The sequence below is a fragment of the Parafilimonas sp. genome, from assembly GCF_047606085.1.
Classification (GTDB): Bacteria; Bacteroidota; Bacteroidia; order Chitinophagales; family Chitinophagaceae; genus Parafilimonas.
In genome coordinates this window covers 1-57671 of record NZ_JASGEX010000002.1, presented here as the reverse complement: position 1 = coordinate 57671, position 57671 = coordinate 1, and the positions used below count along the sequence as shown (strand labels likewise).

53 protein-coding genes, 1 tRNA gene and 1 pseudogene (1 of these 55 running past the window's edge) are annotated in these 57671 nt (G+C 42.4%); 40 read left to right on the top strand and 15 right to left on the bottom strand.

All coding sequences use genetic code 11. The features are described from left to right. A protein-coding gene (locus QM629_RS00435; RefSeq protein WP_415156050.1) for a SusC/RagA family TonB-linked outer membrane protein crosses the window boundary here: on the top strand, positions 1-2861 show its 3' portion. The gene continues 376 nt to the left of window position 1, outside the view; 2861 of the gene's 3237 nt are visible here — the last part of the coding sequence; its start codon lies off the left edge, out of view; it ends in the stop codon at positions 2859-2861. 54 nt (positions 2862-2915) lie between these two features. Further along, positions 2916-4310: a RagB/SusD family nutrient uptake outer membrane protein gene (locus QM629_RS00430; protein ID WP_415156048.1), complete on the top strand. Its 1395-nt coding sequence runs from the start codon at positions 2916-2918 to the stop codon at positions 4308-4310. A 111-nt stretch (positions 4311-4421) separates the two neighbouring features. Here the strand turns inward: QM629_RS00430 and QM629_RS00425 are convergent, their stop codons facing one another. Together QM629_RS00425 and QM629_RS00420 are read right to left on the bottom strand one after the other, a co-directional pair. Beyond that, entirely contained in the window at positions 4422-4841 is a 420-nt protein-coding gene (locus tag QM629_RS00425; protein WP_415156046.1) for a hypothetical protein, read from the bottom strand. Between the two features lie 393 nt (positions 4842-5234). Then, positions 5235-6236 (bottom strand): helix-turn-helix transcriptional regulator, encoded by a 1002-nt coding sequence (locus tag QM629_RS00420; RefSeq protein WP_415156044.1) that lies wholly within the window; start codon positions 6234-6236, stop codon positions 5235-5237. Positions 6237-6378: 142 nt separating this feature from the next. On the opposite strand from QM629_RS00420, the gene QM629_RS00415 reads away from it, so the two are divergent. The 4 genes from QM629_RS00415 (at position 6379) to QM629_RS00400 (ending at position 10721) form a co-directional block, all read left to right on the top strand. Then, positions 6379-6981 carry a GNAT family N-acetyltransferase gene (locus QM629_RS00415; protein WP_415156042.1) on the top strand — a complete coding sequence of 201 codons (603 nt, stop codon included), beginning with the start codon at positions 6379-6381 and terminating at the stop codon, positions 6979-6981. A 35-nt stretch (positions 6982-7016) separates the two neighbouring features. Then, positions 7017-8117 carry a heparan-alpha-glucosaminide N-acetyltransferase domain-containing protein gene (locus QM629_RS00410; protein ID WP_415156040.1) on the top strand — a complete coding sequence of 367 codons (1101 nt, stop codon included), beginning with the start codon at positions 7017-7019 and terminating at the stop codon, positions 8115-8117. A 62-nt stretch (positions 8118-8179) separates the two neighbouring features. Next, positions 8180-9454 (top strand): lysine N(6)-hydroxylase/L-ornithine N(5)-oxygenase family protein, encoded by a 1275-nt coding sequence (locus QM629_RS00405; RefSeq protein WP_415156038.1) that lies wholly within the window; start codon positions 8180-8182, stop codon positions 9452-9454. A 70-nt stretch (positions 9455-9524) separates the two neighbouring features. Beyond that, positions 9525-10721 (top strand): hypothetical protein, encoded by a 1197-nt coding sequence (locus QM629_RS00400; RefSeq protein ID WP_415156036.1) that lies wholly within the window; start codon positions 9525-9527, stop codon positions 10719-10721. Between the two features lie 269 nt (positions 10722-10990). On the opposite strand, the gene QM629_RS00395 is transcribed toward QM629_RS00400, so the two are convergent. Beyond that, the gene (locus tag QM629_RS00395; protein WP_415156034.1) at positions 10991-11515 is read right to left on the bottom strand and encodes a hypothetical protein; all 525 of its coding nucleotides are present in this window, start codon (positions 11513-11515) and stop codon (positions 10991-10993) included. A 428-nt stretch (positions 11516-11943) separates the two neighbouring features. Between QM629_RS00395 and QM629_RS00390 the strand changes: the two genes are divergently transcribed. The 19 genes and pseudogenes from QM629_RS00390 to QM629_RS00300 form a co-directional block, all read left to right on the top strand. After that, the gene (locus tag QM629_RS00390; protein WP_415156032.1) at positions 11944-12426 is read left to right on the top strand and encodes a hypothetical protein; all 483 of its coding nucleotides are present in this window, start codon (positions 11944-11946) and stop codon (positions 12424-12426) included. Positions 12427-12570: 144 nt separating this feature from the next. After that, complete coding sequence (locus QM629_RS00385) at positions 12571-12903, top strand: DUF4134 domain-containing protein (RefSeq protein WP_415156077.1); 333 nt, start codon at positions 12571-12573, stop codon at positions 12901-12903. A gap of 54 nt (positions 12904-12957) precedes the next feature. Continuing rightward, a complete protein-coding gene (locus QM629_RS00380; protein WP_415156030.1) occupies positions 12958-13386 on the top strand; it encodes a DUF1896 family protein in 429 nt (142 codons plus the stop codon). 36 nt (positions 13387-13422) lie between these two features. Then, a complete protein-coding gene (locus tag QM629_RS00375; RefSeq protein WP_415156028.1) occupies positions 13423-18957 on the top strand; it encodes an Eco57I restriction-modification methylase domain-containing protein in 5535 nt (1844 codons plus the stop codon). A 19-nt stretch (positions 18958-18976) separates the two neighbouring features. Further along, entirely contained in the window at positions 18977-19315 is a 339-nt protein-coding gene (locus QM629_RS00370) for a DUF4133 domain-containing protein (RefSeq protein WP_415156026.1), read from the top strand. 30 nt (positions 19316-19345) lie between these two features. Next, positions 19346-21814, top strand: coding sequence for a TraG family conjugative transposon ATPase (locus QM629_RS00365; protein ID WP_415156024.1), 2469 nt, complete (start codon positions 19346-19348; stop codon positions 21812-21814). Between the two features lie 20 nt (positions 21815-21834). Next, positions 21835-22509, top strand: a complete 675-nt coding sequence (locus QM629_RS00360; RefSeq protein ID WP_415156022.1) for a conjugal transfer protein TraI — start codon at positions 21835-21837, stop codon at positions 22507-22509. Positions 22510-22547: 38 nt separating this feature from the next. Then, positions 22548-23195, top strand: a complete 648-nt coding sequence (locus QM629_RS00355; RefSeq protein WP_415156020.1) for a hypothetical protein — start codon at positions 22548-22550, stop codon at positions 23193-23195. Between the two features lie 2 nt (positions 23196-23197). Then, positions 23198-23830 (top strand): TerB family tellurite resistance protein, encoded by a 633-nt coding sequence (locus tag QM629_RS00350; protein WP_415156018.1) that lies wholly within the window; start codon positions 23198-23200, stop codon positions 23828-23830. A 10-nt stretch (positions 23831-23840) separates the two neighbouring features. Continuing rightward, on the top strand, positions 23841-25049 hold the full coding sequence (gene traJ, locus QM629_RS00345; protein WP_415156016.1) for a conjugative transposon protein TraJ: 1209 nt from the start codon (positions 23841-23843) through the stop codon (positions 25047-25049). Positions 25050-25071: 22 nt separating this feature from the next. Next, complete coding sequence (gene traK, locus QM629_RS00340; protein WP_415156014.1) at positions 25072-25695, top strand: conjugative transposon protein TraK; 624 nt, start codon at positions 25072-25074, stop codon at positions 25693-25695. Positions 25696-25705: 10 nt separating this feature from the next. After that, complete coding sequence (locus tag QM629_RS00335) at positions 25706-26161, top strand: hypothetical protein (RefSeq protein WP_415156012.1); 456 nt, start codon at positions 25706-25708, stop codon at positions 26159-26161. Then, on the top strand, positions 26146-27447 hold the full coding sequence (traM, locus tag QM629_RS00330; RefSeq protein WP_415156010.1) for a conjugative transposon protein TraM: 1302 nt from the start codon (positions 26146-26148) through the stop codon (positions 27445-27447). Before QM629_RS00335 ends, traM begins: the two co-directional genes overlap by 16 nt. A 30-nt stretch (positions 27448-27477) precedes the next feature. Next, on the top strand, positions 27478-28320 hold the full coding sequence (traN, locus tag QM629_RS00325) for a conjugative transposon protein TraN (protein ID WP_415156008.1): 843 nt from the start codon (positions 27478-27480) through the stop codon (positions 28318-28320). Positions 28321-28419: 99 nt separating this feature from the next. Further along, positions 28420-28668, top strand: a complete 249-nt coding sequence (locus tag QM629_RS00320) for a hypothetical protein (RefSeq protein ID WP_415156006.1) — start codon at positions 28420-28422, stop codon at positions 28666-28668. 101 nt (positions 28669-28769) lie between these two features. Then, positions 28770-29576, top strand: a complete 807-nt coding sequence (locus QM629_RS00315) for a hypothetical protein (protein ID WP_415156004.1) — start codon at positions 28770-28772, stop codon at positions 29574-29576. Positions 29577-29783: 207 nt separating this feature from the next. Continuing rightward, a complete protein-coding gene (locus QM629_RS00310; protein WP_415156002.1) occupies positions 29784-30068 on the top strand; it encodes a hypothetical protein in 285 nt (94 codons plus the stop codon). A gap of 81 nt (positions 30069-30149) precedes the next feature. Then, positions 30150-30308 (top strand): hypothetical protein, encoded by a 159-nt coding sequence (locus tag QM629_RS00305; protein ID WP_415156000.1) that lies wholly within the window; start codon positions 30150-30152, stop codon positions 30306-30308. A gap of 63 nt (positions 30309-30371) precedes the next feature. Then, positions 30372-31316: pseudogene (locus tag QM629_RS00300) on the top strand (recombinase family protein); the annotation flags it as partial. A gap of 586 nt (positions 31317-31902) precedes the next feature. Here the strand turns inward: QM629_RS00300 and QM629_RS00295 are convergent. After that, positions 31903-31975: transfer RNA gene (locus tag QM629_RS00295), tRNA-Lys, on the bottom strand. Between the two features lie 216 nt (positions 31976-32191). On the opposite strand from QM629_RS00295, the gene QM629_RS00290 reads away from it, so the two are divergent. Then, positions 32192-33001 (top strand): SDR family oxidoreductase, encoded by an 810-nt coding sequence (locus QM629_RS00290; RefSeq protein ID WP_415155998.1) that lies wholly within the window; start codon positions 32192-32194, stop codon positions 32999-33001. Between the two features lie 82 nt (positions 33002-33083). After that, positions 33084-33911 (top strand): SAM hydrolase/SAM-dependent halogenase family protein, encoded by an 828-nt coding sequence (locus tag QM629_RS00285; RefSeq protein WP_415155996.1) that lies wholly within the window; start codon positions 33084-33086, stop codon positions 33909-33911. Positions 33912-33916: 5 nt separating this feature from the next. Here QM629_RS00285 and QM629_RS00280 read toward each other — a convergent pair whose 3' ends face one another. Further along, entirely contained in the window at positions 33917-35257 is a 1341-nt protein-coding gene (locus QM629_RS00280; RefSeq protein WP_415155994.1) for a sensor histidine kinase, read from the bottom strand. Between the two features lie 130 nt (positions 35258-35387). Between QM629_RS00280 and QM629_RS00275 the strand changes: the two genes are divergently transcribed. Both QM629_RS00275 and QM629_RS00270 read left to right on the top strand, forming a co-directional pair. Further along, a complete protein-coding gene (locus tag QM629_RS00275) occupies positions 35388-35939 on the top strand; it encodes a YqgE/AlgH family protein (RefSeq protein ID WP_415155992.1) in 552 nt (183 codons plus the stop codon). A gap of 90 nt (positions 35940-36029) precedes the next feature. Then, complete coding sequence (locus QM629_RS00270) at positions 36030-36752, top strand: DUF4197 domain-containing protein (protein WP_415155990.1); 723 nt, start codon at positions 36030-36032, stop codon at positions 36750-36752. A gap of 39 nt (positions 36753-36791) precedes the next feature. Here QM629_RS00270 and QM629_RS00265 read toward each other — a convergent pair whose 3' ends face one another. The 3 genes from QM629_RS00265 to QM629_RS00255 form a co-directional block, all read right to left on the bottom strand. After that, complete coding sequence (locus QM629_RS00265) at positions 36792-37559, bottom strand: LytR/AlgR family response regulator transcription factor (RefSeq protein WP_415155988.1); 768 nt, start codon at positions 37557-37559, stop codon at positions 36792-36794. Positions 37560-37648: 89 nt separating this feature from the next. Then, a complete protein-coding gene (gene proB / locus QM629_RS00260; protein WP_415155986.1) occupies positions 37649-38686 on the bottom strand; it encodes a glutamate 5-kinase in 1038 nt (345 codons plus the stop codon). Between the two features lie 188 nt (positions 38687-38874). Next, complete coding sequence (locus QM629_RS00255; protein ID WP_415155984.1) at positions 38875-39360, bottom strand: YkgJ family cysteine cluster protein; 486 nt, start codon at positions 39358-39360, stop codon at positions 38875-38877. A 217-nt stretch (positions 39361-39577) separates the two neighbouring features. On the opposite strand from QM629_RS00255, the gene QM629_RS00250 reads away from it, so the two are divergent. Further along, positions 39578-42064, top strand: a complete 2487-nt coding sequence (locus QM629_RS00250) for an alpha-L-arabinofuranosidase C-terminal domain-containing protein (RefSeq protein WP_415155982.1) — start codon at positions 39578-39580, stop codon at positions 42062-42064. A gap of 8 nt (positions 42065-42072) precedes the next feature. Here QM629_RS00250 and QM629_RS00245 read toward each other — a convergent pair whose 3' ends face one another. Both QM629_RS00245 and QM629_RS00240 read right to left on the bottom strand, forming a co-directional pair. After that, the gene (locus QM629_RS00245) at positions 42073-42471 is read right to left on the bottom strand and encodes a response regulator (RefSeq protein WP_415155980.1); all 399 of its coding nucleotides are present in this window, start codon (positions 42469-42471) and stop codon (positions 42073-42075) included. A gap of 290 nt (positions 42472-42761) precedes the next feature. Continuing rightward, positions 42762-43235 carry a 23S rRNA (pseudouridine(1915)-N(3))-methyltransferase RlmH gene (locus QM629_RS00240; RefSeq protein ID WP_415155978.1) on the bottom strand — a complete coding sequence of 158 codons (474 nt, stop codon included), beginning with the start codon at positions 43233-43235 and terminating at the stop codon, positions 42762-42764. Between the two features lie 191 nt (positions 43236-43426). On the opposite strand from QM629_RS00240, the gene QM629_RS00235 reads away from it, so the two are divergent. Next, positions 43427-44398, top strand: a complete 972-nt coding sequence (locus QM629_RS00235) for an acetyl-CoA carboxylase carboxyltransferase subunit alpha (RefSeq protein ID WP_415155976.1) — start codon at positions 43427-43429, stop codon at positions 44396-44398. A gap of 217 nt (positions 44399-44615) precedes the next feature. Beyond that, the gene (dapA, locus tag QM629_RS00230) at positions 44616-45500 is read left to right on the top strand and encodes a 4-hydroxy-tetrahydrodipicolinate synthase (RefSeq protein WP_415155974.1); all 885 of its coding nucleotides are present in this window, start codon (positions 44616-44618) and stop codon (positions 45498-45500) included. A 111-nt stretch (positions 45501-45611) separates the two neighbouring features. Here the strand turns inward: dapA and QM629_RS00225 are convergent, their stop codons facing one another. From QM629_RS00225 to QM629_RS00215, 3 genes are all read right to left on the bottom strand, one after another. After that, a complete protein-coding gene (locus QM629_RS00225; RefSeq protein WP_415155972.1) occupies positions 45612-46124 on the bottom strand; it encodes an acyl-CoA thioesterase in 513 nt (170 codons plus the stop codon). 411 nt (positions 46125-46535) lie between these two features. After that, positions 46536-48935 carry a hypothetical protein gene (locus tag QM629_RS00220; protein ID WP_415155970.1) on the bottom strand — a complete coding sequence of 800 codons (2400 nt, stop codon included), beginning with the start codon at positions 48933-48935 and terminating at the stop codon, positions 46536-46538. A gap of 171 nt (positions 48936-49106) precedes the next feature. Continuing rightward, the gene (locus tag QM629_RS00215) at positions 49107-50132 is read right to left on the bottom strand and encodes a GntR family transcriptional regulator (protein WP_415155968.1); all 1026 of its coding nucleotides are present in this window, start codon (positions 50130-50132) and stop codon (positions 49107-49109) included. 75 nt (positions 50133-50207) lie between these two features. On the opposite strand from QM629_RS00215, the gene ubiE reads away from it, so the two are divergent. The 8 genes from ubiE to QM629_RS00175 all read left to right on the top strand — a co-directional run bounded on the left by ubiE (position 50208) and on the right by QM629_RS00175 (position 54966). After that, entirely contained in the window at positions 50208-50951 is a 744-nt protein-coding gene (ubiE, locus tag QM629_RS00210; protein WP_415155966.1) for a bifunctional demethylmenaquinone methyltransferase/2-methoxy-6-polyprenyl-1,4-benzoquinol methylase UbiE, read from the top strand. A 52-nt stretch (positions 50952-51003) separates the two neighbouring features. Next, on the top strand, positions 51004-51264 hold the full coding sequence (locus QM629_RS00205) for a hypothetical protein (RefSeq protein ID WP_415155964.1): 261 nt from the start codon (positions 51004-51006) through the stop codon (positions 51262-51264). 51 nt (positions 51265-51315) lie between these two features. Further along, positions 51316-52656 (top strand): histidine kinase dimerization/phosphoacceptor domain -containing protein, encoded by a 1341-nt coding sequence (locus QM629_RS00200; RefSeq protein ID WP_415155962.1) that lies wholly within the window; start codon positions 51316-51318, stop codon positions 52654-52656. After that, positions 52572-53027 (top strand): sensor histidine kinase, encoded by a 456-nt coding sequence (locus QM629_RS00195; protein WP_415156075.1) that lies wholly within the window; start codon positions 52572-52574, stop codon positions 53025-53027. The genes QM629_RS00200 and QM629_RS00195 overlap by 85 nt, the downstream gene beginning before the upstream one ends. 10 nt (positions 53028-53037) lie before the next feature. After that, the gene (locus QM629_RS00190) at positions 53038-53184 is read left to right on the top strand and encodes a hypothetical protein (RefSeq protein ID WP_415155960.1); all 147 of its coding nucleotides are present in this window, start codon (positions 53038-53040) and stop codon (positions 53182-53184) included. Between the two features lie 56 nt (positions 53185-53240). After that, positions 53241-53468, top strand: coding sequence for a response regulator transcription factor (locus tag QM629_RS00185; RefSeq protein ID WP_415155958.1), 228 nt, complete (start codon positions 53241-53243; stop codon positions 53466-53468). 317 nt (positions 53469-53785) lie between these two features. Then, positions 53786-54652: a hypothetical protein gene (locus QM629_RS00180; protein ID WP_415155956.1), complete on the top strand. Its 867-nt coding sequence runs from the start codon at positions 53786-53788 to the stop codon at positions 54650-54652. Next, on the top strand, positions 54649-54966 hold the full coding sequence (locus QM629_RS00175; RefSeq protein WP_415155954.1) for a hypothetical protein: 318 nt from the start codon (positions 54649-54651) through the stop codon (positions 54964-54966). Before QM629_RS00180 ends, QM629_RS00175 begins: the two co-directional genes overlap by 4 nt. Here QM629_RS00175 and QM629_RS00170 read toward each other — a convergent pair. Beyond that, positions 54959-57007 (bottom strand): ATP-binding protein, encoded by a 2049-nt coding sequence (locus tag QM629_RS00170; RefSeq protein ID WP_415155952.1) that lies wholly within the window; start codon positions 57005-57007, stop codon positions 54959-54961. The genes QM629_RS00175 and QM629_RS00170 overlap by 8 nt on opposite strands. A 305-nt stretch (positions 57008-57312) precedes the next feature. Then, a complete protein-coding gene (locus QM629_RS00165; RefSeq protein WP_415155950.1) occupies positions 57313-57618 on the bottom strand; it encodes a hypothetical protein in 306 nt (101 codons plus the stop codon). Positions 57619-57671: the final 53 nt, after the last annotated feature.

The window sequence follows — 57671 nt, the reverse complement described above, 5'->3', positions numbered from 1 at the left end:
TAGTGAATACCAGGATGCTGAACGAACAAACCGGTACCAACATTTTACAACGCCTAAATGGTGTAACTAATGGTTTGTTGTTTAATGTGAACAAACGAACAAGTTCAGGCAGCGAGGCCAATGATATGTCTATAAGGGGTTTAAGTACCATTAACGGCCCCGTAAGCCCGTTGATTATATTGGATGAATTTCCGTATGAGGGCGATATTAACAACATTAATCCAAATGATGTTGAAAGCATTACAATTCTTAAAGACGCTTCAGCTGCAAGTATATGGGGAGCAAGGGCAGGTAACGGCGTTATTGTTATAACAACAAAAAAGGGCAGGTTTAACCAGAAAACACAAATCTCTTTCAACAGCAGCGTAACGATTACCGCTGCGCCCAAGCCGGGCGACCTGCCCCGTAGCAAGATGGCAGTAAGCGATTATATTGATATAGAGCAATACCTTTTTGACAAGGGCTATTTTGACGCCACTATTAACAACACATCCAGCCATCCTGTCCTTACACCTGTGGTTTCCCTGCTGCAAAAAGTAAAAACAGGCCAGATAACACAAACGGAAGGTGAACAGCAGTTGCAGCAGTTAAAGCAGCAGGATGCTGCAGCGCAATATCGCGACGTATTTGAGCAGCCCGGTATTACACAACAGTATTCATTAAGTTTCAGCGGCGGCAGCAACAATACAGCCTGGCTGCTTGCCGGCAATTATAACAATGTGCAGAGCACTGATAAATCCACGTCATACAAAGTTAACCTGCGTTTTGAAAACAGCTTAAAACTATCCAGAAGCCTTACAGTAAACACGGGGGTATTTTATACAAGCAACCGTTCTACTACCGGGGCCCCTGATTATATTACGCTTACCACTCAAGGCAGCAGGTATGTGCCTTATATGGTGTTTAAAAATGACGATGGTAGCGCTGCCGGTATTGCAAAATACAGACAGGAGTTTATTGATACTGTTGGCGGTGGCCGGCTGCTGGATTGGTATTATTATCCCGCAGATGATTACAGGCAAGATTATACAACGGTGGATTTACAGGATATAACCGGCCGTATCAACCTGAACTGGTCACCCTGCCAGGGATTCACAGCATCTGCTTATTACCAGTATCAAAAACAATGGAGCATAACGGAACGTAAAGCCGAAGTGGAGAGCTACTATGCCCGCGATCTTATAAACAGGTTTACTGTATTGGGAACAGATAATTCAACGGATGTATATAATATACCCAAGGGCGATGTGCTGGCTCATTCCGGCGCTAATATCGTATCAACCAACCTGAGAGGGCAATTGAATTATAATAAAGGCTGGGGCAGGCATTTGTTATCGGCAATAGCCGGTGCCGAAATGCGCCAGGTAACTAACAGTGATGCCGGAAGCTTTACCGTGTATGGCTATCAGGAAGACCCCTTATCTGTTGGTACTGTAAATTATGCCACGGCTTATCAAACCCTAGTGGACGGGAGCTATCAGTATATACCGGGGGCGCCCGGTACGGGGACAAAAATTGTAAACCGCTTTGTAAGCTTTTTTTCCAATGCACTATACAAATTTAATAACAGGTACAGCATAAGCCTTAGCGGGCGTAAGGATGCTTCGAATGTGTTCGGCGCCAATACCAACGATAAATGGAATCCATTGTGGTCGGCAGGTGCAGGCTGGGAAATGTCTGATGAACCTTTTTATAATTTTCAGGTAATACCCTTTTTGAAACTGCGGGCGAGTTTCGGGTACAGCGGCAACGTTGACACAAGAAAAACGGCATTGCCCATAAGCAGCGCACTTACCAATTCGGTTACAAATTTTCCGGTACAGCGAATCAGCAATCTCAACAATCCTGACCTGAAGTGGGAGAAATCGAGACAGATAAATATAGGTGTTGATTTTAAAACGGCAGGTAATATTATCAACGGTTCTTTGGAATACTATCTTAAAAAAGGTACAGACCTTTATGGCGAAACCCTGTATGATTATACCACCTGGGGTTATAGCGGAACCATAACTACCAATACGGCGAATATGCTTGGCAGGGGTATTGACATAAATATTACTTCAACGAATCTAAACAAGAGTAAGCTGAAATGGCAAACAACTTACATTTTTAACTATAATACCAGCAAAACCACAAAATACTTTGCAGAAGAAGCCCAGGGTGTTTATTCCTTACTGGATGGAAGTCAGATAGTGCCGGTAGTGGGCATGCCGTTATATGGCATTACCGCCTATAAATGGGGCGGCCTGAACAGTGAAGGAGATCCGCAAGGTTATTTAAATGGTAAACTAAGCACAGATTACCAGGCTATTAATAATAGTATTGATTCTGCAGGCTTAGGCAGCGGCAGCATTGTTTTTGCGGGCACATCGTCGCCGAAATTCTTTGGTTCACTTATTAATGAACTAAGGTGGAAGAGGCTGGCACTATCTTTTAATATTGTTTACCGGTTTGGCTATTATTTTAAGAAAACCTCATTTAGCTCCGGCGACCTTATAAATGGTGGTATAGGCCATGCAGACTATAACAAACGCTGGCAGCAACCGGGCGATGAGCAGCATACAAATGTGCCTGCATTTGTTTATACGGATTATACCCAATTTTCTAACAGGGATGCTTTTTACCGAAACGCAGAAATTCAGGTGGCCAAAGCAGACCACATACGGTTTCTTTATATCAACCTGTCTTATAGCCTAAGCAGTAAAAAGGCAGAAAACTTTTTCAGAAATACGGAGGTGTATTTAAACGCTGCAAACCTGGGTATTATATGGCGGGCCAATAAATACCATCTTGATCCGGACTATCCAGATTCTTACAGTCCGCAACTGCAGTTCACTATCGGGCTGAGGAGCAATTTTTAATTGCAGGCATTTATGGTTTGGAAAAAAATTATAACAACAACCATTTATAAAATAATGAAACACATAAAAGATTTTATCGGTAATCGTACTATCGGTATTGGCATCCTGGTAACCATGCTGACATGCGGATTAATTTCCTGCAAAAAATACCTTGATAAAAAATATAGTAATACAATTACTACACCTACTTCATTAACTGACCTACAAGCGTTATTAGATGATGCTTCAGGAACGATGAACGTTAAGCGGACACCATCTTTCGGCGAAGCATCAGCAGACGACTATTTCTGTTTGCCGGAACAGTACGCTAATCTGAGCTCCTGGCAGCAACAGGCATATATTTGGATGCCGTATGATTATACTTACCCCAACGACTGGTCAATATGTTATGTTCCGGTATATAATGCAAATTATTGCCTGGACGCTATCGGAGATATAGGGCGGAACAGTGAAAATGCAGAAGCCTGGGATAATGTTAAGGGAAGTGCCCTTTTTTTCAGGTCTTATTATTTTTTAATGCTGGACTGGACTTTCTCAAAGGCCTATGATGAGAGCAGTGCTGATACCGATAAGGGAATTGTATTGCGGCTTACTTCCAATTACAATGAACCTTCTGTAAGAAGCAGCGTACGCGAAAGTTATAATCAGGTTATTACAGACACAAAAGTGGCTGCCGATTTATTGCCTGACTTGCCGCTTCATTCGTACAGGCCTTCAAAATGTGCAGCTTATGGGTTGCTATCGAGAGCTTATTTGTCAATGCGCATATATGACAGTGCTTATAAATATGCAAACATGGCTTTGCTTTTAAAAAATGACTTGATGGATTTAAACGGAGATGAAGATATAGGGACATTAACAGACTATTATCCTTTTAAAAAATTTAATAAGGAAACGGTTTTCTATACCGAAATGAATGCAAGCGGCACTTTCAGCCTAATCGTTACACCAAGGGGCAGGGTGGATTCGTCATTGATTAACACATATGACAGTAGCGATTTACGTAAAATTGCCTGTTTTGCGCAATCGGGGAATTATTATTTGTATAAAGGCAGCTATGCCCAAAGCAGCCTTTGTTTTACAGGGCTTACCACGGCCGAAATGCTGTTAATGAGGGCAGAATGCGCAATACGTACCGGTGATGCTGAAACTGCATTATCCGACCTCAACAGGTTGCTGGAAAACCGCTATAAAACCGGTACATACTCACCACTTTCAATGGCATCGGGAGACAGTATATTAGACCGGATTTTACTGGAAAGGAGAAAGGAACTCTTATTTCGAGGCCTCCGCTGGATGGATATAAAACGATTGAACAAAGAGGGTAGGGATATCACACTTAAGCGCATAATAGATGGAAAGGTATATACCCTGGCACCTGATGCATCTTATTATGCATTGCCATTGCCAAAAGATATAATTGATATAACAGGTATAGCCCAGAATTAGACCACTGATACCTGTGAAGTAAAGAGGCTGTTTATGGTTTTGACAGCCTCTTTTGTTTAAAGCAAAAAACATCATGTATTCTGTATAAATACATTGCGTCTTTAAATGGCATCAAGGTCTTGTAACGTTTTCAACTTCATCTTTAATTGATGAACTGGTTACATTGTCCATAACGTCATCTACATAATAATAGCTGCCACTTCCATTAGCCTGTATGCCAACTCTTGAAGATGGGTTGGAACCGTCATAATAATTCGACTCCTGCCCTGTTGGTACGCTAATGCTAAATGAACAGGCTACATCATCGGGGCCCGATGCACAGATGCCTGAAGCAGAAACAATCTGCCAATTAGAGTTTGATGTTACTGATCCAGATGAAAAATCTGATGTGGGTTGATATTTAAAGTATAATGTTGACAAGGCTTTACTGGTTGCGTCTTCTTTAAAAGCAACGAAAATAACAGCACCAAAAATTATTGCCATTGCAGGCAATGCCCATTTGATAGCCCAAAGGCTTTTTGTAATTGACATGGTATTTAATTTACATTAGAAATTTAATTAACAGATCGAAGCCAAAGTTGGCTTATATCAGCTTGGTTAGGTATGTTGGTACTTGACAACATACCCCTCCGTTTTATAAAGCCCACCAAGCCTGTACGATCCATATTAGCAACGGATTCATAGCTGATAAGTGGGCTATCGGATTTGAATAATCTAATTTTATGCGTTATTTTCTTTTTTGTAATAAAATTTTTCACTTTCATTCGATTTTAAGCAGTTTCTTTTATTTAACTTTTTGCTTATAATCATCAATATAAGCTAATGCAAAGTTGAGGGCATAAAAAGCCAAATTGTTTGACCAAAAAGGTGGAATAAGGATTTTTTTCGGTGTTTTTGCATATAATGGCAGGTGTTTTCGCTATTTTATTTCGGGCGTTCCATTGTAGGCGTTATCTTAAAAAGGCGTTTGTAAGCCCGTATAAGCCCTTCACGGGTTTGAAAACCCGTTTTCATAGCAATATCCAAAACAGAACCGCCTGTTTCTCTCAGCAGCTTTTGGGCCTTGTAAAGCCTTAGCTCCAGGTTCATTTTATAGGGATTAACGCCGAATAATCTTTTAAAACCGGTTTTAAACTGGTACAGGCTGATCCCAACTTTTTCTGCCAGTTGTATCTCTGTTGAAAACAGTTCCTCGCTGTCGAAAGTATTGGCTTCCTTTTCTATTATCGCCCTGGCATACAGCAAGGCTTCGGTATGCCTGTTATGGTGCCGTTCTGCAGGGATGTTGTTGCCTTGTGAGCGCAGTAAAAACATGGCGAGCAACTCCAGGGCCAGCGCTTCCGTTAACGCCCTTGAGGCGTCAGGCAGGGCGAGATGCCCCAGGATTTTGTTTACCACATATCCCATTTCCGGGTCAAGAAAACTGCGCTGGCCGAATAACTGGATTGCATGCTGCAGCTTCTGCTCCTTTTTATCGAGGAACCTGTCCAGCATAGGAAAATCTTTTGACCATTTTTCCAAAACAGGTTCTTTGGGATGAATATCAAACGTAAGGTACTCGCCGCCCACAGGGAACAGGGCGCGGTTTTCCATAAAAGGGGCATACGTGATATTAAACTCCCGGTTATCCAGTATGGTATCGTTTCTCCTGCCAAGCGATTGCACCATACGGTTCTTTAAGGTGATGTGGGCCTCCAGTATAGGGCCCGGCACTTCGGCATAAAACACCGTTTCATAGTTCATTATATACCGGCTGATCCAAAGCTTCAGGTCCGACAGCGTAACTTCCCGAAAAAGCATGCTGCCGTAATCGCCCACATTCGTATAGGTTTCAATAAACCCGGGCTGAGGTTTTGCCATGCTGCTTACCGGGACGATATCAACCGATTCATTGGAACTGGATAATATTTTAAAAACCTCAGCCATAATAAACGAAAGAGCTTATTGCAACTTTTTGGTCAATTAAACCAACTTTTTGGTCAACAGGCCAGAGGCATTTCAGTCTTAGCTTGCGATTGCAGAGCAGGAGTGGGAAAAACCACCTGCAAAATTATTAAATAAACAAATCATGAAAGATTTATTACCGGCCGACAACCTCAAACGGCAGATTGTCCTTTTTCAAAAAAAATGCGGGCAGTACACTATAAAGGTTAAGCCCTTATGCCTTACAAGGGATATACGCCCGCTGCACCGGTGGATGAATATGGAATATGCCAAAGCTTTCTGGCAGATGGCCTGGCCTTATTCAAAACTGTATAAGCATTATGAATGGTTTATTGACAGCGGCCTTGGTTACCCGCTCATGTTCTTTATAGATAATAAGGTGCGGCCGGTGGCATTAATAGATGCTTACCTGGCAAAAAAGGACGAAGTGGCGAAGCATTATGATGCAGGCGCAGAAGATTTTGGCGTGCACCTTTTAATGGGGCCTGATAAAAAACGCATTCCGGCGCTTAGCGCCAATGTAATGATCGCGGGCCTTTCCTTTCTCTTTAGCCTTGGCGTTGAAAGGATAATTGGGGAGCCTGATGTAAATAATAAAAATGCCAATGCACTGGTACAACGGGTGGGCTTTAAGTGGATAAAGCAAATAGAATTATCGTACAAAACAGCCAATTTATATTTCTGTGAAAAAGGGGAGTTTGTAAAAGCACATCCACCCGATAGCTGACATAGTTGTATATACAATATCTAAAAACTATCACCATGCAAAAAGACCGTATTGCTGTATTTGATGCAGCGAGGGGATTTACCATGCTTATTATGCCTGCCGTGCATTCTGTAATGTTATATAGCAACACGCAGGTTCAGCAAGGTATTATGGGCAAAGTGCTGGCTTTTCTTGCAGAAGGCCCCGGCGCCCAATTATTCCTATTACTGATGGGTGTTTCCATCAACCTGTCCAGGCCAGGAACATCGCAACAGGTATTAAGCAGGGCATTATCGCTTTTCGGGCTGGCTTACCTGCTTAATTTTTTAAAGCTGGTGATGCCCATTTCGCTTGGCATTATGCCCGTAACATTCCTCTATGATGCAGGTTTTTCTGCTGATGATACCGGGATGCTGCATGCACTTTTTATGGGGGATATTTTACAGACGGCTGCTATTGGTTACCTCGTTTGCGGAATGCTTGCACGCATGCCTAAATTTCAGGCACAGGCAATAATATTAACTATCACAATCATCGCTTGTTCGCCTTTGCTTTGGCAGCATGGCCCTGCATCTTCTTTGTGGATGTTGACAAGCCTGTTTACCGGCAAAGCGCCATATAGTTTTTTTCCTGTGTTCCCATGGATAAGCTACCCGCTTGCCGGGCTGGTTACCGGAAGCTATTTTAAAAGCTGCAGGAATGCACACCGGTTTTTTCTATACACGCTCAGCATTGGTTTTATGATGCTTGTCGCCGGTAAAATAATAACGCGCTTTGAGCCTGCAGCCTGGAATGTAAGTTTTTACCGCACCGGCATCGGCGGTACGCTGTGCCATCTGGGTATTGTATTGATGTGGTTATTTCTATGCGATTTGCTTGTAACGATTTCCAGGCATAATTTCTTTATCCGGTTTCTTGCCTGGCTAAGCCGGCACATAACGCTGGTTTATTTTGTGCAGTGGATTACAGTTTTATGGCTGCTGCCTGTTTACCAATACCATGCGCTTGATATATGGCAATCGGTATTTGCGCTTATAACAAATTCAGCGCTGTCTTTTGGTATTACATTCTTGTTAATACGCATTTGGGATACACTCCTGAAGCAACCTGTGTGCGGTAAATCGGCTGCTCGCAAAAGCGCCGCCGGTTCAAAATGACCTCTGTATAAAACAATGTATGTAACAGGCTTCCTCTTCAACGATCACTTAAAGCTGAATGTATGATATACGATATAGCCGGCATCGGCATCGGGCCGTTTAACCTCGGCCTGGCAGCTTTGCTTGAGCCAGTTAAAGCACTGAAATCAGTTTTCCTGGAACAAAAGCAGTCTTTTGACTGGCATCCGGGCATGATGATACCGGGCGCAACATTGCAGGTGCCTTTTTATGCTGACCTGGTAACGCTGGCAGACCCGGCCAGCAGGTTTAATTTTTTCTGTTTTCTGAAAGCAAAAAACAAACTCATTCGTTTCGGGATATACGACAATAACTATATTTCCAGGAAGCTGTATAATGACTATTGCAACTGGGTCGCAGCACAGCTTAACAATCTTTATTTTAATACCAGTGCACAGGATATTCAATTTAATAAAGCGCAGGGCTGTTATGAAATAACTGCAAACAGCCATGGCTGCAGCACCACAGTGCTGGCAAAACACATTGTTATCGGCATAGGCTCATCACCTTATCTGCCAGCCTGCACTGAAGGTTTAACAGGTAATCAAATTTTTCATTCTTCTGATTACCTGTACGGTAAAGCAACTATTTCCGGTAAAGATTCGGTTGCGCTCATCGGTTCAGGCCAGAGCGCTGCTGAAATATTTTATGACCTGCTGGAAGGATTCCCGCAATCTTTTCCAAAAAAGCTAAACTGGTTTACACGGTCAGCCCGTTTCTTCCCGATGGATTTTTCCAGGCTGTCGCTTGAAATGACCTCACCGGATTACATCCGTTATTTTTATCACTTACCAGCCCATATAAAAAAGGGCGTATTGAAAAGCCAGGATATGCTGTATAAAGGAATTAACCGTTCCCTGGTTGACCGGATTTATCAAAAATTGTATGAATTGCAGGAAGCATGGGATGATGTACCTGTACAATTAAGAACGAATATGGAATTGCGTTCAGTTGTTAAGCAAAGTGAAGGGTATGGTTTGCGGTTTTTACAAACAGAACAAGGGCGATATTATGAAGATACAGCGAACATTGTAATACTTGCCACCGGTTATGCTGCTGCACAACCCTGCTTTTTGAACGGCGTTAAACACCGTATTAAATGGAGTGCCGAAGGCGCATTTGATATAGCTTTTAATTATTCAATTGATACCAATGGCGCTGAAATATTCGTGCAGAACGCCGAGTTATATACGCATGGTTTTAATGCGCCTGACCTGGGCATGGGGCCTTACCGCAATGCGGTTATCATTAATACCATTCTTGGTTATGAATATTATAAAATGGAAGAAAATGTTACGTTTCAAAAGTTTGGGGTATAGATAGCCGGTATCTCTGTGTTGAATATTTCAATATAATATTTTTTATGAACGCCATACAAAAGAAAAGACTATGTGTGAAGGTTATGCGTTGGAATGGCTGGATAGTTTCATTACAGTCACATTAAACCCTGCAGCAACGAAGCTTGCAGGAGCTTCAGCCCAGGATGCCCAAACCCTGCAAAAGCTTGCTATGCAGGAGAAAGACAAAGCCTCTGCAGCCATCAAGTCGGCTGTATTCAATATTAACGACAGCAGAAAAACAAGGTGTTTGATTAAGAAATATTATGCCTCGCTTATATGCCTGTCAGACCAGGCTTTAAAAACCAGAAGATCTCATTCCGGGCATAGCGTTCTAAAAAAGCTGGCAGGCAGTGTTTTCACCTGTATAGATGAACTGCTATTATTGATTGAACAACGGTTCAGGCCTTATTTAAGTTCCCGCGAAAGGATGCCCGTCATACAATTTTTACAGGCAAAGCACAAACTTCTTTCAAGGCTTGGAGATATAGAAAAGCGGTTAACCAACCACCACGCAATGCATGTTGTTTTTAGCTCAATCAAGCCGGAACTCCAGTCTTTTCTAAGCCCTGGCGACGGGCTTGCCTCGCTTTCGTTCCGTGAAGTAATGTATGTGGAATGTTTATGCCGGGAAATGGAAAACATTGAAACATCAGGTGCAACTGAAGGCATTTATACCAGGCTTGACGAGGTCCTGATCAGTATAAATTTTAATACAGATGCTTATGCGGCCAGCCTTATTGGCAGAGTGGCAAATCATATTTCCGGCATTCAGCAAACAGATGAAAAAATAAAAAGCCTGCTATACCAGTTTAAAATGTTTAAACAATTTACAAGGATGCATGGCAACAGGTTCAATTTAAAAAATGCAAGCTTGTATAAACGAATTGGCAACTGGTTTAAACAGGAAATTTCCTATTATGAAGAGCAACTGTTTTATTCTGGTATTGCCTTAAAAAAAGATGCCCGGAAAAATCCTGAGCGCGAATTGGCAAAACAAAAGATTCTGTGCATGCTGTCTGTAGATCAACTGGCGCTGGTATTAAGGGCAGCCGATGAACTGAAGATAATTGCCGCTCCTTCTTTAAACAGTGTATTCAAAAGTATTGTGCCGTATTTGTCAACGCCAAACCGGGAAAGCATATCGTATAACAGCATGAGAGGCAAATCATATACGGCAGAACCGGGGGATATACAAATCATCATACAAGCCCTGCATGAAATGATTAAAAGAATAAAGAAGTATTAGGAAATGGGGCGCATTTCAAATGTTCGCTCCATTCATAAATTTCCGGTCGGTGAGGCACCAACCGGTAGCGGGCCCTACAGGCGGGTGTCACCACCCCACCCGCCTGCGAAAATTTGAAATCACCCTGGGAAATGATACAGTTCATGCAGGTTAAGAAACTAAAAAATATAGCTGCTTTTAAATGTTAGTGAAATGAAGCGTTAGCGAGCGCAGTGAATGTGCAAGTCATCCTGCGGTATTGCAGCATACAGAGAGATTGCCCTGTAAGCTTAATGCATATTTCTATCCAGTTTCCAGCCTGTATCAAAATAAGAAAGCGTCGCCTGCTCTGTCTGTGGCTTTGTGAGATCACGCTGTATTAGTTTGGAAAAAGGAGTGATGTTTTTATACACAACTGTGTATTCGACTGTAGCTGTTTTCTTATTTTCCAGTAATTTAATGCCGGTTATTTCTCCCAAATCCTCATCTGCAAGTTTCACTACCTCCACATTATTATACGTCTCATCTATATGAAGCAGATAGGGCTTTGCTTTGTCTGTAAAATGAACAATAGGCTTGCCAATATCTTTTAGCTTTTGAGTACGGTCTATCGTAACTATCCCGGCATTTTCCAATCCTGCGTTCAATAATTTTCTGGCGCTCTCCGGATCAGTCATGTTCACGCCGTAGTCGTAAACTTTAGGGTAACCTTTCTCCTTTCGAATAATAGCGGCAGCTTCCTCCTTATCTAATTTTATCTGATGGCAGGCGGAAAGAAAAATCAGGGCCAGCACTGCTATGCTTATTGTTTTCATAACAATCGTTTTAGTTATCCAACAATAAAGTCATTCGACATTTTCACCGACTAATTTAAAAAAAATTACTGGTTTTATAAGCTTTTTTCTGCCTGATTTTCATTCGTACAAGTTTGTTTTTTCAGTTGCCTCATGGAACCTCGCCATGTACATTCCCCTGTGTGAGAAAAATTATCATGCTCGGTTTCATTCGTGCATATTTGTTTTTTCAGATGTCTCATGGAACCTCGCCATGCACATTCCCCATGTGTGAGAAAAAATTATCATGCTCGGTTTCATTGGGGTACAAGGGTACAAATCCATATTTCATTAAAAGTTGTACTTGAAACGCACTTTCCGCTGTCGTTTTTTTGCTATCGAAGCTCAACAAAAACAGGCAAGCTGTCATGTCGGGCTCAATAAGTGCAGAAACGAAAAAAGAGGAGCGCATGTTAAAGAACATTTCCTGGTCAGACTACTTTATCACCGTCGCCATTATACTCGTCATCTATTACTTCTTTGTAGGTGTAAGATATTTTTCAGGTGATTTGAAAGACCTGCTTTCCGGTAAACGAAAACTGCAGTTCAAAACTGCCCGGTCTTATGCCGGTAAGGAAGACGAGGCGGCTGTTGAAGAAGAAAATAACGAAGAAACGGACGGATTTGAACAAACCACAGACGATGAGTTTGAAGAAGTGGAACATCTGATAGAACGCCTGAAAACCGTAATTGCTGATGATTCCGGCAAAAGGCTGATTAAAAAAGATGAGTTTAAGCAATACATCAGTGCGATATTGAAAGAATATCCCTCCATAAAATATTCTCCCCTGCGCTCATCCATCAATGAATGGATTATTTCCGAATGTGAAAAGAATAATGCTGTTACACTCAGAGAGGAGGAGATGGATGATCTATGGCAGGATACAGTGTAGCAGCCTGACAGCGGAGTGTGCATTCCCCTCTGTGCCGAAGTGTGATGAGTGATATATGTGGCAGGATTGGTTGGCCATGAGAGGTGATGCCGCTCCGCTTATTTTTTACGGGTTGAGTTAAGATATAAATGTGTGGTTATGGAAATGTGCGGCAGGAGAAGAAAGAAGAATAACTGTAAAAAGTTGATCGCGATTGGCGCCGTGCTGGCGCTGATAATTATTTACAATGGTGCTTATGCCCAGGATGGGATTGAAGGCATCAATGAGGCCAACGAAAAAGTGCGCAGCTATTTTTCTGCGGGAACAAATTTAATGTACGCGGTGGGTGCATTGCTCGGTCTAATCGGCGCCGTAAAGGTTTACCAGAAGTGGAATGCAGGCGACCAGGACACCTCGAAAGTGGCGGCTGCGTGGTTTGGGAGCTGCATTTTTCTGGTCATCGTGGCCACCGTCATCAAAAGCTTCTTTGGTGTGTAAGCCCCCTTGCCCTCTAAAGGGGAATAAGCAAACGGAACGGATAAATTTTATGTGATGACAACAGCATTGAGAGAAAAGCTGTGGGCGTATATCGTGGAGAATAATCCGGAGTTGGTCTTCAGCTTGCAGGAGGAACATTCTGCAAGCCGGTATATCACCGAAAAAGTAAACGCTGTTCTGCCATTGGCTGAACAGCTATTTGCCGAAGGAATGCCTTATTATGCCATTGAAGAACAATGCCTGAAGGTTATGACGGAGGATTTGAAACCCTCCCGTTATCAATATATCCGCTCAGTGATAGAAGAAGAATTTCCTGAACACTACAAGCGGCTGAAAGAAAACGGGGCCCTTACTTACGAGGTGGTTAACCTTATCGAAGCCTGCAAAGGCATTTTTAATGATTTTGATTTTACCGTAGAAAATGAAGATAACCGGCATTTGAGATATGCTATTATCGGGCAGGTGCATGATTATCTGGTATGAGCCAAAAGGAAAAGTGAAGAAAGAAAGCGTGGAGTTATGGCATACAATGTTGCTCAAAAGCTGCAGGATAACCTGCAGGCAATCCATATAGCGTTAGCTTATCAGATCGGCAATCCGCTTACAGCGGATGATGTGGACAGCCTGAAAAAATATGCCGGCTTTGGCGGCATTAAAGCGGTGCTGTATCCTTATGGCTCTACTGAAGAATGGCAGGCTAATGGTGCAACTGCAGAAGACCTGAAGCTGCATGGCCATATCATTCAATTACATGAGTTGCTGAAAGAACAGTTTTCTGAAAACATATACAAAGAAATCATTGCATCCTTACGCAACAGTGTGCTCACAGCATTTTATACGCCGGAAGTTGTGCCTCAGGCCTTGTATCGTGTCTTTACAGAAAAAGGCATTCAACCGAAAAGATTGTATGAGCCATCATCCGGTTCAGGCGTGTTTATCCGTGAAGCGGTTCAGGCGTTTCCGCAGTTAGAGAAAATAACGGCGGTGGAAAAAGACCGGCTTACCGGGATGGTATTATCAGCCATTAACAGCGCACTGCCTGTCAACACCGAAACGCATATCACCGGATTTGAAGAAGCTCCGGTGAAAGACAATGGCAGTTACGATCTGGTAGTGAGCAATATTCCTTTTGGGAATTTCTCGGTATATGACGAAGCCTTTCCAGATAAAGAATTATCAGGCAAAATACACAATTACTTTTTTGCCAAAGGGCTGGACAAGCTGGCCGAAGGCGGTCTGATGGCTTATATTACCACAGATGGTTTTCTGAATAATCCGTCCAATAAAACGGCGAGAGAATATTTGTTCAACAGGGCCAATTTTATCAGCCTGGCCGTGATGCCGGATAATTTGATGAAAGATACCGGCAATACAGAAGCTCCCAGTCATTTGTTGATTGTTCAAAAGAATACCACAAAAACGCATTTGTCTAATGAAGAAGAAGCATTACTGGCAACCGTTCAAATGGAAAATGAATATGGCAGGTATTCTATTAATCAATTCATCCATCAGAACAGAAATATTGTAACCGGCAATGAGATAAGGCCAGGCAAAAATCAATATGGGCAAGCGCATGAGGCCGTGTGGCAGCGGGGAGATATGAACGCTATCGCAAACAAGCTTCATCAAACCCTTAGCCATGGTTTTCAGGAACATTTCAGTGAAATGCTTTACCAGCGGTCGTTTCAGGCTCAGCAAGCAGAAGCTGCGCGTAAAAAGCTGACCTATTTGCCCATGCCGGAAAATAGGGCCAGTAATATAACCGTGCAGTTAGGGCTTTTTGATGGTGCACCGGCAGAACATATTAACCGGGCAATGGCTTACATCAACCTGAACGATGAAACCGTTGTGCAAAAAACAACCGCCCGTATCATCGGCACGATACGCACTACGGATAAGCCCAGCCATGAAAACGTGGTGCTGCTTACTGCGAAGCAGCATAAAAGCAACCGGTTCTTATACAAGCTCTATTCAAATGTCAAAGAAGTAGATCACTTGTCTGCAAACTGGATGGATGCCCGCTTATTGGGCCATGAGCTGACGGGTATTTCCAATTATCTCAAACAGTTTGATCACAGTTTCCGCTATGAAGGAGATCAGACGCTGGAAGGTTTTTTCCGGTTTGAGCAGAAAAACCCGCTCCCCTTTATCGGTCTGAAACCGTACTACCAGGAAGGTACATTAGTAGTGCACATGGGTGATGTCGGCACAATCGGCAACCCTGATCCGGAATACAAACAAGCCGTATTTCAGCCACTCGGTCTTCAGGGCAATATCCATTTCTACGAAAAATATACGGCGCTTCGTGATACTTATCTCGAACTATCGGCTAAAGAGGGAGGAGGAGAAACAATCAGCGATGATGACCGGGATAAGCTCAATAGCACATACGAAAAGTTTATTGCTGAATACGGTCTGCTGAATAGCGCTGATAACCGCAGGCATATCCTGGAAGATACCGCTTTTGGCGTTATTACATTGTCCTCGCTGGAACGCAGGGATGGTGAACGATTTGTAAAAGCGGATATACTTACCCATTCCATCCATCAGGTAAAGGAACGTTTTATAACCGATGATCCTGTTGAAGCCCTTGCCCATAGCCTCAACGATACAGGCAAAGTAGATATTGGCTTTATCAGCGCCGCAATGGGTTCGGAGGAAAATGAAGTAATTCCTCTACTCGGCAATCATGTGTACTTAAATCCTGCCAGTGATGAATGGGAAACAGCAGACCAGTATTTGAGCGGTAACGTGGTAGAGAAATTACGGCAGGCAGAACGCATACATAATCAATTCCCGGACAATCCGCAATACAAACGAAGCGCTGAAGCGATAGCAAAGGTGCAGCCGGAGCGTATTCCATTTGAATTACTCGATTTTAACCTGGGTGAACGCTGGATACCTACTTCTTATTATGAGCAATTTGCGACCCATTTATTTGAACAGGAAACGCAAGTCAGCTATTTCCCTTCGCTTGATGCCTTCAAAGTAACTACCGGCAGGAACATAAAAGTGTCGAGGGAATTTGCGGTAACACCCAAAAGCGGCAAGACCACTTACGGCTATACTTTGCTGGAGCATGCCTTAGAAAATACAACGCCTTTTTTTACTTATGAAATATCCGTTGCCGATGGTAAGAAAATACGCATGCCCGATAATGAAGCCATTCAACTGGCCCATCAAAAGATTGAGCAAATGCGCAATGGCTTTGTCAACTGGCTCAAAGAATTGCCCGGTGCAGAAAAGAAGAATATTGAAAGCCTGTATAATGATACATTCAACTGTTATGTGCTTCGGGAGTTCGATGGCAGCCATCTTAACTTTCCCGGGCTGGACAAAAAGGCGCTGGGCATTGAGGATTTATACAGCTCCCAGAAAAATGCGGCCTGGCGTATTATCCAGAACCGGGGCGGTTTGATTGACCATGAAGTTGGGTTGGGAAAAACACTCACCATGATTATTTCAGCCCAGGAAATGAAACGGTTGGGCATGATTCACAAACCGGCCATCCTGGCCCTCAAAGCCAATGTGCGGCAGGTTGCCGAAACATACCGTAAAGCCTATCCGAAGGCCCGCATTCTGTTTCCATCGGAAGAAGATTTTACACCTGCCAAAAGGCTCAGGTTATTTCATGAGATAAAAAACAATAACTGGGACTGCATCATACTTACACATGATCAATTTAGTAAAATACCGCAGTCGCCGGAGATTCAGCAAAAAATTTTGCAGGCCGAGCTGGATAATGTCGAACTTGATTTAGAGACCCTCAAAGATTTTGGTGGCGAGATTTCTAAGCGCATGCTCAAAGGATTGGAGATACGGAAGAACAATCTGCAGGGGAACCTGAAAGCTGTTCTCAAATATATAGACGAAAAGAAAGACAGCGGCATCAGCTTCCGGGAATTGGGCATTGACCATCTGTTTGTAGATGAATCCCACAAATTCAAAAACCTGACGTTCACTACCCGTCATAACCGGGTGGCAGGATTAGGCAATATGGAAGGCAGCCAGAAGGCGCTCAATATGCTGTTCGCTGTCCGCGAGCTGCAAAACCGCTTCAACAGTGACTTGTGTGTAACCTTCCTTTCCGGAACGCCCATATCCAACAGCCTTACGGAAATGTACCTGTTGTTCAAATACCTGCGCCCGAAAGAAATGGAGCGTCAGCACATTGAGAACTTTGATGGCTGGGCAGCCGTATTTGCCCGCAAAACAACGGACTTTGAATTTTCCGTAACGAATGAGATCATCGCCAAAGAACGGTTCCGCCATTTTATTAAAGTCCCTGAACTGGCCCTGTTCTACAACGAGATTACCGATTACAAAACAGCCAAACACATCAGGCTCGACAAGCCTGAGCTGCATGAAACGCTGGTGAATATAAAGCCCACACCTGAACAAACTGAGTTCATTAAAAACCTCATGCAGTTTGCCAAAACAGGAAATGGTGAATTGATCGGACGTGGCAGGCTTACACCGGAAGAAGACAAGGGCAGAATGTTAATTGCCACCAACTATGCTAAGAAAATGGCGGCAGATATGCGGCTCATTAACGATTGGAAGTACAGCGACCATCCTGATAACAAGGTAAACGTCAGCGCCCGGAAAATAGCCGATATATACAAGCATAGCATGGAGCATAAGGGGACACAAATTGTTTTCTCCGACATCGGCACACCAAAGCCTGGTGAGTTTAATATCTACGATGCACTTAAAGAAAAGCTGGTCAGAGATTTTGGTATTCCAGAACGGGAAATCACTTTTATCCACGACTGGACAGATACTAAAAAGCCTGAACTGTTCCGTAAAATGAACAGAGGCGAAATACGCATTTTGTTAGGCAGTACGGAAAAAGCAGGAACAGGTTTGAATGTGCAGCAGCGTGTGATTGCCATGCACCATATTGATATTCCCTGGAAGCCCTCGGAGCTGGAGCAACGTAATGGGCGTGGCGCACGCCAGGGCAATCTCATTGCGAAAGAACATTACGGCAACAAAGTTCAGAACTATGTATATGCGGTAGAGCAGTCACTTGATAATTACAAATTCAATCTCCTGAAAAATAAACAGACGTTCATTTCGCAAATGAAAAACTGTGAGCTGAATGTGCGCACGATTGACGAAGGGGCTATGGATGAGCAAAGCGGAATGAACTTCTCCGAATACATCGCCATTCTTTCAGGTGATACATCATTGCTGGAAAAATCCAGGCTGGAAAAAAAGATAGCCGTGATGGAAAGCCTGAAAGTTTCGCACTTCCGGGAAATCAGCCGGAATAAATACCAGTTGGAAAGCCTTCAGAATGAGCGCGCCTCTGCTCTTAAAATACTTGGCAAGCTAACGGCTGATGAAAAGGAATACAAGGCCAGGCTCCAGGTGGGCAAAGATGGAACCAGGCTAAACCCTATTGTGATTGAAGGTATCAGCTCCACCGATAGTGAAGTTATCGGCAGATATATTACCCGGTTATACCATGACTGGAAACCTGCTGATGCCGGCGAACAGGAACAGCAAATCGGTACATTGTATGGTTTTAATCTTTACATCCGCCGCCAGCAGGACGCTTATGAGGAAAACGGGCTGTTTGAATACAAATATTCCAATAGCTTCTATGCTCAAAGGGAAGCGGATGGCATTAAATATACCTACAACAATGGTCTGCCCAATACCGACAATCCTAAGCTCGCCGCCAGATATTTTCTTCACGCTATTGACCGGGTGGGAAACCTGAAAGAAAAGTATGAAGCGAATGTTTCAGAGATAGATAAAAAAATTCCCGAACTGGAAGCGCTTACCATCAAACCATTTCTGCAGGAAACAGCATTACAGCAAATGAAAAACGAACTGGCTAACCTTGAACGGATAATAGCTATTAAAATTCAGGAGAACCAGTTGAAGCAGCAACAGGTGGGCGAAAGCGAACCGGAAGATATTTTAGAAACGCCGGTTATTCCAATCGCGGAGAAACAATTAAACGGCCATTCTGTTGCAAAGGACATGGTGCTGGCGGAACAGCCCATAGCAGAACGTCCCCGGACAAGAATGAGATTATAGAAGAACAAAAAAATAGGTCATGGCAAACAGCGTATATCAAATCAATAAGGGAATAAATAAAAGTATCGAGTTCAAGGGCCTGAAGGCGCAATATATCTGGTATTTGGGTGGCGGTGTTGTTGCGCTGCTCATTGTTTTTGCCGCGATGTATATCATCGGTCTGCCTACCTACCTGTGTATAGGCATTATCCTGGCTGCCGGAACATTCCTCGTAATGAGGATCTACGGCATGAGCCATAAATATGGAGAACATGGATTGATGAAAGCTCTTGCCAGAAAGCAAGTTCCGAGAACCATAAAATCAAGAAGCAGGAAAATCTTTTACCCCCGGCCCCTAAAGGGGAGTAATATTAAGTAAACCGTACTTAAAAAAAGTAGTAAAGTGAAAATGGAAAAAGTGTTGGACGATATTTTACCAATCATGGATGTGGAGCATGACTGCATCCTGAGCAGGCAAGGCGATATAACGATTGTTTATAAAGCAGAGCTGCCGGAGATATTTACATTATCTGACCAGGAGTATGAAGCCTTTCATCAGGCATGGATAAAGGCGATAAAGCTGTTACCGAAGTACAGCGTCTTTTACAAGCAGGACTGGTTTTTAGACAGCCGCTATAAGCCGGACTTCACTAAAGAAGATGCCAGTTTTCTCAGCCTGGCCAGCGAACGGTTTTTTAATGAGCGCCCCTTTCTGGATCATAGCTGTTACATCATGCTTACCAAAAAACCGGAAGGCAGGAAAACAGCTACCTCTATGTTTTCAGGTTTGTTGCGCAAATCCATGGTACCCGAGGAAACGCTAAATCCGCAGTTGCTGCAGGATTTTTTAGATGCTTCCGGCCAGTTCAAACGCATTATGGAAGACAGTGGTTTTGTGCAACTGGCCAGGTTAAAAGAAAATGATCTGCGAAGCCATAGCCGTAAGATGGGGCTTATTGAAAAATACTGCTACCTCTCGGAAAAAGATGATAGCTTCCTGATGGCAGACATAAGTTTTGATGAAGGATTGCGTGTCGGAGACAAGTACTGCCAGCTTTATACATTGGGCGATGCGGCTGATCTTCCGGCACTCTGTGGCAGCCGTATAAACTATGACAAATACAGCACCGACAGGACAAAATTCAGCGTTGGTTTTGCTTCCACCTTAGGGCAGCTTCTATCCTGCAAGCATATTTATAATCAATACGTTTTTATCGAGGACTCCCAAAAGACCATACAAAAGCTGGAATCAAAGAGGCTGCGCCTCCAATCGCTTTCTGCATATAGCCGGGAGAACATGATTGCCAGGGATGCCACCAATGATTTCCTGAATGAAGCGATCAGCCAGCAACGCCTTCCGGTAAAAGCACATTTCAACATATTGGTATGGACAGATAATAAGGAAAGCCTGAAAAATCTGAAGAACATGGTATCCTCCGGTTTGGCGCAGATGGATGCCGTTGCCAAACAGGAAACCGTGGGCGCGCCACAGATTTTTTGGGCAGGTATTCCGGGCAATGCAGCAGACTTTCCGATGAATGACAGCTTCGACACATTCGCGGAGCAGGCCTGTTGTTTTCTTAACCTGGAAACCAGTTACCGTTCTTCATTAAGCCCATGCGGAATTAGATTAGGCGACCGGTTTACCGGGAAACCGGTGCATGTGGATATCAGCGATGAGCCTATGAAAATGGGCATCTGCACCAACAGGAACAAATTCATACTTGGGCCGTCAGGCAGCGGAAAATCTTTTTTCACTAATCATGCAGTGCGCTCTTATTATGAACAGGGTACACATATTGTGCTGGTAGATGTAGGGCATAGCTATAAAGGGCTATGCGATATGGTAAAGGGCTATTACTTCACGTATAGCGAAGACAATCCCATACGCTTCAATCCCTTTTACATTGGTGAAGGCGATAGCCTCGACACCGAAAAGAAAGAGAGCATTAAAACGCTGCTGCTGGCGCTCTGGAAAAAAGACGATGAAGCATTTAAGCGCAGTGAATATGTAGCCCTGTCCAATGCTATCGGAGGTTATTACAGTTACCTGGAAAAGAACAGCGAAGTATTTCCCTGCTTCAATAGTTTTTATGCTTTCCTGCGGGATAAATACACACAAGTGCTGGAAGGCGACCGCGTAAAAGAAAAGGATTTTGACATAGATAACTTTCTCTACGTGCTTCGCCCTTATTACAGCGGCGGGGAATTTGATTATCTTCTGAACGCTACCGAAAACCTGAATTCGTTACAGGAACGGTTTATCGTATTTGAACTGGATAACATCAAGGATCACCCCATATTATTCCCCGTAGTAACCATCATCATTATGGAGGTTTTTATCAACAAGATGCGGAAGCTGAGAGGTGTCCGGAAAATGATACTCATTGAGGAAGCATGGAAAGCTTTGATGAAAGAGGGTTTTGCAGAATACATAAAATATTTGTTTAAGACCGTTCGCAAATTTTACGGTGAAGCGATAGTGGTAACGCAGGAAATAGAAGATATCATCTCCTCTCCGATTGTTAAGCAGGCCATCATTAATAACAGCGATTGCAAAATACTGCTCGACCAGAGCAAATATCAAAACAAGTTCGACCAGATACAAGCGTTGCTTGGCCTTACGGAAAAAGAAAAGGCATTGGTCTTATCTGTCAACAAAGCCAATGACCCAACGAAGAAATATAAAGAAGTCTTTATCAGCCTCGGCGGTATGCTCAGCAAAGTCTATCGCACCGAAGTAAGCCTGGAAGAATACCTCGCATATACGACCGAACAATCGGAGAAAGTAAAGCTGATGGAATACGTGGAAAAATTTGGCGGCGACATACGCAAAGGCATTGCGGCAATGGCGATGGATATAAGAAATAGTAAGTAAAAAATAAAACTTTAAAGAATATGAAAAAAATATGGGTGATAACATTCTTCTCTACTGCCTTACTGGTGATGGCGCCGACCAAACAAAGTCATGCAGTGGTTTGGGTAGTTGTAAAAGCCGTGATTAAAAAAGTGATCAGGGCGATTGACCTGCAGGTACAGCGCCTGCAGAATAAAACGATCTGGCTGCAAAATGCGCAGAAGACATTAGAAAACACTTTGTCTAAGCTAAAGCTGGATGAAATATCGGATTGGACGGAGAAGCAAAAAGACCAGTACAAAAAATACTATGATGAACTGGCGCAGGTTAAAGCGATCATCTCTTATTACCAGCGCATCCGGGATATTACCAAAAAGCAATTAAGCCTTGTAGATGAATATAACCGGGCATGGTCGCTTATCAGGCAGGATAATCATTTCTCCGGGGATGAAGTCAATTACATGGCGAACGTCTATTCGGGCATCCTGGATGAAAGCCTGAAGAACATTGACCAGATCAACCTCATCATAAAATCTTTTACCACAAAAATGAGCGATGCTAAAAGGTTAGAGCTAATCAATAACGCTGCCGACCAGGTAGATAATAATTATTCCGACCTCGTTCAATTCAATCAGCAGAATATGCTGCTAAGCCTGCAACGGGCAAAAACAAATAATGATGCAGAGACTGTAAAAAAATTATATGGGCTGCCATAATTGATAGTTGACAATGGAAGATTGAAAATGAAAATGAGATGAAAAGGTTTTTAATAATTATATGGATGATGGTTTTGGCTTCTGCTGCTCATGCGCAAACGTTCGCCGAATGGTTTCAGCAAAAGAAGACACAAAAGAAATATCTCATCCGGCAGATAGCTGCGCTGCAGGTATATATCGGGTATCTTCAAAAGGGCTATAAGATTGCCAAAGATGGACTGAACACTATTGGGGATTTTACGCAGGGCGAATTTAACCTGCATACTGATTATTTCAATTCTTTAAAAAGCGTCAATCCGAACGTTAAGCGCTATGCGAAGGTGGCAGGCATCATCACCTTGCAGGTAAAGATTGTGCAAAACTATAACCGGGCTATTAAGCAGCTCAAAAGCAGCGCTGCCTTTTCGGGTGATGAGCTCAGCTATATCGGCAAGGTGTTCAGCAATTTGCTGGATGACTGTGCCGGGACATTGGATGAGCTTATAGCAGTCACCGCCGATGGCAAGCTGGAAATGAAAGATGATGAACGCTTGAAACGGATTGATAAGCTGTATTCGGATATGCAGGATGAGTTTACGTTTTCGCGAAGCTTTGGTGATGACGCTAAAACACTTGCTGCATCAAGGTTGCAGGAGGAATCAGATATGCAAACCTTACGTGCATTAACCGGGATTAAAAATGAATAAAGATGAAAAAATTAATCACAATCATATTGCTTTTCCTTCTGCTGCCAGCTATTCGTGCATCTGCGCAGGCGGACGAGCTTGCCCAGTTAGCGCTTAATATAGAAAAGCTGTCGCAGTTCAGGCAAATATTGAGCGACATGAAAAAGGGCTATGAAATTCTTAGTGGCGGTTATAATACCATTAAAAACATCTCCGAAGGCAATTTCAATTTGCATAAAGCTTTTTTGGACGGCTTGATGGAAGTAAGCCCGACAGTGCGCAATTACAGGCGGGTGGCCGGCATCGCCAATGACCAGGTCACTTTGATAAAGGAATACCGCAATGCATACAAGCGATTTAAACAGGACAAAAATTTCAGCGCAGATGAACTGACTTATTTAAGCCATGTATATGATAACCTGTTTAAAGAGAGCCTGCGCAACTTAGACGACCTGCTTACTATAGTCACTGCAGGCAAGGCAAGGATGAGCGATGACGAACGATTGGAAGCTATAGACAGGATTTATGATGATATGCAGGATAAGCTGATGTTTCTCCGGGATTTTAATAACAACACGGCCATACTGGCTGTGCAAAAGGCTAAGGAGAAAAACGATGCAGAAACTATTAGTAAGATATATGGGTTGAACAACTAAACCGGTAAATATGGCAAAGTGCAGAAAGGCCGCCTGGATGGCGGCAGTGGGATTGGGATTGCCTTTTATAAGTCACGCACAGGGATTAGCTGACGAGATGAAAGGGATGCATGGCGTGCTGGATCAGCTTTATGATGAAATGATGCCGCTTTGCGGTCAGTTGATTGGCGTGGCCCAGGGATTAGCAGGCTTCGCAGCTATGTGGTATATCGCAGCAAGGGTGTGGAGGCATCTTGCCAATGCAGAGCCAATTGATTTTTACCCCTTGTTTCGCCCGTTCGCTATTGGATTTTGTGTTTTGATATTTCCATCTGTTTTAGCGATAATCAACGGCGTGATGAAGCCAACCGTTACAGCTACGGCTGCTATGGTGGAAAATTCCGATAAGGCTATTGCCGTCTTGCTGCAACAGAAAGAAGATGCCATCAAGCACTCCGATGTATGGCAAATGTATGTGGGGGCAAACGGCAGCGGCGACCGGGATAAGTGGTATAAATACACTCATAATAATGCAGACCCATCGGGTGAAGGCTGGATGGAATCTATCGGCAATGATATCAGGTTCTCTATGGCGAAGCTGTCGTATAATTTCCGCAACAGCGTGAAGGAATGGATGAGTGAAGTGCTTCGGGTACTGTTTGAAGCGGCAGCATTATGTATTGATACGCTGCGAACATTTCAACTGGTTGTGCTGGCGATTCTTGGCCCCTTGGTATTCGGCCTGTCCGTCTTCGATGGATTTCAACATACGCTTACTGCCTGGCTTGCCCGCTATATCAACATTTATTTATGGCTGCCCGTAGCCAATATTTTCGGAAGCATCATTGGCAAAATACAGGAGAAGATGTTACAACTCGACCTGTCTCAAATACAAACGCAGGGCGATACTTTTTTCAGCAGCACAGACGCCGCTTACCTGGTGTTCATGATCATTGGAATAGTGGGATATTTTACCGTTCCTTCCGTAGCCAATTATATTGTTCATGCCGGCGGCGGTGGCGGTGGCGCATTGGGTCAAAAGTTTACCAGTGTGATGAGCAGCGCTGCTACAACAACAGCAGGCAGGTTAGACAAAGGTTTAGACAATATGGCCAGCCTCCCGAAATATTACAAAGAAGGATACAGTGGTGCAGCCAGTGGCGAAGGTGTTGCCGGTGCAGCCGGGAGGGCGCTTGGGAACACGTCAGGATATATGGCTGACAAGCTCAAAGGGAAGTAATAATTAAACAGAAAGCAAGGGCATGTTTAAGAAAATGAAAAATATTGACACGGCTTTCCGGCATATAAGAGGGTTTACCATGCTGCTCATAGTGGGTTGCGTATTTATCTGCTGTTTCGCTTTATACAAAAGCTTCAGCCTGGTGTCCGGCATGAAAAACAAAATTTACATTCTGGCAAATGGAAAAGCGCTGGAGGCTTTTGCTGCTGAACGAAAGGACAATATCCCTGTGGAAGCAAGAGATCATGTAAAGACCTTTCATGAATTGTTCTTTACGCTCGACCCGGATGATAAAGCTATTACTGCCAATATTACCAAGGCATTATACCTGGCGGATGCCAGCGCCAAGCGCGTGTATGATGACCTGAAGGAAAACGGTTATTACGCCGGATTGATTTCCGGTAATGTCAATCAAACCATTACTGTTGATAGCGTGGCAGTGGATATTAATGAATATCCCTTCAGGTTTCGCTGTTATGCCACACAAAGCATTATACGCCCCACCAGCATTACTACCCGAAGTCTGGTAACGGAAGGCGCACTCCGAAACGTATCGCGAAGCGATAATAACTCTCACGGGTTCCTGATCGAGCGGTGGAGCATTATTGACAACAGGGATTTAAAAACAATAAGCAGAAAACAATAAATGCAACATCATGAAATTATTTCCGAAAAGAAAAGAAAATGGCGCGCAGCATAAGTCAAATACTATTGCGAAAGGCTGGGCAGGCTGGGTGACGAAGCGCACAGAAAAATTCTCACGCGGCACATGGATAATATTGCTTATTCTCTTTGTGTTACTCACCAGCGCGTATTGTGGTTATGTCATGATTGGTGCATTTACAAAAAACAGGAGCATTTTATTAACTGTTACACCTATCAAAAAACCCGCACATGCCAATGAAACAGGGGAAGCAGGAACAGGGGTTCCGGAAGCGGAATACCAACACATCAAAAAGTTTGGGTTGTTTATGGATAGCCTTGCCCATACTCCTTCCGGAAAGATGCTTTATGACAGTATAACAAGCCATCGCCCTGGCTTAATGGACAGCGTTCGGCTGGTTGAAAATTATTATGAACAATTAAAACAAAAACAATGGAAAAACAAGTAGCAGCTTCAAAGATGGCCAGGCAGCGCAGGTTTATGTTGGTGTTGCCGTTACTGATTCTGCCTTTTGTCACTATGGCCTTCTGGGCGCTTGGGGGCGGGCAGGTGGAAAAAGTACAAACGCAGGCCACGGTAAATAAAGGTTTCAACATTAACCTGCCGGATGCCAAGCTGAAAGATGATAAGAAAATGGACAAGCTGAATTACTATAACCTTGCCCAACAGGATTCATTAAAATTTTTGGAACTGGAAAAAAATGATCCTAACTATAAGGATATGGCTTTGGCTAATATGGACGGCTATCTTTCTAAACAATATGACAGTTTACCGAATGCGCTTAATGAAAGAAGTTTAAATACTTCTCTATACGGAAGCGGCCGGCATAATGATCCGAGCACCGATAAAATATACAGCAGGCTGGCAGAATTGAATGAACAGATAAATAAGCCGGTCACATCATCTGCCGAATACTATGATGCCAATCAAAACTTTCCGGACCGGTATAAAAATGATACAACCGTCAATAGTGCGGACATGGACAGGATGGAACAGATGATGAACAGGATGAATCAGCCTGCAGAGGATGATCCGGAATTAAATCAACTGGATGGCATGCTGGATAAAATTCTGGAGGTGCAACATCCGGAACGGGTGGAGGAAAAATTAAAACGAACTTCCGAAGCTAACCGGGGCGAAGTGTTTGCCGTAACATCAGAGCCCACTGATAACAGCATTACCCGATTGGGCACCGCTCAAATAACAAACAGTACAACCAATGGTTTTTATTCAATCAATGATGCGAAAGCTGTAATTGATTCGCAAAACGCCATACAGGCTGTTATCCACGAAACGCAGACTGTTGTTGATGGCTCCATTGTGAAATTGCGATTGCTGAACGATGTATTTATAAATGGCGTGCTCATTCCGAAAGACAACTTTGTGTTCGGCATTGCCTCATTGAATGGCGAAAGATTAAGTATCAGGATTAATAGCATCCGTTACAAAAATTCTTTATTTCCTGTCGCCCTGTCCGTATATGATATGGACGGACTGGATGGCATTTACATTCCCGGCGCCATTACCAGGGATGTTGCCAAACAATCAGCAGAGCGTTCCATCCAGGCACTGGGTTTAACATCTCTTGATCCCTCCTGGCAGGCACAGGCTGCCGGCGCAGGGATAGAAGCTGCAAAAACTTTATTCAGTCAGAAAGTGAAGCTGATTAAAGTAACGGTAAAGGCCGGCTATCAGGTTTTATTGCGAGACGAAAAGCAAAAACAAGCGAATTAAATATTTCAATTACTTAAAAAATTCCAGAAAATGAAAAAGATTAGTGCGGTATGGATAGTGGGATTTTTCCTGTTTATTACAATTTTTAAAGTTCAGGCGCAAGCAAACACAACCTGGCAGGTAAATGCAGTTAAGCCATATCACGTGGCCGTTGCTTTCTCCAAAACAACCAATGTCATTTTTCCTTATTCTATCATGAGTGTTGACATTGGAAGCAGGGATGTGCTGGCGCAAAAGGCTAAAGGGGCAGAAAACATTTTACAGCTAAAGGCTGCTAAAGACAGCTTTCCGCAAACCAATATCAGCATAGTAACGGCTGATGGAAAATTTACTTCCCTGCTGGTTGATTATGCAGAACAACCGTCGGTGCTAAACTTGTTACTGACAGATAAAGAAAAGCAAGGCAATCTGCCTGCTTCTTCCGAAGGCATTAATCAGCAGCAGTTGGAGCATTATGCCGCAATGGCTTTAATATCTAAAGAAAAGGCCAGAGGGATGAAGGATAATTCGTCCGGCATTCTTTTTAAACTGAACGGGCTGTTTATACATGATGACATTATGCTGTTGCGATTCAATATCATCAATAATACGGATGTCAACTATGATATAGGCCAGTTGCGGCTGTATATCCATGACGAGAAAAAAGCCAGGCGCACAGCAACACAGGAAATAGAAATATCTCCTTTGCTTGTATATAACAACATTAGCAAAGTCTCCGGCCGTACAGACCATACGACTGTACTGGGTGTTCCCAGGTTTACCATCCCTGACAAAAAATATCTTTCTGTGCAGCTTATGGAAAGGAATGGTGGCCGGAACATAGAGCTGCATGTAAAGAATAAGAAAATTGTAAAGGCCATCAGGATTGATTAGAAATTAAAGCCGTTGTGCAATGGATAAAGTGAGTAAGAAAGCGACATCATTCATGCAGTTCCACTCCGATAATATGATTTGTGGAATAAAAATCTGAACATGAAAATTCGAAAAGACGATTATCAGGATATACTTAGTTACCTCATAAGGAAACGTGAGGAAGGCTATGAATTTGTAGCCTGTCTGAATGATCCCTTTCCTGTCAATAAAGAAGGGCTATTCACTTTTTTTGCGCAATATGATGCGCAGCAGTTCTGCGATAAAATGTCAAATGATATATATATGATTATCTGGCAATACGGCCTGCATACAGAACAATGGCCGAAGCGCTCAGGGATAACTCGCTAATAATAGAAAAGAACGATATTGTGGATGTGTCATCAATGACATGCATGAGGAGCCAGCGATTAGAAAACGACCAATTAAATAACATCAAAAATTCAAAAATCATGAAGCAGAAAAATTTGGAATATCTGAAAGATCAGGTAAAGTACACAGGGTTTGGCGAAGGGCTGGAAAACGACCTGATACAGAAAATGCAAGATGGAAATACAGAGTTTAAACTGATCTATGAAACGAAGTACGGCAATGATACCGTAAACGCTACATTGAACTTCAGTCAATCGAAGCAAAGCGATATGTATTTCTTTAATTCCTACCATGTCAGCGTTCAAAAGGCAGACGAGGCAGAAGCGATGGAGCAAACCTTCTATATTAACAAGGGCAACAATATTACCCTTAAAGAAGCCTACAACCTGATGAATGGAAGGTCTGTGAATAAAGACCTAACCAATAAGGAGGGTGAAATTTATAATACCTGGTTACAGATGGACTTCAAGACAAGTGATGATAAAGGCAACTTCAGGCTGAAGCATTATCATGAAAATTACGGTTACGACCTGGAGGCCGCATTGTCAAAGCATCCTATTAAAGAGCTGACCAATCCTGATTTTAAGAACAGCCTGATGGACTCTTTGAAAAAAGGGAACCTGCAATCCGTAACGTTTCAGATAGATGGTGCTGAGCAAAAGCGGTATATCGAAGCTAACCCTCAATTCAAGGCCATCAATATTTATGACAGCAATATGCAGAGAATGGATAACCGCCAGTCCAAAAAAGAACAGCAGTCTGAAGGTGAAGCCCAGTCTGCTAAACAGGACAGTAAAAAAGGAAAAAAGCAAACACCTGCTGAAGAAGATAGCGCAGAGAAGCCCAAAGCCTTCAGGCGAAGGAAACATCAGCAAAGCGTTAGCTAAAAAACAGGCATTCTGAATTGTACGTCGCCATGGGCCGGATAAATAATTGTTATGATGGATAACAGAGTTTAGAGGCACAAACAATTTAGATGAGCAGATTGCTTTATGGATATTACGAAAGGAATGCCGCGCTATCGAAAAGCAGCTTTATCCTAATCTGCTGAAAAGGATGCTGCGCCGGTTGTTGATTGTTAATAGTTTTTGAAGATGGATCAGTTAAATATTTTAAACGGTTTCTTTTTAGCTATTCAGGATGATGGCCGCATCAGCATTACACATATCGGCATTTACGCTGCTTTGCTGCAATGCAGGATCGCTTCCGGCTTTGCAAACCCTATCCAGGTATTCAGCCATGAGGTTATGAAGATCGCCAAAATATCAGCATCAATAACCTATTATAAATGCGTGAAGGAATTAAGTGCGTATGGATATATTCACTACATGCCTTCCTTTAAGCGCAACCAGGCAAGCAGGATATATTTTCTCCATTAAATGCAATTGATAGAGATGCAATTTTTTAAAACAGCAAAGCCCTTATTGGGCTTTTGTTATCTAAAATACAGGAGGTGTGGGATGGAATCAAATGCAAAGAAAGGATTGGCTCCTGAAAAGGTCATTAAAATATTGGAAAAACACGGCACAAGTGTAACATTGGAGGAAGCAAAAATCATCTTGGAATTCATGCGAAAACTTGCCAGAATAACGGTTAATCAGTATCTTAGAGAAAAGTGATTCAATGTGGTTTCTACCAATAGAAAGTGATTGGTTTTTCTTATCTGAATAAAGTATTGCAATATGAAAATAGCAGATTTATATATAAGAGTTAGTACTGATGAGCAAGCTGATAAAGGTTATTCCCAACGTGACCAGGAAGAACGCTTATTGCGTTATTGTGAATTAAAAGACATAACCGTTAGAAACATTTATATTGAAGATTTTTCAGCAAAAACATTCAAACGGCCTGAATGGGCAAAACTATTAACCAATCTGAGAAGACAGCGTAATAACAAAACAACTGCACTATTATTGTTTACCAAGTGGGACAGGTTCAGCAGGAATGTATCGCAGGCTTACCAGACAATAGATATTTTGAAAACATTGAGGACAGAACCGCAGGCAATAGAGCAGCCTTTGGATATGTCTATTCCTGAATCCAAGATCATGTTATCGCATTACCTCACTATTCCGGAAGTAGAGAACGAAAGAAGAGCACTGAATGTATTCTACGGAATGCGAAGGGCAAAGAAGGAAGGGCGCTGGATGGGCACGGCACCTTTAGGCTATAAGAATAAGATAACAGAAAACAAGAAAAAATATATAGCCATACATGAAATTGAGGGGACATTATTAGAGTGGGCTTTTAAGCAGGTCGTGGAAAATAATTTTAATACGGAACAGATATGGAAGATGGTTAAAGTGAAAGCGAAAGGGTTACCAAGATTTAGTAAGAATAACTTTTGGGTGGCCTTGAGAAACCCTGTGTGCTGTGGCAAGATATTTATTCCTCCATTTAAGGACGAGGAAGGATATTTCGTAAGAGGCCAGCATGAGCCAATAATTTCTGAATCAGTTTTTGAAGAGGTCCAGTATATCCTTGATGGTAGAAAAAGAGCGATAAAGCCAAAGATTGTTTCTATAGACAACCTGCCGCTGCGTGGTTTCCTGAAATGTCCGAAATGTGGCAGGATGCTTACCGGAAGTGCCTCTAAAGGCAAGATGGGCAAATACTATTACTATTATCATTGTTCAGCGGAATGTGGAGTACGTTTTAATGCAGAAAATACCAATGACATATTTGTAAAACAATTAAGCGGGTTCATTCCTAAACCGGGTATGATTGAAGTATATATCGCTTCAATAATGCATGATTTTAAAAGTCAGACAAAACAACAAGACACAGAAAGAAAGCAGTTGATATCTCAGCTTGATGCGCTGAACACTCGGATGCAGAACGCAAGGATACAAAAGGTTGAGGGGGTATTAGATGATGATGATTTTATTATGTTGAAGAAAGATATGAATACCAAAATTGAGAAGTTAGAAGATGAATTGGGAAAACTATCCAATAAACATAAAGAGATAAATGGATTGTTGGAAACTGGCCTGAATAAGCTGTCAGGATTAGATATGCGATATATTGACGGTACAGTTGAAGAGAGAAGGGAAATCGTGAGTTCGATGTTCCCTGAAAATATCGTATTTGACGGAATGCAACATCGAACTCAAAGATTAAATTTAGCTGCAATGCTTATTTACCAGAGAAGCAGCGATTTAGCAGGACAAAAAAATGGGACAAGCCTTTCTTTTTTAGACTTGTCCCAAGAAGTGAACCCGCTGGGGCTCGAACCCAGGGCCCCAACATTAAAAGTGTTGTGCTCTACCAACTGAGCTACGAGTTCGCCGGTGGTGCCTGTAAGGACAGACATTTCCCGTTTTGGGAGTGCAAAAATAGGAGTATCAGATTACTGTACAAAATTTTTCTTCAGAAAAATTTTGTCTTTTTTATATATCCTCCTATTTCCAATAATGCGTAAAGCATAAACACGGGTGGATTACCGATATTGGTTTTTGTCCTTTTATTAAGTAGGTTTGCCACAAATAAGTGTATGGTGCAAATGAATGAATATTACAAAGACAAGGTAGCAATAGTTACCGGCGGTACGGATGGTATTGGCAGAGCGCTGGTAAATGCACTGTTAACGTTGGGAGCGAAAGTTGCTACCTGCGGACGCAACCATGATAAGTTATATGAATTACAGGCACAACACCCATCCCGGCCCCTACATACCCTGGTAGCAGATGTTACAAACGAATCAGATTGTAAAAGATTCATTGACTCGACTATTGCTGTTTTTGGGAAAATAGATATACTGATCAACAATGCCGGTATCAGCATGCGGGGACTTTTCAGGGACCTGGAACTGGATGTTATAAAACAGGTAATGAATGTTAATTTTTTTGGTGCGGTATATTGCACAAAATTTGCCCTGACATCTTTAATAGAAAATAAGGGAACGATTGTTGGTATCTCCTCCATTGCGGGATACCGCGGGTTGCCGGGACGCACCGGATATTCCTCGAGCAAGTTTGCACTACAGGGATTTTTAGAGTCGTTAAAAACCGAATTGAAAGATGATGGGGTGCATGTGATGTGGGTGAGCCCGGGCTTTACTTCTTCCAGGATAAGGGACAATGCGCTTAATGATAAAGGAGAACGTCAAAAAGAAAATCCGATGGATGAGGATAAAATGATGAGTGCCGAAGCATGCGCCCGACATCTGCTAAACGCAGTTATGAAGAAGAAAAGAACACTGGTGCTCACTTTAACAGGAAAGGAAACGGTTTTCATAAATAAATTTTTTCCGGGTCTCGCCGATAAACTGGTGCACAAATTTTATTTTAAAAACAAGGAATTAATAAAATAGAACAGCGTCTGGATGCCTGGTAATTACTATTTTTAAATAACTTGCATCCTAAAAAATTACGACAGGGCGGCTTTAACTTGCAATGAATTTTGTAACACTTACATCAGATATCGGGCACAATGATTACCTCATCGGGGCTATCAAGGCTCAATTGCTGCAAGCTAATCCCGACCTACAGCTTATTGATATTTCACATAATATTGCGCCTTTTAATTTTCCGCAGGCTTCTTATGTGTGCAGGGGTGCCTTTAAAAACTTTCCTGAATTTACCTACCATATTATACTCGTTAATCTTTTTGACAAAAAGCCCAAAAACCTGCTGCTGGCTTTTCATAAAAATCAATACATTTTCTGCGCAGATAATGGCCTGCTGAACATGATACTGGAAGAAAAACCCGATATGGTAATGGGTATCAAACTTGAAAAATCGGCTGTTAAAAACACGCTTTATTGTACCAAAATAATTGCCGAAACCATCTCCCGCCTGGCCAATGGAGAGTCGATCCAAAAAATAGGCATTCCTGATATAAACTTTTTTGAAAAAAATCCATTATTACCGGTCGAAAGTTCGGGCTTTATTGAAGGGCAGATCATCTTTATCGACAATTTCGAAAATGTGATCGTAAACATTACACGGCAACAGTTTGAAGAGCAGCGCCAGGGAAGATCGTTTAAGATCGTTTTCCTGAGAGATGAGGTCATTAACAAGATCAGCGAGTCTTATGCTGATGTGCAGGATGGCGAAAAACTGGCCATTTTCAACAGCGCAGATTACCTCGAAATAGCGATTAACAAAGGAAACGCAGCCGGGCTTTTCGGACTGAAAGGCTATTCAGATAAAGCCAACCACTCTGCTGCCATTATGCAGAATCAGCTGTTGTATCAAACCGTGAAAGTATATTTTGAATAAGGGCTTTATGCCAGCGGGAACTCAAGTGTAAATACAGAACCCTTTCCCAATGTACTGTCCACCTTAATAGTGCCATTATGAGAATCGGTAACAGATTTTACATAATTTAAACCTAAACCGAAACCTTTAACATTATGCAGATTACCGGTATGTGCCCTGTAAAATTTTTCAAATACCCTTTTCTGTGTTTCACGGTTCATACCGATACCATTATCTTCAAACTTCATTATGATCCTATCGCCTGAATTGGAAGTTGCTATTTTCAGGCGAACGGGTACATTTTCCTTAGAATACTTAAGGGCATTATCAATCAGGTTATTCACCAGATTTGTAAAGTGTACCTCATCGGCCTTAATAATATCCTGGGATGCTTCCAGTTTTAGTTCGGCATCCCCATTCTTTTCATGCAACTGCAATTGAAAATTATCAACCACATCTTCAATCACACCATGTACAGACAGAGGGATCACATCCAGTTCTGTTTCTCTTTTTTCAATTTGTGATGCCTTCAGGATGGTTTCCACCTGCTTATTCATCCGCTGGTTTTCTTCTTTAATAATGCCGCTAAAGTAGCCCATCCGATCCCTGTCACCCATTACCTTTTCGTTTTTTAAAGCATCCACGGCCAATGAAATGGTGGCTATGGGCGTTTTAAACTCATGGGTCATGTTATTGATAAAATCGTTCTTAATATCGCTCAGCTTTTTTTGTTTTAACATCGTATATACTGTAAGATAAAAAGCCGAAACAATGATCAGTGTAAACAGAACAGCGAGCAGTATGCTCCAGATCATCTGCCGCTTTACAAAGTTCTTCCAGTTCAGGGTAATAATGATCAGCGCCTCATCACCTGTTATATTCTCCGAAGCGGAACCACTTTGAGAGCGGATCAGGTTTGTCGGCGGAATGTAATTATGTAAGGAATCCACATAAGCATCCCAGAAGTTCTCAGATTGCCGCTCAATACTCGGGCGCGATAAAAGATCTCCCGAAAAGATCGCATATTCAAATTTAATTTTTTTCAGATCGGCTTTATCAAAAGCATTTTTGATCCTTCTTTCAATCTCATCGTTAGAAAGTTTTGAACCGATAGTGATAGAGCTGAACGGGTCGAATATGTTTTTCTGCGAAAATAATCGTGGCAGATCATTACCTGCAGAATTAATATACTTATCTCTTAACGATCCAAATTCGTAACTAAGGCTTTGATAAACATTATCGATTTTTTGTTTTACCTGGTCCTCGCGAAGCGCAATAAGATTCTTCAGCCAGGATATCTGCATGATAATAATGCCGATCAGGGACAAAGTAATTAAGACAGTTATTGATGAAAACAATTTCTTCACGGCAGCAAATATAATCATAGCTCAAAACCTGTGCACTATTATATCTTTTTAGCGTCATATTTAACTTTTTGTAAAGCACCAGGCGGCCACCCGCTGTTTAATTTGTCAAAAAAATTACTATATTGGACGTATGATTCAGCTTACACCCGGAACTTTCTTAGTTGCGAATCCGCATTTAAACGATCCTAATTTTTTAAGAACCGTTATATTTCTTTGTGAACATAGCCATGAGGGAAGTTTTGGATTTGTGTTAAACCGGAAACTGAATTATACCGTAGATGAACTGGTTCCGGAACTGGGAGATTTTCAATTGCCCGTATTTGAAGGGGGACCGGTGGAATTGAACACATTACATTTCCTGCATCAATACCCTGATGAAATTCCGGGTGGAAAAGAGATTATTGAAGGAGTATACTGGGGCGGCGAATTTGATAAGTTGATAGAACTGATTAATTCAAGAACCGCAGATATACAAAAGATACGTTTCTTTTTAGGATACAGCGGCTGGGGAGAAAAACAGTTAGAGGCGGAAATGGGAGAAAAAACCTGGATTGTTGCCCCTGCTACAAGAAAATTCCTTTTTGGTAATCATGAAAAAGTATTATGGAAAGAAGTTCTTAAAGAGCTTGGCAGCGAATATGAGTTAATTATTAATGCGCCCCTGGATCCGAGGTTAAATTAAAGCCCGCCTTACAAAATGCTTACTTTCATATTTCATCTGCTGTACAACTACACACCCTTATCCTGCTGAAAAAAATTCAATAACAGACGCATGAAAAAATTATTTACTATTTGTTTATTCGCGAGCACATTTTTCCTGCCTGGTTGCGGTACCATTCAAAACGTTGCAGGCAGTCTTTCCGGTTTAGAAATCTCACAGGGATTAAAAGAAGCGCTTACTAAAGGACTGTTCAGTGGTTTTGAAGCCTTTTCAAACCCCGCCCAGGGAAACGCGCTGGTACGTTTTGCTTTTCCAGGGGAGGCTGCAAAAATTGAAAAAACATTAAAGGACCTGGGTTTAACTGCTGCTGTGAATAATGTAACTTCCAAATATACTAATGCCATGTCCCTTGCGGTAAAAAGTGCCCAGCCTGTATTTTTGGATGCCGTTAAAAATATGAGTTTTAGAGACGCCGCCTCCATACTGCTCAGTGCAAACCGGCATGCCGCAACAGAATATTTCAAGTCCAGCATGAGTCCGCAGCTGATGACCGCTTTCCGTCCGATTGTTGACAGCACCGTTCGTACAACAGGAGCAGGCAATGAATATGGAAACATTGTAAAAGCCTATAACGCCATACCGTTTATCAGTAAAAAGCTTGAACCAAGCCTGAATGATTTTATAGCTGCAAGGGCAATTGATGCCATGTTTTTGTATATGGCCGATAAGGAAGCGGATATCCGCTCAAATGCTGCAGCGCGCACCACTCCACTGTTGCAAAGAGTATTTGGATATGCCGATGCGCAACAGCGTATAAAGGCGGCAGGCAATTAGTTTAAAAGAGCAGCATCATAAAAAATATAAAATATTTTGCTAACTGCTTAACCATACCAAAAAGTCAGTCATTTTGGTTTTATTTATAATGATATCAGGTGCATTGTCTACCTTTAGTTTAACCATCAGCTTGCGGGAGTATCCCTGAAGTACTTCATCCACAGCTTCTTTATTTAAAAGCACCTGCCGGTTCACCCTGTAAAACCGGTCGCCGCACATTTTTTCAATCTCATCCAGTGGCTTATTCAGATGATATTTCTGATTATTCAAAGTAACCAGGCTGGTACTTTTATTTTCGGTATTAAAATAAGCGATGTCAGCAATTTTTACCGGCCTGATCTTTTCACCGAATTTGATGAGCAGTGAGGTTACTTCTTTAACTGCAATTGGGTTATCATCTGCAACATGCCTGAATACTCTTTCATAATCAAATATTTTTTTGGCGATAGCTGTATATATCCACCGGTATTTTGCCAATGCTTCCGCTATATCATCCTGGCTGAACGGTTTCAAAATATAGCCGATGCCATTAGTTTTAAAGGCCTGTAATGCATACTGTTCATGGGCCGTTACAAAGATTACGGGCACATCAACCGGAACTGTTTTGAATATTTCAAAACCCAGCCCGTCGGCCAGATGAACATCACAAAATATCAAATCGGGCAACCTGCCATTCCGGAAGAAGGCCACGGACTCGGCTATTGTCGAAAAGATCCTGATCACCCGGATATCAGTATCTATTTCCGTCAATAATTCTTTTAAATAGTTCGCAGTATAACTTTCATCTTCAATAATTACTACCTGCATCCGTCCAAAGTTTTATAAAGAGATATTCAATTTGTCATCGGTTTTCCTGCCATCGGCATATTCCCTGTCAGGCAATCTGCGTTTGCGCTTTATATCAATACGATATCATTGGCATGCGCCGCGATAATATTTTTTTCCTTCAGATACTTTTTTAGTTCCATGCTGTTCAGTTTGGCTTTTGCCACGCCAATAATGGTCTTGTCCTCGTTCATCAGCTGCACTACTTCTCCGGCAGCAAAACTTCCTTCTATTCCGGCTATACCCACCGTAAGCAGGCTTTTACGTTCGCTTACAGCTTTTGCAGCTCCTTTATCCAGCTGAATATTTCCTAATGTAATGGAGCCGCTTGCCAGCCACTTCTGACGGTTCTTCAGCGCAGATCTTTGGGCATGAAACCAGGTGCCTGTCTTTTTGTTCAAAGCATCGGTTATAGGGGTCAGCGATTGTAGCCCGCACATGATCACATGAATCCCCAGGTTGGTAGCCAGCCTGGTAAATGTAAGCTTGGATAACATACCTCCGAGTCCGAATTCAGATTTTTCTCCTTTCCTTACTAAAGACAGCACTGCTGTATCGATTGCTTTTACTTCCCGGGTAATCTTTTTTTCATTGTCTAAAAAACCTCCTACCGAAGTACAAAGCACCAGGCTATCTGCATCAAATGCGATAGCAAGGAGCGTGGCCAGCTCGTCGTTATCCGAAAACTTTAATTCCAGGTCGCTGATCACATCATTTTCATTTACTACCGGTATAACATTATGCGACCAGAATGTTTTAAAAGTATCGCGTAACTGCAGGAATTGTTTACGGTTGCTGAAATGCGATCGTTCGCATAATGCCTGAGCTACGGTAAGACCGCTCTTTTTAAAACAGCTCCGGTACAATTGTATGAGAATGGGATTGCCTATAGCAGCTGCCACCTTACGTTGCAGCAAAGTGCCTTTATACCCATCAATATATTTCTTGCCGCTGCTTACCGCGCCGCTGCTTACCAGAACAATTTTATATTGCCTGTTTAAATGGCTTACATCAGCTACAATCTTTTTAATAATGGCTTTATTAATATTGCCATTAGCGTTGGTAATAACTGCCGAACCTAATTTGATCACTAAAACCTTTTGCCTCATAAAATAAAATGTATTGCAAACCGACATGATCCCGATAATTATCGGGATTCAGGCCAAAATTATAAAAAGGGCATGAAACATTTCATCAAAGGTTCCTCCTGGCTAAAAATAATAAATAAACATACAGGAGAAATGTACTATTACGGCCGTTTAGTTGTATATGCGGGCCGCAGACAACGGACTATTGACTATAGTTTTCCGCCGGATAACCGCTCCAGCACATAATAAGTGATCGGACAAAATTCACTGTTCTTTAAAGTAAGGGTTGACCGTTTTATAAGTACATCCTCATCGGTATAGGGGAAACGGGCACAATCTGAAGGCCGCTCTTCGTAAATATTGCAGGTATTATCCGCAGCTAAAAAAGGACAGGGCGATGATTTTACTACAAAATCCCCGTCCTCATCCACACGCAGATAAGTGTCGATAAATACACCCTCCTTTAACCCCAGGTATTTGGAAATGCGTTTTATATCGGGTGTCTTAAAGCGCGGAGAATAATTCTTGCAACAATTGGCGCAGCCAAGGCAGTCTATGTTTTCAAAAGCTTCCTCATGCAATGCCGACAAGGCTTTCAACACTTTATTCTTATCTGCGCGTTTTAAAAACTGCTGGTATTGCCTGCGGTGCTCTTTCGATCTTTTTTCCCAGTTATGTAAAATGTCTTTGCTCATTCATTCAATCTTACGGTGTACCTGTTCAGAAAAACCAGCAACTGTATAAAATAATAAAAAATTCCATTATTCTCCGGCAAAATAAGCTATTCTGTCTGCTATTTCAAGATTTTCAAAAGCAGACTGATTATTCATCTTTAATAAAAAAGAACAAGCTTTTTAATAAAATAAATTGTAATTTAGACAATTAATTAATGCGGACTAAAAACTTGCTGATATGAAAAAAGTTTTGCTCTCGGGCGTTCTTATTTTTTCAGGCTTCCGGTTATATGCGCAGGCAACTCCGCCGGACTCGGTCTATCTGTTTTCATACGCTACCACCCGGGACCAGGGAAGAAGCGGCCTGCGCTTTGCATGGAGCACAGATAAGCAAAACTGGCGGCCTATAGGTGTGGATTTGGGATTTGTAAAATCAGATTACGGACGCTGGGGAAGCGAGAAAAGAATGATAGCCCCCTTCTTATTTCAGGGCCCAAACGGGCTGTGGCACTGCATCTGGAATTTAAGCCCCGATAACGGAGCTGTTGCTTACACCACTACCCGGGATATGCTGTCCTGGATGCCGCAGGCTTATTACATTACAGAAAATGATCTGAAAATTTTCACTCCCCCGCAAATAAAAGAAGAACGTAACAAACGACTGGGTATAATCGTATCAGGAACCTTCGAAACAGGTACGCTTAATAAAGTGCCCCGGAGCCTTGTGGAAGGAATGATCCAAAAAGAAAAGACAGATGCTTATCGGCATCAGCTTTGGAATGAAAACACAAAAGAGGACGCGATCCGCTTTGCATCGTTGAAACCCTTAACGGTCTCCCTGACTCCCCAGGTTACCGGTTCCAAAAAAATAAGCACCCTGTTAGTGGGCGCTTTCTTCGAAGATATTAATTATGCCGCCGATGGAGGGCTTTATGCAGAATTAGTGCAAAACAGGGACTTTGAGTATGCCCCTGCAGATAAAGAAGGAAGAGACAGCGGCTGGAACAGCAAAAAAGCGTGGCGTATATCCGGTAAAGGAATCGATTTTAAAATAGAGTCGCAGCGTCCCGTTCATCCCAATAATCAACATTATGCAGTTCTGAAAACAACCCGGCCCGGCGGAGCGCTTGTAAATGAGGGTTTTGAAGGCATAGCTGTTAAAGCCGGCGAAAATTATAATTTTTCCTTATGCGCAAGAATGCTTTCCGGCAACCGCGGCAAATTACTGATAAGGTTAGCAGATAAGAATGGAGCGCCTGTTGCAACAGGGGTTATTACCGGCATTACTAAAGACTGGAAAAATACAGGTGCTGTTTTAAACGTTACCAAAACGACTGATAATGCCCGCCTCGAAATAATTCCTCAATCCAATATGACCATCGCATTGGATATGATCTCCCTGTTCCCGCAAAAAACATTTAAAGGCCGGAAGAACGGGCTCCGGGCCGATCTTGCCGAAGCCATTGCTGAGCTGCATCCTAAATTTATCCGTTTTCCCGGGGGATGTGTGGCGCATGGAGACGGGATCGAAAACATCTATCACTGGAAAAATACAGTGGGACCGCTGGAAGCCAGGAAGCCACAGCGGAACCTGTGGGGATATCATCAAACAGCAGGTTTAGGCTATTTTGAATATTTCCAGTTCTGCGAGGATATTGGGGCGCTGCCTTTGCCAGTAGTGGCTGCCGGCGTTCCCTGTCAGAATTCAGGCAGTTATGGCCATCCGTTAGGCGGACAGCAGGGAGGCATTCCCCTGTCCGATATGAAAGCCTATATACAGGAAATACTCGATCTGATCGAGTGGGCTAACGGAAGTCCTGCCACCCAATGGGGGAAAGTACGTGCCGCCGCTGGACACCCCAAACCATTTAATTTAAAATATATTGGTATCGGTAATGAAGATCTTATTTCAACTGTTTTTGAAGAGCGGTTCGAAATGATATATAATGCTGTAAAAGCAAACCATCCTGAAATAACGGTTATCGGAACCGCCGGGCCATTTTTTGAAGGATCCGATTATAAAGAAGGGTGGCGTTTTGCCCGCAAACTTAATGTTCCGATGTTAGACGAGCACTACTATGTATCCCCTGCCTGGTTTATTTATAACCAGGATTTCTACGATAAGTATGACCGGTCGGGCCCGAAAGTTTATTTGGGTGAATATGCTGCTCATTTGCCCGGCAGACCTAATAACCTGGAGACGGCTTTGGCAGAAGCTATTCATTTAACTGCCCTGGAACGCAATGGCGATGTGGTGAGCATGTCTTCCTATGCACCGCTGCTGGCAAAGGAAGGGCACACACAATGGAACCCGGATATGATCTATTTTAACAACACTGCTGTAAAACCAACTACGGGCTATTACGTGCAGCAATTGTTCAGTAAAAATGCCGGCGATCAGTATATCCCGGCCAAAGCTGTTTATTCGGATAATAATGAAAAAGCAAATAGTCGTTTCGCCTGGTCAGTAGTCAAAAATGCAGATCATCTTTTTCTGAAACTGGTAAACCTGTTACCGGTAAGCACCAGTGTTGTGCCAGATCTTAAAGATTTTACGATTGATCGTTCCCCGATCATTAAAACAGTGCTGAGTGGAAATCCTGATAGTAAAAACATGGTGCCGGTTCAAACCACAGCCGATCCGGATGAGATTGAAAAACTGGTACTTCCCCCCTACTCTTCTACGGTGCTGAAGATAAAACTGCATGAACCGGTAAAGAAATAGAAAATATTTTACAGCGACTGCAGTATATCTTTTACAATGTCTATTGATAAGGGTTTGGGAACGTATGCTTTAACATGGGGATAAGATTTACTTCGGCTCCTGTCTTCCGGCTCGGCGGACGAACTGACAATATAGATTTGTATATGTTGCGTTGCTTCCTGCGGTATTTTAATAAACTCTTCCATAAACTCCCAGCCATTCAAAATGGGCAGGCCTATATCCAATAAAATTAAATCGGGAGCCGTTTTATTTTCTTTAATTACTTGCTTTAAAAAAGTAATGGCCTCAAAACCATTTTCTTTAAAAGTGATATCTAAATTTTCACCTGTTTTATCCAATAATTTTTTTGCAATTAGTCTAAAAATCGGATCATCATCAACAACCAAGATTCGTTTTGGATATGTCATTTTAAATTAAATTTATTAATGCCGCTCACTTTAGCCGACCATTTTCAAAAAGTAACCATTCCAAGAAATACAAGCGGTTTTTAGGAAAATATCCAAAACCTTTGATTTCTGGTTGAGGGCAAAAACATGGTGCAAACGTAACATTTATTGTTCAATAAAATTAACCCAAGTTGATTTGTTGGACATTTGAATAGTATACTCCTTATTAAGTTATTGTGTATAAACATGTTGCAACAGTATAAAAAGTTTATGATTTTTGTTAAATGTTTACCGGTCTGTATAAAATTAAATTACTGATGGTGGTATTTTTCGTTTTTTAAAATGGTACAGGCGCGGTATACCTGCTCTGCAAGAATCAGGCGGACCAACTGATGCGGAAATACAAGTTTTGATAAACACCATTGCATATTAGACCTGGTTAAGACGGTTTTATGGACCCCAAATGCACCTCCTATTAAAAAAACAATCTTTTTGATTGCGGCATTGGCACAGCTTTGTATCTGAACGGCCAGTGCCTCAGAAGTCAATTGCTGCCCCCTTTCGTCAAGTACGATTAAAAAATCATCTTTCTGCAGCCTGGCAAGAATGCTGTCCGCTTCCATTTTTTTGAGCTCATCGGCGCCGATTTTTCCGGCATTTTTAGGAGAAGGCACAATTTCCCAATCCAGCCCGAAATAATGGCTTATTCTTTTAGAAAAATCTTCGATACCCTGTTTTACATAAGGTTCATGGGGCTTGCCAATGGACCAGAATGCTATCTTCATTTACATAGAATTAATTTTATTAAAGCAGTTAAAAGAAAAGCGCTGTAAAACCATCAGCACTTTTCAACAGGACGAAGATACTTTTTTATTAGCAAGGGAAAAATTATGAATGGTGAAGGATGAAGGATGAATTTTCAACATGCTTCACCAATTATTTATTAATTTAGCCGCTTTATAAAAGCATTTTAATTATGCCAGAAGTTCAAAACAGGCAATTCCTCGATTTTGAAAAGCCCATTAAAGATTTATTGGACGAAATTGAGTCAGCCACCGATCGTCAAAAGAAAACGGATATCGATCTTTCAGCACAAATTGAACAGCTCGAAAAGAAAGTGACAGAAACCCGTAATACGATCACCCATAATTTAACCGATTGGCAGCGCGTGCAACTGAGCCGCCACCCGGACAGACCCTATACACATAAGTATATCGAATTGATGACCGAGAATTATGTGGAGTTGTATGGCGACCGCAATATAAAAGATGACAAAGCGATCGTGGGCGGGTTTGCTTCGCTTGACGGGCACACGGTAATGATCATCGGGCAGCAAAAGGGTTCTAATACCAAAAAGCGCCAGCTGCGCAATTTTGGCATGGCTAACCCCGAAGGTTACAGAAAAGCATTACGCCTGATGAAGCTGGCAGAAAAGTTTAACAAACCGGTTATTACGCTAATTGATACTCCCGGCGCTTACCCTGGCCTGGAAGCTGAAGAACGGGGACAAGGCGAAGCCATAGCCCGGAATATTTACGAAATGATGCGCCTGAGCGTACCTGTGATCTGTGTGGTAATTGGTGAAGGCGCCAGTGGCGGCGCTTTAGGTATTGGCGTAGGCGACAGGGTATATATGATGGAAAATACCTGGTATACGGTGATCTCTCCGGAGAACTGCAGCACGATTTTATGGCGCAGCTGGGATTATAAAATGAAAGCTGCAGAACAACTAAAACTCACTGCAACAAAAATGAAAGAGTTTGGCCTTATAGACGGAATTATTCCGGAACCCGATGGCGGCGCCCAATGGGACTATGCCCGGGCCGCTCAAAGTTTAAAGCAGCAGTTGATTGCAGGCCTCGCTGAAATAAAGGACATTGATCCGCAGAAACGTATTAATGCCCGTATTGCCAAATTCAGCAAAATGGGCTTCTGGGAAGAAGTATAAATTGGAGTTGGCGGTTTGACGGTGTCTATTTTTATTAACCGGCTTCACAGCTACTATCGTCGATCTTGTGTCACTCACTTCAATTGCTCAATAAACCCCAACAATAAATGTACGAATGTCAGATGTATGATGTACGCGTGCTGTCATCTGTTAACTATCATCAGTCATCATACATGTCAAAATCTCAAATTTCAAATCATAAATCATCCATTCTCTCATGTCTTTACAACAAAAACTTACCGGCACGGGTATCGCAATTGTAACACCCTTTACTCCTAACGGCGATTTCGACTGGCCGGCATTAGAAACATTAATCAACTTCTGGATTGAAAATAAAATAGAATATCTCACTGTAGCCGGCACTACGGGAGAAAGCGCTACCTTAACAAGGGAAGAAGAACAGGTGCTTTTCGATTTTGTAAAAGAAAAAGTGGCAGGGAGGACCGGTCTTGTTGCCGGTATTGGCGGTAACGATACCCGCGAAATACTTTCTGCATTTAAAACAATGAAGCTGGATGGTTATGATGCCATCCTTTCGGTATCGCCGTATTACAACAAACCCCGGCAGGAAGGCATTTACCAGCACTACAAAGCTATTAATGATGCCGCCCCACTGCCGGTAATTATGTACAATGTGCCCGGCAGAACCGGCATGAACGTAAACGCCGAAACTACTTTACGTATAGCTGAAACATGCAAAAACATCATCGCAACAAAAGAAGCCTCCGGGAATTTTGATCAGATCAACCAGATCGTTAAAAATAAACCTGCTGACTTTATGATGATCAGCGGGGATGATGCCATTACCTTACCTATGATGGCGCTGGGCGCCCAGGGGGTTATTTCAGTAATAGCCAATGCTTACCCTGGCGAATTTTCTGAAATGGTGCGCTTATGCCTTGCCGGTAAATTTGCCGAAGCATTGCCCTTGCATTTAAAATATACCGATGTGATCAATTCTATGTTCAGCGAAGGCAGCCCATCGGGTGTAAAGCAATACCTCAAAGAAATGGGGTTATGCACCACCGATTGCCGGCTTCCGGTAGTTCCGGTAAGCGAAAAACATGCAGCTTATATTAAGGACCTGATGAACAGCTTATAACAACAGAAGAATATTATTAAAAACTGCATCGTATTCAGGTACAGTTTTTTTATGCCCTTTGAGAAGCACAGCGATTTATTCATGTAAGCGATTATAAGACCCCGGGCTTTTCTATCCCTTTTCAAACATCTCCTTTAATTCGGTAGCATCGCCCGGTTTCATTTTACCTCCTAATATCAGCCGCACCTGCCTGCGCCGCAACGCGCCATTGTATAACGCTACCTCTTCTTCGGTTCCCGGTTCGAGGGGCGGAGCAGGGATAGGTTTGCTGTTTTCGTCAAGTGCCACAAATGTATAATATGCCGTATTACTCTGGTATTTGTGCTGGGTTACCAGATCTTCCCCCCATACATTTAAAAAAACCTCCATAGAAGAATTAAAAGCCCTGGTTACCCGTGCTTCAATATGAACAGCATTACCCAGCCTGATTGAATTCATAAAAGAAAGATTGTCAACTGACGCTGTAACCACAGGTGCATTACTGTGTTTTTGTGCAGAAAGCGCTGCTGCAATATCCATCCAGTACATCAATCTGCCTCCCATCAGATTGCCAAACACATTCGTATCGTTAGGAAGTACCAGTTCTGTCATGATCACTAAACTATCGGCAGGTTTTTTTTCCATATTAAAATTTTGGCAAAGGTAACGAGTTCAGGGTTCATGGTGCGTGGTTCAAGTTGCAGGTTTCAGAGGAAGGCCAAAGGCCTAAAGCGTAATGCTTAATGCCGGTTCACCCATTCATCATTACCTGTCGGCTCCGTATCAGCAGCGCTCTCCCTGCGGTGCCAATGACGTATCTGCGATATGCTAATGGCTAGTCGTCTTTTCGATGAGTTCCGCACAATGGAACGAAGAGAAATCTGCTGAAATGGAGAAGATTTCTCTTTCCGCTTCGCTGCGTTCGGAAAGGACGATCCTTTTTGTCATCACCGCATTGATTTTGCCTGCCTGCCGGTAGGTAGGCACCGCAAATCCTTGAGTCGAGATGACGGTACTGTTATTTGTTTACGCTATTCAAAATTTATCACCCATCGCTTACTCCATTTTTTCTTCAAGATGCGCCAGCTTACCGTCAGCAGTCATCCCTTCTATTACCACGCGAAAAGCATCTGTAACATCATTATTATTGAAAGTAAGTACTACATGTTTGGTCCTTGGGTCCACTATAATGTTTGGATTCCAGTAAAGCGTGGTACGTACATCCCTGTCGGCACCCGGCGGTATTTCTGTACTCAGGTATTTAGGTGAATAAAATTCCCGTATAGCAGTATATCCGTAAACTTTGCTGCTGGGTATGCCTTTGCTGGGATCGCGTTGCACATCATCCCCCCTGCGTGTGTAAATGGCGATAGCGCCATTCGCCCCGTTAAAACCGCCCATAAATGGAGGCCGGAAAGCTTTTATATAAGCTACATCATTGATATTAATACCGGACACCATATCTGCATCTGTCGGCATTTCATCTACATATAGCTGAGGAGCCCCGCCCCGCCAGCTCAATTGGGCACCGGAGCCCTGTCCTGTAATCTGGAGCCCGGCTACTTTTCCCTGCAAATAGCTGAAAATATCCCCTACTTTTCCGAAGGGATCATTAATTACATCAAATTGTATGGCATCTCCGCCGCTGAACAGCCCGGAAGCGTATTTTTCATCCATTTTTTCCACTACAGATTGGGCTTTGGCTTTTACCGTAACGGTCTCCAGTTCTTTATATTTACTTTTCTCCACATTATTGTTAAACTCGCCGGCCAGCAATAAATGTCGCCAGTTGCCTGTAGTATCGGGCCATAGCATATCCGAAAAACTGCTGCCAACCGGTGGTACCCGAAGCTTATTAGGCATGAACGACATCGTCAGACCTTTCAGGTTCTTATCCTGGAACTGGTAATATATCTGCGCCGTATCAAAAAGTATAATGGAAGGATCATTAAAACTGCCATCTCGTTTCAGTGGCATCAGCACAAATTTGTTATCTGCTTTTTTCTGAGTAAGGATCATCGTTGCAAAAGAATTATCGCCAATTGCACCGGGAACTGCTCCCTGCACCGTTCCCGAAAGGGTAAGGTAGGATGTATCTTTAGGGTAAAGTATAGCCGGCTGCTTTCCCGACACTACCTGTTGCCAGTTGATCCGGCGCCACCCGTTGGTAAGCATTACCAGGTCAAGCTGTTGCTGCTTCATATCAGAAGGTGCTGTAAAATAATAGGCCGGATTGTGCACTTTTCCTTTAAGATCGCTGGTAAGCATTAATGTTGATAAAATATTTTCACTGGTATCCGCATCAATGCTCAGATCTGTAACCGACACCGATAAGGAAGAAGCAATATTTTCAGGAACCGTTATTTTAATTTCATCACGGGCGCGGTAGCTTAATCCCCATCGCTGCACTTCCATCTCGGGTTTGAAAATATACGGTGCATTATTATCAATATAAGTAATACGTTCGGCAAGCGGCTGCCATCCTTTATCAAAAACAGTAATAGTTAAAATACCGTAAGGTAAATTAGCCGTAGGCACAATCCCTGCAATATCACCTTTTGCAGATTTTGCAATGTTAAAAACAGGGTGGTTAAACATGGTACCAACAACATATACGCTATCAAGTTTGGCAGAAAGATCTTCAGAAAGCATTACTTTAAAATCTCTGCGGCCTGCTGAAATGGCTACCTGCAATCCTGCACCCGTAGATTTTATATCCGGCAGGGATGTTGTATGCTCCACATTTTGCTCGTCTTTCCATTTGGCCGTATAGGTGGTACCCGGTTTGGGTTTTAATGAAATATACCCCATACCATCGTGCTGCACGCTCAGGCTATCAACCAGTTTACCATCACTTGCGGTAATCCTTCCTTTTATCTTTACCGGCCGGCCCCACTGATCCCTGGCTTTAAAAGCGATCTTCCCGTTTATGCCCGCAATAGCGTCTCCGCCTTCAGGGAAGAACTCAAGCACCGGTTTAATCGTTATTTTCCGGGGAGCCTTCAAAGAATCGCTGTTAAGAACATTGATCGCCTTGCGGTAAATAATCGAAGAATCAAAATTCAACATCCAGCTTGTATAGGCTTTTACGGCTATATATTGCCCTTTGTAACCTGCAGGAATATCAAACTGCCCGTTTGTCAGGCCATCCACTAACGGAGCGGTGGTATGTTGCAGTATGTTGCCCTTATCATCTATCCAGTCCACATAAAAGTTTTTACTTTCAGTTGCTGCCACCAGCTCTGTTAAAAGATATGCCTTAAACCAGATCGTTTCTCCTGGTACATAAGATGATTTATCATAATGAAGGTAAGCCCGTTCTTCGCTAAACCGGGCAGCATAATCCTCAAGCCTTGCAGTAATATCCTGGGCATTTGCAATACCCGATAAGATAAATGTGAAAATAAATATTAAAAAAGAGTGTGCTGAACCAGAGCCTGACAATTTATACTTCATCTGTTTTTATAATTTTGAACACTTCTTAAGATCGTGCGGCGATTCCGCGGTTTCCACTATCTGAACTGAAAATTAAACCTGTAAGTGCTTACAACAAAATGTTTGCAAATATTTACAGTAATTTTAGCAAAAAATTTTTATTATTTACCATTCACAACAATAACCTTTTCTTCAAAGTGATGGCCTCAGTTTTGCATAAAAGGGAATAGCAATCTTGCGCCTGGTTGAGTCCAGCACCAACTGCGCAGCCTGCCTGCCCATTTCTTCAAATCCGGTAGAAAAGGTTGAGATTCCCTGCAGGATTAATTTTTTCAGAGGGGTTTCGTTATAGCTGATCACCCCGATATCTTTTCCTATTTCCAGTTTTGAATCATTTATCTTCTCTATCAGGGTAACCAGATCGTCTTCCATCAAACTGATATATACGGTACCCGGCTGAAGCGTTTCTTTACGGATATCGTTCACCACAGCGCCCGAAAACGCGTATTCGTGGCAAAACTTTTTAAATCCTTTTGTAATCTCGTCAGGGAAATAAGTGTAAGAAGGCACCATTATTTTCAGCGCTTCGTATTTTTTCAGTCTTTCCAAAGCCTCTTCCAGGGCATTATAAATATCTTCTTCAAAATTCTCGTAAACGGCGCTAAACGCTCCCTCCACTCCCGGCACCAGTTTATCCAGTAATATTAACTTATCCTTGGGTATGGTATTTAATATTTCATAGGCATTTTCACCGCTTTCCAGGAAGTGGGCAATAATTACATAATGGGAATAGTGTTTGCCTGCATGGGTCAGCAATTTCTTAAAAAGATTAAAATCATTATTGTAAATATAAAAATCGATCACCGCATTTTCGCCCAGTGTTTTTACAAAAGAGTCGTAAATAATCTTTTTATGGGCGCTGAGCTTATTAAACAAAAGAAAAACCTTAATATCGTTTTTAACATCGGTATTTTTTACAAAATATCCCTTACCCGGCACAGAGCCCAGTATGCCCAGTTTTTTCAGGTATTTGTAAGATTTTTCAGCTGTATCCCTCGATATATCAAATTCAAAACTCATTTCATTAATAGAGGGCACCAGGTCTCCATGCTTTATTTTGCCAATTGAAATAGCTTTTACAAGGGATTGCGCTAATTGTAAATACTTCGGGGTTGAAGAAAGTACATCTAATTCCAGGTTTTTGAAAAAGTCTTTCATTATCAATATCCTTTTCTATGACCGGACAAATATAAACTATGATCTCCATTAAGGCGAAGTACTATCTTTGCAGCCATGTTAATACAGCCACACGACCATATTATTCCGTTTGGAGCATCGAAAAAAACCAAAAAGGAACAGGTAGCCGAAATGTTCGATAAAATTGCCGGAAAGTACGACTTTATGAACCGCTTTCTGTCTGCCAGAACGGATATACGCTGGCGAAAAAAAGCTATTAACGCTTTAAAAAAATACCAGCCCCAATACATCCTGGATATAGCTACAGGCACCGGAGATATGGCCATAAGAGCACATAAAACGCTACACCCCGAACATATTACCGGTATTGACATTTCTTCACAAATGCTGGCGGAAGGCAGGAAAAAAATCGAGAAATTGGGGCTTTCATCAAAAATAAGTCTTCAAAAAGGTGATTCTGAAAATCTGCCCTTCAGCGCAAACCGGTTCGATGTGGTAATGGCTGCATTTGGCGTGCGCAATTTTGAAAACCTGGAGAAGGGACTGACCGAAATGTACCGCGTTCTTAAAGATGGCGGCAGACTTTGTATTATCGAATTTTCGCGCCCTAAGCCGGGCTTTATCAAAAGCATTTACCAGGTATATATGAGCGTAGTAGCGCCGCAAATAGCGAAGGTTTTTAAACAGGATAAACAGGCTTATCAGTACCTCAACAGATCGGCTAATGCTTTTCCGGAGCGGAGTGATTTTACAGCCATACTGGAAAAAGCGGGCTTTAAAAACACCTCATATCAACCGCTTACTTTTGGTATGTGCTGCATTTATTATGGCAGTAAATAACTTACAAACCTAATTATTTGACCAGGCGCTCAAAAATAAGAGCAGTACCTGTTTGTTCCGAAGATTAAAACTACCCGAAGGAGTATCGTTCGCATCAATAAATATCCCAATTTTAGGCGAGTATCTGATTGTAGATAAAAAATTAATTTCAGGTTATGAAAAAGCCTGCATGCACTGGATATATCTCCTTTCAGTGTTGCCCCTTGCAGCACAGGACGGGAAAGAGAAGAATGCCCATGCAAATAACTGTGCTGTTAGCGAAACACTTACCATCCCCCAACTGATAGTAACCGCAAAAAAAATCGGCAGGTAGGACACTTCCTGTGCCGATAAGTTTTTTCGCAAAGCCATAGAGAAGGCGCTGATGCATAATGATTTTTATAGTGCGGGCAATGCATTTTATGAAATGGGCGAAATGTATTTTCTTCATAACAATCATAACAAGGCATTAGGAGGATTTATAAATGCCAAGAAATATTTTATAGAAAGTAAATCGGATAATGAAATAGCGCTTATAAATTTTAAGATAGGAAGAGACCGGGGGAACTATAAGTTATCAGGCATGCATCTTAGTTACGCCCTGCGGCTGGCAAAACAATTCCGGCTGAAAGATATGGAAGCAGACATCCTGGAATACATGGGTCTGTTATATCATGTTATGCCGAACCTGGCACTGCACAGTAATCAGACCTTAAGAAGAGCGCTTGAAATAAAACAACGGTTAAATGATAAAAAAGGAGCGCTGCGTATTCTTGAAAAATTAGCAGCAGTATATTATGATCAAAAAAAATTTGACAGCGCTTTATATTTCAACTCTAAGGCTATATTACTGGCAGAAGCGCTAAAATTATCATATGATGCAAACCTTTGCCGGCTTAGCCAGGTATCGTTTCTTTTACGATTGGGAAATATAACAAAAGCCAAAGAAACCCTTGATCTTATAAAAACGCATTTATCCGATACTGCTTATTTGAATATCACGATTCGCTATATGATACAAACCGGCAATTACAATATGACTGTTTTGGACACACTGTCGGCGCAAAAGAAATATAACGAAGCGCTGCAGGTGGCACAACGAACAGGTTTTCCGGAAATGTTCTCGCTTGTATATAAAAATATGAGCGATGCCTATTATCATCATAAAGATTATAAAAAAGCCTACCAGTACCAGGTGTTGTATACGGACAGGCTGACGGGTTTATTTTCCGAAAACAGCTTTACCACCTTAAAAGAACTGGAGTATATCTTAAAGGCGAACAGCACAGAAGACGAAGTGCGGATCTTAAATATTCAAAACGGGGCAAAAGAGCTTCAACTAAAGAATGAAAGAACGGTTAGGTTGATTTCGATGATAACCGCAGTGGGGGTTCTTTTTTCAGCCATTATCATTTTTACGCTTTACCGTAAGCAAAAGAGAAAAAGCCTTATCATCGAAAAAAAAGATGCTGAACTCAGGACATTGATGAAAGAAATGCACCACCGCGTCAAAAATAATCTCCAGGTTATTTCCAGCTTTCTTGATTTACAGGTATCGGCCATCGGCGAAGGGCTGGCAGCTGAAACGATTAAGGAAAGCCTCAACAGGGAGCAAACCATGGCGCTTATTCACCAGGATCTATACCAGGAAAGGAATACCCCAAAAACAGGAATGGAAGACTATGTCTGCAAACTGGTAAAAAACCTTTTTATATCTATAATGTAAAGAAAAACAGCATCCGCTTAAAAACAAGAATAGAGAAGATCACTTTAGACGCTGACACCATGATGCTGACAGGTTTGGTGCTTAATGAATTGATCAGCAATTCACTTAAACATGCATTTTGCAACAAAGAATCAGGGCTTTTAATGATAACGATGCAGCAAAACGAAAACGGGGAGGAACTGGTTTTAGAAGTGAAAGATAATGGAGTGGGGTTCCCGTCTGGCCTGTATTTGGATCGTTCCGGCAGGCTGGGATACAAACTGATAAAGGCTTTTGCGCATAAACTAAAAGCGGAGGTAGTGGTTCTTAATAATAATGGCACCTGCGTGCGGTTATACATCAAAAAGTACCAGGTTTGCTCATACTCATAAATCTTACATTATGGAAGATATCCGCGTGCTTATTGTAGAAGACGAACCTGTAATTGCAGAAAACATTGCCTGCTATCTGGATAATCACGATTTTAAGGTTTGTGGTATTGCTTATGACGCCGAAGAGGCGCTCCTTTTAACGGGGCCGCGCTGGTAGCTTCATTAGAAATAGCCATATCCAATTACGCACAATTTCAGAACCGGCATCAACAAGTGCCTGTTTTTGAAAAAATAAACAGGCATATTTTAAACCGGCTCAGCGAGCGGGAATTTGAAGTATTAAAGCTTATTTATACTGGTATGACCAATCAGCAAATTGCTGAAGCATTATACATCTCTGTTAATACAGTGAAAAAGCATATTAACAACGCTTACCTAAAATTGGATGTGCTTACCAGAACCACCGCTATTTCAAAGCTTCGTGAACTGATGATGAAATAAAGCCAAAGACCAGCTAAGGGCGCTGTTCCATTTATATTCCTATCGCTTAATCAGGTTAGTTCTACCAATACTATCCAAAAGGGTAGCCAGATAGCTTCTGCCCGGGAATATTTTTGAGAATGAACTTGTTTAAACTTCAATCAAAATGTTCTTTTTTGAATAAAACACAACGACTTAACGACACAAAGGTCTCACAACGTTCGTGCTTTCGCGGTGTCAACAGTACCGTTGGGGTTTCTTTCACGACCTGTTTGTGCAGATTTTCAAAAGGTTAAACCAGTTCGATATAAAATATTCAGATTACTTAAATTTTTTTTATGAAACATTTTTATCAGTTGTTCAGCGCCTTATGCATACTGGCATTTTTTACAAGTATGATACATGCCTGCCGCAAAAGCGCCAACACCTCGCCCGAAGAGCCCGGCAACCCGGGCGACAATACCAATATTGCAAATGCCGATTCCATTGCCAGCCATCTATTATTTTCAAATGCCACAAAACTAACCGGTACAATTCCAAAAGGTTCTACTGAAAGTTCGCTGAAAATTTCTTTTAAAGACACGCTTTATCTTATGGATAAAATAATGTTGCCCATAGAATTTTTGCACGAGGGCGCCACTAAAAATGTTGCAGGCGTTTATATGCAGGTGTACGTGGGAGGAAGCGGCGGTATATTTTACTATAACGTCCCCGAAGTGCCTGATGTGGCTACCAATGATTCGATATCCGTTGTGCTTATTGGCATTGACCTCGATGGCCTCATTGATACAAGCGGTGTGCCGCCTGCAGGTTCGGCGCCACCTTTTGAAATAGCCATTGCCCCCTACGATTCAAGTGGGCAGCCGCTGGATGAGATTACCGTGCCGGTTAATGCTTCATCGCCCGAAACAGACCCCACCGGCGGACAGTGCGGCCTCGTTACCAAAGAGGGGGAATATTGGGCGTGGCACATGTCATATATCGTTGATCCTGATGATCAACCCCGTGTCATCCGGTTTTTTAACAGCCCTAATAAATTATGGGGGTTGACCGGACAAATTATTGAAGGTTGCTGCACTGATGGCGTATCTTCTTATACAGCCAATTGTGCTGCAGAAAATAAGCGAAGCCTCTTTTTCCAGACTTTTTTAACTGGCCCAACGAAATCTATAAATTTTTTGAGGATGGCACTTATGCCGGGATGACAGAGTTTTTATCGGCCGATCCCGCACCCCGTGAAAGTGATTTTTGCGGCAGCAACCCTAGCGTGGTAGCTGAGGATTTCGACCGCAGCTTCCTGGAAGGCACCTGGACTGTTGACGCATCTTCTTTTCTTACTACCATAGGCACCTTAACGCCACAAGCGGGCAGCCTTGCGGCAAGACCGCTTGGCATTATACACCGGTTAACCTGCCGTGTTCTTATACTCTTTCCACAAAACCTGGAAGGCCCTCAACCTAAGTCGGTGATCATATACCGTAAGCAAGATTCCAGCGCACCGGACTGGGTTCCTATTTAATATCGCATTCAAATGAAATGCAGGTACCTTTTTCCGAAGATTGTATAAAAAGGCTGCCATTAATTTCGCCGGCCCGGTTTTTCATATTTACCAGCCCGTTACCGGTATATTCCCTGCCGGTATCAAAGCCGCCGCCATTATCCTTTATTGTTATCAGAAGTTTTTCATCTGTTATCTTCACATGAAAACTCAGTTGGCTGGCACCGCTGTATTTAACCGCATTATTAATAGCTTCTTTGCATATAAGATAAACAGTCCTCCGGCGTTCAAAACCAATGCCCGATCCGGGTAAAGATTGCGGTAAATTAAACTGCACTTTCATGCCTTTGATAGCGGCCATTTTGCGGGCATATTCTTCCAGCCGCTGCACTAATTTTTGCAGGGTATCTTTTTCGGGGCTTACCAGCCACACGATCTCATTGAGTTTTTGCACCATTTCTTCAGAAGATTGCTGCATAATGCTGAGCGAATGTTCCACACCCGTAATATTGGAAGCCCTTACCTGGTCCCTTGTAAAATGGCTGTACATAACCACGCCGCTTAATGTAGCCCCTACTTCATCGTGCAGCTCGCGGCTGATGCGCAGGCGCTCCTGCAGCAATGCCTGCTGGCTGGCAGCCCTGGCTTTCAATTGCCGGCGGTTATAGTATAAAGCAAGTATAATTACGGTGGCCAACACCGCTACAATGGCTAATATAAACCTGTTTTTCTGGCGGCTGTAATTGGCCTGCTGCAGCGCTTTTTCCTGCTGCTCTACCTGCAATTGCTGGTTGGCGCCGGATAAGGCGAGCTGTTGTTGTTGTAAATCGTTTCTGTTTTTAGTTAAAGTCAGCTCCTGTATCATCATCATCTGCCGCTGCCTGTCGGCTTCCAGGCGGGCAATTTCTATTGTTCTTTCCCTTTCTTTAAGCATCAGCGACCTGACCGTCAATTCGCCGCTTTGCCGGTCAATCTGCTGCCGCTGCAATAGTTTTTCGTTTTCAAGTAAAAGCAATTGTTTCTCTTTGTTTTCTGCTTCGTATTTAATATTTAAGTCTTGCAGGGTTTTATTTTTCTGCACATTAAAAATCTCGTCATATAGTTTTTTGGCTTTCGTCAGCGCATTGTATGCCTCCATATAGTTTCCCTGCTTTTGATAGACCTCCGACAGACCCATATACGCATTAGCTTTGAGTTCATTATTAGCGCCTGCCAACTGTATTATTTCGGTGTATGTCTTTTCTGCCAATGGCAGATTATTCAGTAATAAATAAATGCCTGCAAATTTTCTGCGAAAATTCAGACGGTTGCGTTCATTACCACTTTTCCGGTTTTCGATCGCAAATCCTTTTTGATAATACTCCAATGCAGCGGTGTAGTTTTTGTAATGGGCTTCAATATCGCCCAGCACACGGTAGCTCATACCAGGCAACCGGATTGTATCAGAGGCATAAGCAAGATGGATACTGCTGTCAACATATCTCTTTGCCAATTCATAGTTGCCCAAAATTTCATAGTGGCTGGCAATACTGGCATATACAAATATGAGGTAAGCCAAATCGTTTTCACGCTTACAGGCTACAATAGATTTTTTTGCCCAACCAATAGCTTTGTAAAGTTCATTGTTTGCGGCGCAAACTGTACCCAAATTATTATAGTAATTGGAAAGGTAGTAATATGACCCCAATTTTTCGCCAAGTACAATCGCTTTTGAATAGTATATGGCACTACTGTCATAACTGCTAATATGAAAATATATGCGGCCCATAGCCGCGTACAAATGCATAAACCGCTCTTTTTTTTCCCGTTTAGCACCCGACCACGCATCTATAATTGAAATAGCTTTTCGCCCGGCATGTAAGGCCGAATCATACATAGCAAACTCAATATAAATTTGGATAAGATTGCTATGAATTTTTAATAATAACTCATAATCAGTATTCGCTTGCGTGGCATAAAACCGGGCCAGCCTGCCGTAATAGAGTGCGCTGTCATTGTTTTTTGTAAACCAGCAAGTGGCAAGCATATTGCAGTTCATCGCAATTCCGGAGTAAAAGTCCATTTTCCGGCTAATAGCCAGACCCTGTCTGGCTATTATGATCGCCGAGTCGTTTTTTCCCCTTCTGATTAAACGTGCATATTGATAAAGGGTAATCGCTTTCTGCCGGGAGTTAGTTGTTGTGGAAATAATGTGGCGCAGGCTATCTTTATTAAAATCCTGGGCATAAATTACAGACTGTTTGGACGCCAATAAACAGGTTAAGAACAATAAAGTATACACACAGTATTTGCTCATAGTCAGGTGCCCAGATAATCTTTTTAGTCCGTAACGGCTAATAACCCACACTAATATAGCCATTTCCATGCTTATTTTACCATTAGCTCCAGGCAATCTTTTGCCGCATTGGCCACATCGCCGGCATCAGCCTTGCCCATTGCATCGGGATCGGGGAATTTCTTTTCTAAATTTTGCTGGTAACAGGTGCAATAGCCGACTAATTTCTGTTTCGTTGCCCCATCGGGTGTTTGACCGCTGGCAGACATAGTAGCAATAGCTTTCTCTTTACATTCACTGATCAATTTATCGCGTTGCGGTTGCTGCCATCCCGCGCTGCCACCGCAGGAAGCCAGTACTATTACAACTCCTAAGAATAAGATGTTTGTTTTTTTCATTTTTTTGTTTTTATTATGAATGATGAAGTTTACTGAAAATACGCTCGTTCATA

Excerpts from the sequence above, each read along its gene's own strand:
- QM629_RS00430 (WP_415156048.1), top strand. The coding sequence starts at position 2,916 with ATGAAACACATAAAAGATTTTATCGGTAATCGTACTATCGGTATTGGC.
- QM629_RS00425 (WP_415156046.1), bottom strand. The coding sequence starts at position 4,841 with ATGTCAATTACAAAAAGCCTTTGGGCTATCAAATGGGCATTGCCTGCA.
- QM629_RS00420 (WP_415156044.1), bottom strand. The coding sequence starts at position 6,236 with ATGGCTGAGGTTTTTAAAATATTATCCAGTTCCAATGAATCGGTTGAT.
- QM629_RS00415 (WP_415156042.1), top strand. The coding sequence starts at position 6,379 with ATGAAAGATTTATTACCGGCCGACAACCTCAAACGGCAGATTGTCCTT.
- QM629_RS00410 (WP_415156040.1), top strand. The coding sequence starts at position 7,017 with ATGCAAAAAGACCGTATTGCTGTATTTGATGCAGCGAGGGGATTTACC.
- QM629_RS00405 (WP_415156038.1), top strand. The coding sequence starts at position 8,180 with ATGATATACGATATAGCCGGCATCGGCATCGGGCCGTTTAACCTCGGC.
- QM629_RS00400 (WP_415156036.1), top strand. The coding sequence starts at position 9,525 with ATGTGTGAAGGTTATGCGTTGGAATGGCTGGATAGTTTCATTACAGTC.
- QM629_RS00395 (WP_415156034.1), bottom strand. The coding sequence starts at position 11,515 with ATGAAAACAATAAGCATAGCAGTGCTGGCCCTGATTTTTCTTTCCGCC.
- QM629_RS00390 (WP_415156032.1), top strand. The coding sequence starts at position 11,944 with ATGTTAAAGAACATTTCCTGGTCAGACTACTTTATCACCGTCGCCATT.
- QM629_RS00385 (WP_415156077.1), top strand. The coding sequence starts at position 12,571 with ATGTGCGGCAGGAGAAGAAAGAAGAATAACTGTAAAAAGTTGATCGCG.
- QM629_RS00380 (WP_415156030.1), top strand. The coding sequence starts at position 12,958 with ATGACAACAGCATTGAGAGAAAAGCTGTGGGCGTATATCGTGGAGAAT.
- QM629_RS00375 (WP_415156028.1), top strand. The coding sequence starts at position 13,423 with ATGGCATACAATGTTGCTCAAAAGCTGCAGGATAACCTGCAGGCAATC.
- QM629_RS00370 (WP_415156026.1), top strand. The coding sequence starts at position 18,977 with ATGGCAAACAGCGTATATCAAATCAATAAGGGAATAAATAAAAGTATC.
- QM629_RS00365 (WP_415156024.1), top strand. The coding sequence starts at position 19,346 with ATGGAAAAAGTGTTGGACGATATTTTACCAATCATGGATGTGGAGCAT.
- QM629_RS00360 (WP_415156022.1), top strand. The coding sequence starts at position 21,835 with ATGAAAAAAATATGGGTGATAACATTCTTCTCTACTGCCTTACTGGTG.
- QM629_RS00355 (WP_415156020.1), top strand. The coding sequence starts at position 22,548 with ATGAAAAGGTTTTTAATAATTATATGGATGATGGTTTTGGCTTCTGCT.
- QM629_RS00350 (WP_415156018.1), top strand. The coding sequence starts at position 23,198 with ATGAAAAAATTAATCACAATCATATTGCTTTTCCTTCTGCTGCCAGCT.
- traJ (WP_415156016.1), top strand. The coding sequence starts at position 23,841 with ATGGCAAAGTGCAGAAAGGCCGCCTGGATGGCGGCAGTGGGATTGGGA.
- traK (WP_415156014.1), top strand. The coding sequence starts at position 25,072 with ATGTTTAAGAAAATGAAAAATATTGACACGGCTTTCCGGCATATAAGA.
- QM629_RS00335 (WP_415156012.1), top strand. The coding sequence starts at position 25,706 with ATGAAATTATTTCCGAAAAGAAAAGAAAATGGCGCGCAGCATAAGTCA.
- traM (WP_415156010.1), top strand. The coding sequence starts at position 26,146 with ATGGAAAAACAAGTAGCAGCTTCAAAGATGGCCAGGCAGCGCAGGTTT.
- traN (WP_415156008.1), top strand. The coding sequence starts at position 27,478 with ATGAAAAAGATTAGTGCGGTATGGATAGTGGGATTTTTCCTGTTTATT.
- QM629_RS00320 (WP_415156006.1), top strand. The coding sequence starts at position 28,420 with ATGAAAATTCGAAAAGACGATTATCAGGATATACTTAGTTACCTCATA.
- QM629_RS00315 (WP_415156004.1), top strand. The coding sequence starts at position 28,770 with ATGAAGCAGAAAAATTTGGAATATCTGAAAGATCAGGTAAAGTACACA.
- QM629_RS00310 (WP_415156002.1), top strand. The coding sequence starts at position 29,784 with ATGGATCAGTTAAATATTTTAAACGGTTTCTTTTTAGCTATTCAGGAT.
- QM629_RS00305 (WP_415156000.1), top strand. The coding sequence starts at position 30,150 with ATGGAATCAAATGCAAAGAAAGGATTGGCTCCTGAAAAGGTCATTAAA.
- QM629_RS00290 (WP_415155998.1), top strand. The coding sequence starts at position 32,192 with ATGAATGAATATTACAAAGACAAGGTAGCAATAGTTACCGGCGGTACG.
- QM629_RS00285 (WP_415155996.1), top strand. The coding sequence starts at position 33,084 with ATGAATTTTGTAACACTTACATCAGATATCGGGCACAATGATTACCTC.
- QM629_RS00275 (WP_415155992.1), top strand. The coding sequence starts at position 35,388 with ATGATTCAGCTTACACCCGGAACTTTCTTAGTTGCGAATCCGCATTTA.
- QM629_RS00270 (WP_415155990.1), top strand. The coding sequence starts at position 36,030 with ATGAAAAAATTATTTACTATTTGTTTATTCGCGAGCACATTTTTCCTG.
- QM629_RS00265 (WP_415155988.1), bottom strand. The coding sequence starts at position 37,559 with ATGCAGGTAGTAATTATTGAAGATGAAAGTTATACTGCGAACTATTTA.
- proB (WP_415155986.1), bottom strand. The coding sequence starts at position 38,686 with ATGAGGCAAAAGGTTTTAGTGATCAAATTAGGTTCGGCAGTTATTACC.
- QM629_RS00255 (WP_415155984.1), bottom strand. The coding sequence starts at position 39,360 with ATGAGCAAAGACATTTTACATAACTGGGAAAAAAGATCGAAAGAGCAC.
- QM629_RS00250 (WP_415155982.1), top strand. The coding sequence starts at position 39,578 with ATGAAAAAAGTTTTGCTCTCGGGCGTTCTTATTTTTTCAGGCTTCCGG.
- QM629_RS00245 (WP_415155980.1), bottom strand. The coding sequence starts at position 42,471 with ATGACATATCCAAAACGAATCTTGGTTGTTGATGATGATCCGATTTTT.
- QM629_RS00240 (WP_415155978.1), bottom strand. The coding sequence starts at position 43,235 with ATGAAGATAGCATTCTGGTCCATTGGCAAGCCCCATGAACCTTATGTA.
- QM629_RS00235 (WP_415155976.1), top strand. The coding sequence starts at position 43,427 with ATGCCAGAAGTTCAAAACAGGCAATTCCTCGATTTTGAAAAGCCCATT.
- dapA (WP_415155974.1), top strand. The coding sequence starts at position 44,616 with ATGTCTTTACAACAAAAACTTACCGGCACGGGTATCGCAATTGTAACA.
- QM629_RS00225 (WP_415155972.1), bottom strand. The coding sequence starts at position 46,124 with ATGGAAAAAAAACCTGCCGATAGTTTAGTGATCATGACAGAACTGGTA.
- QM629_RS00220 (WP_415155970.1), bottom strand. The coding sequence starts at position 48,935 with ATGAAGTATAAATTGTCAGGCTCTGGTTCAGCACACTCTTTTTTAATA.
- QM629_RS00215 (WP_415155968.1), bottom strand. The coding sequence starts at position 50,132 with ATGAAAGACTTTTTCAAAAACCTGGAATTAGATGTACTTTCTTCAACC.
- ubiE (WP_415155966.1), top strand. The coding sequence starts at position 50,208 with ATGTTAATACAGCCACACGACCATATTATTCCGTTTGGAGCATCGAAA.
- QM629_RS00200 (WP_415155962.1), top strand. The coding sequence starts at position 51,316 with ATGCATAATGATTTTTATAGTGCGGGCAATGCATTTTATGAAATGGGC.
- QM629_RS00190 (WP_415155960.1), top strand. The coding sequence starts at position 53,038 with ATGGAAGATATCCGCGTGCTTATTGTAGAAGACGAACCTGTAATTGCA.
- QM629_RS00180 (WP_415155956.1), top strand. The coding sequence starts at position 53,786 with ATGAAACATTTTTATCAGTTGTTCAGCGCCTTATGCATACTGGCATTT.
- QM629_RS00175 (WP_415155954.1), top strand. The coding sequence starts at position 54,649 with ATGACAGAGTTTTTATCGGCCGATCCCGCACCCCGTGAAAGTGATTTT.
- QM629_RS00170 (WP_415155952.1), bottom strand. The coding sequence starts at position 57,007 with ATGGACTTTTACTCCGGAATTGCGATGAACTGCAATATGCTTGCCACT.
- QM629_RS00165 (WP_415155950.1), bottom strand. The coding sequence starts at position 57,618 with ATGAAAAAAACAAACATCTTATTCTTAGGAGTTGTAATAGTACTGGCT.